The organism is Salmonella sp. SAL04213 (genome assembly GCF_046550535.1).
Classification (GTDB): Bacteria; Pseudomonadota; Gammaproteobacteria; order Enterobacterales; family Enterobacteriaceae; genus Salmonella; species Salmonella enterica.
Genome location: NZ_JBGDXS010000003.1, coordinates 457,436 through 515,106 on the forward strand (window position 1 = coordinate 457,436; position 57,671 = coordinate 515,106).

General features: G+C 53.5%; 50 protein-coding genes (2 of these 50 running past the window's edge). 40 read left to right on the forward strand and 10 right to left on the reverse strand.

Annotated elements, in window-relative coordinates; all coding sequences use genetic code 11:
• The 11 genes from fhuA to stfH all read left to right on the forward strand — a co-directional run.
• A protein-coding gene (gene fhuA, locus ACLJPQ_RS11585; protein ID WP_000113213.1) for a ferrichrome porin FhuA crosses the window boundary here: on the forward strand, positions 1-2,013 show its 3' portion. The gene continues 231 nt to the left of window position 1, outside the view; only the last 2,013 of its 2,244 coding nucleotides appear in the window; its start codon lies beyond the left edge, outside the window; its stop codon occupies positions 2,011-2,013.
• Positions 2,014-2,061: 48 nt separating this feature from the next.
• Positions 2,062-2,859, forward strand: a complete 798-nt coding sequence (fhuC, locus tag ACLJPQ_RS11590; protein ID WP_010835135.1) for a Fe3+-hydroxamate ABC transporter ATP-binding protein FhuC — start codon at positions 2,062-2,064, stop codon at positions 2,857-2,859.
• On the forward strand, positions 2,859-3,749 hold the full coding sequence (gene fhuD / locus ACLJPQ_RS11595) for a Fe(3+)-hydroxamate ABC transporter substrate-binding protein FhuD (RefSeq protein ID WP_080184977.1): 891 nt from the start codon (positions 2,859-2,861) through the stop codon (positions 3,747-3,749). Before fhuC ends, fhuD begins: the two co-directional genes overlap by 1 nt.
• A 14-nt stretch (positions 3,750-3,763) precedes the next feature.
• A complete protein-coding gene (gene fhuB, locus ACLJPQ_RS11600) occupies positions 3,764-5,803 on the forward strand; it encodes a Fe(3+)-hydroxamate ABC transporter permease FhuB (protein ID WP_109161209.1) in 2,040 nt (679 codons plus the stop codon).
• Positions 5,804-6,742: 939 nt separating this feature from the next.
• On the forward strand, positions 6,743-7,303 hold the full coding sequence (stfA, locus tag ACLJPQ_RS11605; RefSeq protein WP_001090554.1) for a fimbrial major subunit StfA: 561 nt from the start codon (positions 6,743-6,745) through the stop codon (positions 7,301-7,303).
• Positions 7,304-7,388: 85 nt separating this feature from the next.
• Positions 7,389-10,046, forward strand: coding sequence for an outer membrane usher protein (locus tag ACLJPQ_RS11610; RefSeq protein ID WP_080184976.1), 2,658 nt, complete (start codon positions 7,389-7,391; stop codon positions 10,044-10,046).
• A 17-nt stretch (positions 10,047-10,063) separates the two neighbouring features.
• The gene (gene stfD / locus ACLJPQ_RS11615; protein WP_080184975.1) at positions 10,064-10,816 is read left to right on the forward strand and encodes a fimbrial chaperone StfD; all 753 of its coding nucleotides are present in this window, start codon (positions 10,064-10,066) and stop codon (positions 10,814-10,816) included.
• Positions 10,817-10,834: 18 nt separating this feature from the next.
• Positions 10,835-11,347 (forward strand): fimbrial protein, encoded by a 513-nt coding sequence (locus ACLJPQ_RS11620; RefSeq protein WP_001250313.1) that lies wholly within the window; start codon positions 10,835-10,837, stop codon positions 11,345-11,347.
• Entirely contained in the window at positions 11,344-11,820 is a 477-nt protein-coding gene (gene stfF / locus ACLJPQ_RS11625; protein ID WP_000737993.1) for a fimbrial minor subunit StfF, read from the forward strand. Before ACLJPQ_RS11620 ends, stfF begins: the two co-directional genes overlap by 4 nt.
• Positions 11,820-12,350, forward strand: coding sequence for a fimbrial protein (locus tag ACLJPQ_RS11630; protein WP_001129319.1), 531 nt, complete (start codon positions 11,820-11,822; stop codon positions 12,348-12,350). Before stfF ends, ACLJPQ_RS11630 begins: the two co-directional genes overlap by 1 nt.
• A complete protein-coding gene (gene stfH, locus ACLJPQ_RS11635) occupies positions 12,350-13,192 on the forward strand; it encodes a fimbrial adhesin StfH (protein WP_001747688.1) in 843 nt (280 codons plus the stop codon). The genes ACLJPQ_RS11630 and stfH overlap by 1 nt, the downstream gene beginning before the upstream one ends.
• Before the next feature lie 98 nt (positions 13,193-13,290).
• Here stfH and hemL read toward each other — a convergent pair whose 3' ends face one another.
• On the reverse strand, positions 13,291-14,571 hold the full coding sequence (gene hemL / locus ACLJPQ_RS11640) for a glutamate-1-semialdehyde 2,1-aminomutase (protein WP_080184974.1): 1,281 nt from the start codon (positions 14,569-14,571) through the stop codon (positions 13,291-13,293).
• Between the two features lie 169 nt (positions 14,572-14,740).
• Here hemL and clcA point away from each other — a divergent pair, with 169 nt between their 5' ends.
• Together clcA and erpA are read left to right on the forward strand one after the other, a co-directional pair.
• On the forward strand, positions 14,741-16,162 hold the full coding sequence (gene clcA / locus ACLJPQ_RS11645) for a H(+)/Cl(-) exchange transporter ClcA (RefSeq protein ID WP_410967605.1): 1,422 nt from the start codon (positions 14,741-14,743) through the stop codon (positions 16,160-16,162).
• A gap of 81 nt (positions 16,163-16,243) precedes the next feature.
• The gene (erpA, locus tag ACLJPQ_RS11650) at positions 16,244-16,588 is read left to right on the forward strand and encodes an iron-sulfur cluster insertion protein ErpA (protein ID WP_001278668.1); all 345 of its coding nucleotides are present in this window, start codon (positions 16,244-16,246) and stop codon (positions 16,586-16,588) included.
• Between the two features lie 100 nt (positions 16,589-16,688).
• On the opposite strand, the gene ACLJPQ_RS11655 is transcribed toward erpA, so the two are convergent.
• From ACLJPQ_RS11655 to mtnN, 3 genes are read right to left on the reverse strand one after another with little or no spacing between them, the layout of a single operon-like run.
• Positions 16,689-17,312, reverse strand: a complete 624-nt coding sequence (locus tag ACLJPQ_RS11655) for a TRIC cation channel family protein (RefSeq protein WP_000964234.1) — start codon at positions 17,310-17,312, stop codon at positions 16,689-16,691.
• 36 nt (positions 17,313-17,348) lie between these two features.
• Positions 17,349-18,149 carry a vitamin B12 ABC transporter substrate-binding protein BtuF gene (btuF, locus tag ACLJPQ_RS11660; RefSeq protein ID WP_001118838.1) on the reverse strand — a complete coding sequence of 267 codons (801 nt, stop codon included), beginning with the start codon at positions 18,147-18,149 and terminating at the stop codon, positions 17,349-17,351.
• The gene (mtnN, locus tag ACLJPQ_RS11665; protein WP_000689822.1) at positions 18,142-18,840 is read right to left on the reverse strand and encodes a 5'-methylthioadenosine/S-adenosylhomocysteine nucleosidase; all 699 of its coding nucleotides are present in this window, start codon (positions 18,838-18,840) and stop codon (positions 18,142-18,144) included. The genes btuF and mtnN overlap by 8 nt, the downstream gene beginning before the upstream one ends.
• Positions 18,841-18,924: 84 nt before the next feature.
• Here mtnN and dgt point away from each other — a divergent pair, with 84 nt between their 5' ends.
• From dgt to cdaR, 3 genes are all read left to right on the forward strand, one after another.
• Positions 18,925-20,442, forward strand: coding sequence for a dGTPase (dgt, locus tag ACLJPQ_RS11670; RefSeq protein WP_000146455.1), 1,518 nt, complete (start codon positions 18,925-18,927; stop codon positions 20,440-20,442).
• Between the two features lie 129 nt (positions 20,443-20,571).
• On the forward strand, positions 20,572-21,999 hold the full coding sequence (gene degP, locus ACLJPQ_RS11675; RefSeq protein ID WP_000753958.1) for a serine endoprotease DegP: 1,428 nt from the start codon (positions 20,572-20,574) through the stop codon (positions 21,997-21,999).
• 152 nt (positions 22,000-22,151) lie between these two features.
• Positions 22,152-23,309 (forward strand): DNA-binding transcriptional regulator CdaR, encoded by a 1,158-nt coding sequence (gene cdaR, locus ACLJPQ_RS11680; protein WP_000929420.1) that lies wholly within the window; start codon positions 22,152-22,154, stop codon positions 23,307-23,309.
• 88 nt (positions 23,310-23,397) lie between these two features.
• Here the strand turns inward: cdaR and ACLJPQ_RS11685 are convergent, their stop codons facing one another.
• Positions 23,398-23,784: a DUF3461 family protein gene (locus ACLJPQ_RS11685; protein ID WP_000272193.1), complete on the reverse strand. Its 387-nt coding sequence runs from the start codon at positions 23,782-23,784 to the stop codon at positions 23,398-23,400.
• 246 nt (positions 23,785-24,030) lie between these two features.
• Between ACLJPQ_RS11685 and ACLJPQ_RS11690 the strand changes: the two genes are divergently transcribed.
• A complete protein-coding gene (locus tag ACLJPQ_RS11690; RefSeq protein ID WP_080184973.1) occupies positions 24,031-25,332 on the forward strand; it encodes an MFS transporter in 1,302 nt (433 codons plus the stop codon).
• Positions 25,333-25,368: 36 nt separating this feature from the next.
• Here the strand turns inward: ACLJPQ_RS11690 and dapD are convergent, their stop codons facing one another.
• The 3 genes from dapD to map form a co-directional block, all read right to left on the reverse strand.
• Positions 25,369-26,193, reverse strand: a complete 825-nt coding sequence (dapD, locus tag ACLJPQ_RS11695) for a 2,3,4,5-tetrahydropyridine-2,6-dicarboxylate N-succinyltransferase (RefSeq protein ID WP_001186673.1) — start codon at positions 26,191-26,193, stop codon at positions 25,369-25,371.
• 29 nt (positions 26,194-26,222) lie between these two features.
• Positions 26,223-28,895, reverse strand: a complete 2,673-nt coding sequence (gene glnD / locus ACLJPQ_RS11700; protein WP_001094526.1) for a bifunctional uridylyltransferase/uridylyl-removing protein GlnD — start codon at positions 28,893-28,895, stop codon at positions 26,223-26,225.
• 237 nt (positions 28,896-29,132) lie between these two features.
• Positions 29,133-29,927, reverse strand: a complete 795-nt coding sequence (map, locus tag ACLJPQ_RS11705) for a type I methionyl aminopeptidase (protein ID WP_001018214.1) — start codon at positions 29,925-29,927, stop codon at positions 29,133-29,135.
• Positions 29,928-30,377: 450 nt separating this feature from the next.
• On the opposite strand from map, the gene rpsB reads away from it, so the two are divergent.
• The 21 genes from rpsB to tilS all read left to right on the forward strand — a co-directional run bounded on the left by rpsB (position 30,378) and on the right by tilS (position 56,061).
• Positions 30,378-31,103 (forward strand): 30S ribosomal protein S2, encoded by a 726-nt coding sequence (gene rpsB / locus ACLJPQ_RS11710; RefSeq protein ID WP_000246886.1) that lies wholly within the window; start codon positions 30,378-30,380, stop codon positions 31,101-31,103.
• Positions 31,104-31,360: 257 nt separating this feature from the next.
• Entirely contained in the window at positions 31,361-32,212 is an 852-nt protein-coding gene (gene tsf / locus ACLJPQ_RS11715) for a translation elongation factor Ts (protein ID WP_000808106.1), read from the forward strand.
• A gap of 144 nt (positions 32,213-32,356) precedes the next feature.
• On the forward strand, positions 32,357-33,082 hold the full coding sequence (gene pyrH, locus ACLJPQ_RS11720; RefSeq protein ID WP_000224567.1) for a UMP kinase: 726 nt from the start codon (positions 32,357-32,359) through the stop codon (positions 33,080-33,082).
• Between the two features lie 146 nt (positions 33,083-33,228).
• Complete coding sequence (gene frr / locus ACLJPQ_RS11725) at positions 33,229-33,786, forward strand: ribosome recycling factor (RefSeq protein ID WP_000622423.1); 558 nt, start codon at positions 33,229-33,231, stop codon at positions 33,784-33,786.
• A gap of 140 nt (positions 33,787-33,926) precedes the next feature.
• Positions 33,927-35,123 carry a 1-deoxy-D-xylulose-5-phosphate reductoisomerase gene (gene ispC / locus ACLJPQ_RS11730; protein WP_000811905.1) on the forward strand — a complete coding sequence of 399 codons (1,197 nt, stop codon included), beginning with the start codon at positions 33,927-33,929 and terminating at the stop codon, positions 35,121-35,123.
• 312 nt (positions 35,124-35,435) lie between these two features.
• A complete protein-coding gene (ispU, locus tag ACLJPQ_RS11735; RefSeq protein ID WP_000947413.1) occupies positions 35,436-36,194 on the forward strand; it encodes a (2E,6E)-farnesyl-diphosphate-specific ditrans,polycis-undecaprenyl-diphosphate synthase in 759 nt (252 codons plus the stop codon).
• Positions 36,195-36,206: 12 nt separating this feature from the next.
• Complete coding sequence (gene cdsA / locus ACLJPQ_RS11740; protein WP_000922422.1) at positions 36,207-37,064, forward strand: phosphatidate cytidylyltransferase; 858 nt, start codon at positions 36,207-36,209, stop codon at positions 37,062-37,064.
• 11 nt (positions 37,065-37,075) lie between these two features.
• On the forward strand, positions 37,076-38,428 hold the full coding sequence (gene rseP / locus ACLJPQ_RS11745) for a sigma E protease regulator RseP (protein ID WP_000949017.1): 1,353 nt from the start codon (positions 37,076-37,078) through the stop codon (positions 38,426-38,428).
• Between the two features lie 31 nt (positions 38,429-38,459).
• Positions 38,460-40,892 carry an outer membrane protein assembly factor BamA gene (gene bamA / locus ACLJPQ_RS11750; RefSeq protein ID WP_001240936.1) on the forward strand — a complete coding sequence of 811 codons (2,433 nt, stop codon included), beginning with the start codon at positions 38,460-38,462 and terminating at the stop codon, positions 40,890-40,892.
• Between the two features lie 122 nt (positions 40,893-41,014).
• Positions 41,015-41,500, forward strand: coding sequence for a molecular chaperone Skp (skp, locus tag ACLJPQ_RS11755; protein WP_000758966.1), 486 nt, complete (start codon positions 41,015-41,017; stop codon positions 41,498-41,500).
• A 3-nt stretch (positions 41,501-41,503) separates the two neighbouring features.
• Entirely contained in the window at positions 41,504-42,529 is a 1,026-nt protein-coding gene (gene lpxD, locus ACLJPQ_RS11760) for a UDP-3-O-(3-hydroxymyristoyl)glucosamine N-acyltransferase (RefSeq protein WP_001139265.1), read from the forward strand.
• A 105-nt stretch (positions 42,530-42,634) separates the two neighbouring features.
• Positions 42,635-43,090 carry a 3-hydroxyacyl-ACP dehydratase FabZ gene (gene fabZ, locus ACLJPQ_RS11765; protein WP_000210741.1) on the forward strand — a complete coding sequence of 152 codons (456 nt, stop codon included), beginning with the start codon at positions 42,635-42,637 and terminating at the stop codon, positions 43,088-43,090.
• 3 nt (positions 43,091-43,093) lie between these two features.
• On the forward strand, positions 43,094-43,882 hold the full coding sequence (gene lpxA, locus ACLJPQ_RS11770; protein WP_000565950.1) for an acyl-ACP--UDP-N-acetylglucosamine O-acyltransferase: 789 nt from the start codon (positions 43,094-43,096) through the stop codon (positions 43,880-43,882).
• Complete coding sequence (gene lpxB / locus ACLJPQ_RS11775; RefSeq protein WP_000741221.1) at positions 43,882-45,030, forward strand: lipid-A-disaccharide synthase; 1,149 nt, start codon at positions 43,882-43,884, stop codon at positions 45,028-45,030. The genes lpxA and lpxB overlap by 1 nt, the downstream gene beginning before the upstream one ends.
• On the forward strand, positions 45,027-45,623 hold the full coding sequence (gene rnhB, locus ACLJPQ_RS11780) for a ribonuclease HII (RefSeq protein ID WP_000569412.1): 597 nt from the start codon (positions 45,027-45,029) through the stop codon (positions 45,621-45,623). Before lpxB ends, rnhB begins: the two co-directional genes overlap by 4 nt.
• A 23-nt stretch (positions 45,624-45,646) precedes the next feature.
• Positions 45,647-49,129: a DNA polymerase III subunit alpha gene (dnaE, locus tag ACLJPQ_RS11785; protein WP_001294816.1), complete on the forward strand. Its 3,483-nt coding sequence runs from the start codon at positions 45,647-45,649 to the stop codon at positions 49,127-49,129.
• A 12-nt stretch (positions 49,130-49,141) separates the two neighbouring features.
• Positions 49,142-50,101, forward strand: a complete 960-nt coding sequence (gene accA, locus ACLJPQ_RS11790) for an acetyl-CoA carboxylase carboxyl transferase subunit alpha (protein ID WP_000055753.1) — start codon at positions 49,142-49,144, stop codon at positions 50,099-50,101.
• Between the two features lie 179 nt (positions 50,102-50,280).
• On the forward strand, positions 50,281-52,044 hold the full coding sequence (locus ACLJPQ_RS11795; protein ID WP_080184972.1) for a chitinase: 1,764 nt from the start codon (positions 50,281-50,283) through the stop codon (positions 52,042-52,044).
• A 75-nt stretch (positions 52,045-52,119) separates the two neighbouring features.
• Positions 52,120-54,261 carry a lysine decarboxylase LdcC gene (ldcC, locus tag ACLJPQ_RS11800; protein ID WP_001021042.1) on the forward strand — a complete coding sequence of 714 codons (2,142 nt, stop codon included), beginning with the start codon at positions 52,120-52,122 and terminating at the stop codon, positions 54,259-54,261.
• Positions 54,262-54,316: 55 nt separating this feature from the next.
• Positions 54,317-54,706 carry a VOC family protein gene (locus ACLJPQ_RS11805; RefSeq protein ID WP_000901088.1) on the forward strand — a complete coding sequence of 130 codons (390 nt, stop codon included), beginning with the start codon at positions 54,317-54,319 and terminating at the stop codon, positions 54,704-54,706.
• A 62-nt stretch (positions 54,707-54,768) separates the two neighbouring features.
• Complete coding sequence (tilS, locus tag ACLJPQ_RS11810) at positions 54,769-56,061, forward strand: tRNA lysidine(34) synthetase TilS (protein ID WP_080184971.1); 1,293 nt, start codon at positions 54,769-54,771, stop codon at positions 56,059-56,061.
• Between the two features lie 83 nt (positions 56,062-56,144).
• Here tilS and rof read toward each other — a convergent pair whose 3' ends face one another.
• Both rof and ACLJPQ_RS11820 read right to left on the reverse strand, forming a co-directional pair.
• Positions 56,145-56,405, reverse strand: coding sequence for a Rho-binding antiterminator (gene rof / locus ACLJPQ_RS11815; RefSeq protein WP_000062330.1), 261 nt, complete (start codon positions 56,403-56,405; stop codon positions 56,145-56,147).
• A complete protein-coding gene (locus ACLJPQ_RS11820; protein WP_001518678.1) occupies positions 56,392-56,592 on the reverse strand; it encodes a YaeP family protein in 201 nt (66 codons plus the stop codon). Before ACLJPQ_RS11820 ends, rof begins: the two co-directional genes overlap by 14 nt.
• 197 nt (positions 56,593-56,789) lie before the next feature.
• Between ACLJPQ_RS11820 and ACLJPQ_RS11825 the strand changes: the two genes are divergently transcribed.
• Together ACLJPQ_RS11825 and arfB are read left to right on the forward strand one after the other, a co-directional pair.
• The gene (locus ACLJPQ_RS11825; protein ID WP_001185317.1) at positions 56,790-57,335 is read left to right on the forward strand and encodes a YaeQ family protein; all 546 of its coding nucleotides are present in this window, start codon (positions 56,790-56,792) and stop codon (positions 57,333-57,335) included.
• Positions 57,332-57,671, forward strand: partial view of an alternative ribosome rescue aminoacyl-tRNA hydrolase ArfB gene (gene arfB / locus ACLJPQ_RS11830; RefSeq protein WP_000560527.1) — the 5' portion only. It continues 83 nt past the right edge of the window; 340 of the gene's 423 nt are visible here — the first part of the coding sequence; the start codon lies at positions 57,332-57,334; the stop codon falls past the right edge of the window. The genes ACLJPQ_RS11825 and arfB overlap by 4 nt, the downstream gene beginning before the upstream one ends.

Genomic DNA, 57,671 nt, shown 5'->3' on the forward strand with positions numbered 1-57,671 from the left:
AAGGTGCCGCAGTCTATTTCTGTTGTTACCGCCGAAGAGATGGCGTTGCATCAGCCAAAGTCGGTTAAAGAAGCGTTGAGTTATACCCCTGGCGTTGCCGTGGGCACTCGTGGCGCGTCCAATACTTACGACTACCTGATCATTCGCGGTTTCGCCGCTGATGGCCAAAGCCAGAATAACTATCTGAATGGCCTGAAAATGCAGGGCAACTTCTATAATGATGCGGTGATAGACCCGTATATGCTGGAACGCGCGGAAGTGATGCGTGGTCCGGTTTCCGTTCTGTACGGGAAAAGTAGCCCTGGCGGTTTGCTGAATATGGTTAGCAAGCGCCCGACGACGGAGCCACTGAAAGAAATTCAGTTCAAGATGGGTACTGACAGCCTGTTCCAGACTGGTTTTGACTTCAGCGACGCGCTGGATGAAGAGGGCGTATATTCTTATCGTTTGACCGGTCTGGCGCGTTCCGCCAATGCGCAGCAGGATCGCGCGGAAGAGCAGCGCTATGCGATTGCGCCAGCGTTCACCTGGCGTCCGGATGACAAGACAAACTTTACGTTTCTCTCTTACTTCCAGAATGAACCAGAGACGGGTTACTACGGCTGGCTGCCGAAAGAGGGAACGGTTGAGCCGCTGCCAAACGGTAAACGTCTGCCAACAGATTTCAACGAAGGGGCGAAAAACAATACCTATTCTCGTAATGAGAAGATGGTAGGGTACAGCTTCGATCATGAATTCAACGACACCTTTACCGTGCGCCAGAATTTGCGCTATGCCGAGAATAAAGTCTCGCAAAATAGCGTCTATGGTTACGGCGTTTGTTCCGATCCGGCAAACCGTGACAGCAAGCAGTGCGCGGCATTAGCGCCAGAGGACAAAGGTCATTATCTGGCTCGTAAATATGTTGTTGACGACGAGAAACTGCAAAACTTCTCCGTTGATACTCAGTTGCAAAGTAAATTTGCCACCGGTGAGGTGGATCACACGCTGCTGACCGGCGTCGACTTTATGCGTATGCGTAATGATATCAATGCCTGGTTTGGCTACGACGACTCCGTACCTCTGCTTGACCTCTATAACCCGGTGTACACTGATTTCGACTTTGCTTCGCGAGATCCAGCAACATCCGGCCCGTACCAGATTTTGAATAAGCAAAAGCAAACGGGTCTGTACGTCCAGGACCAGGCACAGTGGGATAAAGTCCTGGTAACATTGGGTGGACGTTATGACTGGGCCGATCAAGAGTCTCTTAATCGCACTACTGGCATCACATCTAAACGTGATGATAAGCAGTTTACCTGGCGTGGTGGTGTTAACTATCTGTTTGATAATGGAATAACGCCTTACTTCAGTTATAGTGAGTCGTTTGAGCCGGCTTCACAGACGGGAGAGAACGGGAAAATATTTGCACCTTCGAAAGGTAAGCAGTATGAAGCGGGGGTTAAATATGTACCGAATGATCGGCCGATAGTCATTACCGGTGCGGTCTATCAGTTGACCAAAACCAACAACCTGATGGCTGATCCGGCGGGGTCTTTCTTCTCGGTTGAAGGCGGTGAAATTCGCGCCCGCGGCGTGGAACTAGAAGCGAAAGCGGCGCTTTCTGCAAGCATCAATGTCGTGGGTTCTTACACCTATACTGACGCCGAATACACGACGGATACGACTTATAAAGGTAATACTCCAGCACAGGTACCAAAGCATATGGCGTCGTTGTGGGGCGATTACACTTTCTTTGATGGTCCATTGTCCGGTTTAACGCTGGGGACTGGCGGGCGTTTCACGGGGTCAAGCTATGGCGATCCGGCAAACTCCTTTAAAGTAGGGAGTTATACGGTTGTCGATGCATTGGTACGTTATGACCTTGCGCGCGTAGGCATGGCAGGCTCCAACGTTGCCCTTCATGTCAATAATCTGTTTGATCGCGAATACGTCGCCAGCTGCTTCCAGACCTATGGCTGTTTCTGGGGCGCAGAACGTCAGGTCGTTGCAACGGCAACCTTCCGTTTCTAATTTCTTTTTGGGCACGGCTTGCCGTGCCCGTTTTACAAGTTGGCTGCGATGCAGGAAAACCACATTCATTCCGATACCACCTTTGCGCTGCGAAGCGTCGCCTTTCGTGTGCCGGGCCGCACGCTTTTACACCCCCTCTCGTTAACGTTTCCCGCAGGTCGCGTCACCGGACTTATTGGCCATAATGGTTCCGGTAAATCCACGCTGTTAAAAATGCTGGGCCGCCATCAGCTGCCTTCCGAAGGGGATATTCTGCTCGACAATCAGCCGCTGGCGAGCTGGAGCAGCAAGGCGTTTGCCCGCAAAGTTGCCTATCTGCCTCAACAATTGCCGCAGGCGGAAGGAATGACGGTGCGCGAACTGGTGGCGATTGGCCGCTATCCGTGGCACGGCGCGTTGGGACGCTTTGGCGTCGCGGACCGGGAAAAAGTAGACGAGGCGATTACGCTGGTCGGCTTAAAACCGCTGGCGCATCGTCTGGTAGACAGTCTTTCCGGCGGCGAGCGCCAGCGCGCGTGGATTGCCATGCTGGTCGCGCAGGACAGCCGTTGTCTGCTGCTGGATGAGCCGACGTCAGCGCTGGATATCGCCCATCAGGTTGACGTGCTGGCGCTGGTGCATCGCTTAAGCCAGCAGCGTGGGCTGACGGTGGTTGCGGTGCTGCACGATATCAACATGGCGGCCCGCTACTGTGATTATTTAGTCGCGCTACGCGGCGGTGAAATGATTGCGCAAGGAACGCCTGCGGAACTGATGCGCAGTGACACGCTGGAGAAGATTTACGGTATCCCGATGGGTATCCTTCCGCATCCGGCGGGCGCGGCACCTGTGAGTTTTGTGTATTAATGCGTGATTTATATCCTCTTACTCGCCGCCGTTTATTAACGGCGATGGCGCTCTCGCCGCTACTTTGGCAAATGAATACGGCGCAGGCTGCCGCTATCGATCCCCGCCGGATTGTGGCGCTGGAGTGGCTGCCGGTTGAGCTGCTGCTGGCGCTCGGTATTACGCCTTATGGCGTGGCGGACGTGCCAAATTATAAGCTGTGGGTTAGCGAACCGCCGTTGCCGGATTCGGTGATTGATGTGGGTCTTCGCACTGAACCCAATCTCGAACTACTGACGGAGATGAAGCCGTCGTTTATGGTCTGGTCGGCAGGTTACGGACCCTCGCCGGAGAAACTGGCACGGATCGCGCCGGGGCGCGGGTTCGATTTTAGCGACGGCAAAAAGCCGCTGGCGATAGCCCGACGATCGCTGGTTGAACTGGCGCAGACGCTGAATCTGGAAGCTGCGGCAGAAAAACATCTGGCGCAATACGATCGCTTCATCGCCAGCCAGAAGCCGCATTTTATCCGCCGCGGGGGGCGTCCGTTACTGATGACGACGCTTATCGAACCGCGGCATATGCTGGTGCTCGGCCCGAATTGCTTGTTCCAGGAGGTGCTGGACGAGTATGGCATTGTCAATGCCTGGCAGGGGGAAACCAACTTTTGGGGCAGTACGGCGGTCAGCCTCGATCGGCTGGCGATGTATAAAGAAGCGGATGTGATCTGCTTCGATCACGGGAATAGCACCGATATGAACGCGCTGATGGCAACGCCGCTGTGGCAGGCCATGCCGTTTGTCCGCGCCGGGCGTTTTCATCGGGTGCCCGCCGTTTGGTTCTATGGCGCGACCCTCTCCACGATGCACTTTGTCCGCATCCTGAATAACGTGTTGGGAGGCAAAGCGTGAGCAGAAAACGTGAAATGCCGGATGGCGGCGCGAAAAACGCCTTATCCGACCTACGGTTCGGGTGCTTTGTAGGCCGGATAAGGCGAAGCCGCCATCCGGCGTTGCTGTTATTGGCGCTGTTTGTTGCCGCCTGCTGGCTGACATGGGTTAACTTCTCCGTTGCGCTACCGCGCAGCCAGTGGCAACAGGCTATCTGGTCACCGGATATCGACATCATTGAGCAGATGATTTTTCATTACAGCCTGCTGCCAAGACTGGCGATTTCGCTGCTGGTGGGCGCGGGACTTGGGCTGGTAGGCGTCCTGTTCCAGCAAGTATTGCGTAACCCGCTGGCGGAACCGACCACGCTGGGCGTGGCGACCGGCGCGCAATTGGGGATCACGGTGACTACGCTATGGGCGATTCCCGGCGCGCTGACCACACAGTTTGCCGCCCTGACGGGAGCCTGCATTGTCGGCGCGCTGGTGTTCGGCGTGGCGTGGGGCAAACGCCTGTCGCCGGTAACCCTAATCCTCGCCGGGCTGGTGGTCAGCCTTTACTGTGGCGCAATCAACCAGTTACTGGTGATTTTCCACCACGATCAGTTGCAAAGCATGTTTTTATGGAGCACCGGAACGCTAACGCAAACCGACTGGAGCGGCGTGCAGCGTCTGTGGCCGCAGTTGCTGGGCGGTGTGATGCTCACGTTATTGTTGTTACGCCCGATGACGCTGATGGGGCTGGATGACGGCGTTGCGCGTAATCTGGGTCTGGCGCTGTCGTTAGCGCGTCTGGCGGCGCTGTCGCTGGCGATTGTGTTGAGCGCTCTGCTGGTCAACGCGGTGGGCATTATCGGTTTTATCGGCCTGTTTGCGCCGCTGCTGGCGAAAATGCTTGGCGCAAGACGTCTGCTGGCGCGCCTGATGCTGGCGCCGCTCATTGGGGCGCTTATTTTGTGGCTATCCGATCAGATTATCCTTTGGCTCACCCGCGTATGGATGGAGGTTTCCACCGGGTCAGTGACGGCGTTAATCGGCGCGCCGCTGCTCCTGTGGCTGCTGCCGCGGCTTAAAAGCATGAGCGCGCCGGATATGAACGCCAGCGATCGTGTGGCGGCGGAACGTCGGCATGTCCTCGCTTTTGCCGTTGCCGGTGGCGCGCTCCTGCTGCTGGCAACATGGGTCGCGCTCTCTTTTGGTCGCGACGCGCACGGCTGGACGTGGGCGAGCGGAACGCTGCTTGAAGAACTGATGCCGTGGCGCTGGCCGCGGATACTGGCGGCGTTAATGGCGGGCGTCATGCTGGCGGTGGCGGGCTGCATTATTCAGCGTCTGACCGGTAATCCAATGGCCAGTCCGGAAGTGCTGGGGATCAGTTCCGGAGCCGCGTTTGGCGTGGTGTTGATGCTGTTTTTGGTGCCGGGGAATGCCTTCGGTTGGCTACTGCCCGCCGGAAGCCTGGGCGCGGCGGCGACACTGCTGATTATTATGATAGCCGCCGGGCGCGGCGGTTTCTCGCCGCAACGGATGTTGCTGGCGGGGATGGCGCTCAGCACCGCGTTTACCATGCTGCTAATGATGCTCCAGGCGAGCGGCGACCCGCGGATGGCGGAAGTGTTGACCTGGATCGCAGGATCTACCTATAACGCCACTGGCGGGCAGGTTACGCGAACCGCGATCGTGATGGTGATTTTGCTGGCAATTGTGCCGTTGTGTCGCCGCTGGTTAACGATTTTGCCTCTGGGCGGCGATGCCGCGCGCGCGGTGGGCATGGCGCTTACGCCATCGCGTATCGCGCTGCTGGCGCTGGCGGCTTGTTTGACGGCAACTGCGACGATGACCATTGGGCCGCTGAGTTTCGTTGGACTGATGGCGCCGCATATTGCGCGGATGCTTGGTTTTCGCCGGACGATGCCGCATATGGTCATCTCGGCGCTGGCAGGGGGCGTTCTACTGGTCTTTGCCGACTGGTGCGGCAGGATGGCGCTATTTCCGTATCAGATCCCGGCGGGACTGCTTTCAAGCTTTATTGGCGCGCCGTACTTTATCTATTTGCTACGTAAACAGAGCCGGTAAAAAAGCTGTGCCACATTTATGTCGGGTGGCAGCCATGCTCAACCCGACCTACAAATTACACAATATCAATATGTTGTGGCAATATTTTGTAGACCTAAAAATAGCTGAACGCTATCAGCGTGCGAAAGCTGTCCTGTCACGTTTTATCGAGGGAACTCTGCTTGTATGTTCAGCAAGAAGCAGGGGTTATTTCTGTATCGATAAGTCATGTGCTATTTCAGTGGCGCGCCGCTGTCTCCTGAACAGGGTGACTAATTTCAACATATCCAGGCCCGAAACGTTGATGATAAATTGCGGCATGATCTATCCAATAATAAGAATTACCGGTTTCGGTATTAAGCCTTTTTAAATATTAAGATGTGGATGCCGCATCTTTAATGCATCTCGTAAATCAATTTTAATTTAATAATAAGTTTTCATTATAAAACTTCGATAATAAAATATTATTTTTTTATCGAAGTAATAAAAAACGACTCTATTAAAATAAATTAATTGCCACGAGTAAACAAAAAAAATGTAACTTAGCATTTTTTGATTTTTTTAATGGAATTTATACCAAAAATAAATCTTATGCGTCATTGCTATACATTCAGTACTGTAATTCTGATCTTTTTTTATTCATTTTGACATGTTTATTGTTTTTTTGGCTCTCCCGTCTTGCTTGCTTTGTTTGTTTTTTGAACGGTAAAAAATATTTATTATTTAATGCTGATGATCCTTTAAATAAAAAACACTTGTCTTTGGGTTTTTAATGGAAAATACTTTGTCGCGCCTAAGGGATGTTATTTATTAACGTGTTGTTTGCTTCTTTTGAATGTTGCATCGGGAATTTCATAACTCGTCATATAATATATATCTACCCATATAAACATGGGGTATTGAGTATAGCTCCGTGTGAATAGCGTAAAAATACTCACCAACTTTTAATAAGGATGAAAAATGAATACAGCAGTAAAAGCTGCGGTTGCTGCCGCACTGGTTATGGGTGTTTCCAGCTTTGCCAATGCTGCGGGCAGTAATACTGGTACGGTGACTTTTACCGGTACTATTGAAGATTCACCGTGTTCAATCGTGGTTGGCGACGAACACCAGACCGTTAACCTGGGCCATATCGGTACCGGTTCTCTGATGGGCGGTAAAGAATCTTCAAAAGTCGATTTCCATATCGGTCTGGAAAACTGCGCATTCACCACTGAGAAAGAAGCGTCTACCGTTTTCTCTGCCATCGGTAACGAATCCAGCGCTAATCCGGGCAGCGTTGCGCTGATGCGCATCGGCGGCGGCGAAATGGCGGGTTCCAGCATTGTCATCGGCAACCACCTGGGTTCCGCGATCAAATTGGGCGACGCTTACAGCGAAAACCTGACGATGAACGGCAGCGTTGCGGCGGCGAAACAGACTCTTAACTTCAAAGCCTGGGTGAAAGGCGATTCCGCTGCCACCACTATCGATACCGGCGAATTCAGCAGCACCGTAAACTTCACGATCAGCTATCTGTAAGTGAAATATCATCCTGCGGCAGTCTGCCGCAGGATAATGCTCAAAGTAAAAAAATAGATTATATATTTCAGGGATAGATTGTCTGATGGCTCACTATAAAAAATTTCGTCTGAGCACGCTTGCGGCCGTGGTGGGTATTGTTCTGGCTGTCGGTCCGGAAAATAGCTACGCGGAAGCGCCCATTCAATTTAATACCCGATTTCTTGATGTTAAAGATGATGCCAGCCTGGATCTCTCCCGTTTTTCCCGTAAAGGCTACATTATGCCGGGGAGCTATCATCTTCAGGTGCTGGTCAATCAGAGTCAAATTGCCCAGGATAATATTATTACGTATTCCGTTGATAATAACGATTCTGATAACACCTATCCCTGTTTATCGCCTGAACTGGTATCGCTGCTGGGGTTAAAACCTGAAATAGCAGATAAAATGATCTGGATAAATGCCGGTCAGTGTCTGCAACCAGATCAACTGGAAGGGATGGAAACCCAAACGGATTTAAGCCAGTCAACGCTGACGGTGATTATTCCGCAGGCCTATCTGGAATACAGCGATGAAGAGTGGGATCCACCTTCCCGCTGGGATGAAGGGATTCCCGGCGTGTTATTTGACTACAACGTTAACAGCCAGTGGCGACATGCTGAACATGATGACGGCGATGAATATGACATCAGCGGCAACGGCACGGTGGGTGCCAACCTCGGCGCGTGGCGTTTGCGCGCGGACTGGCAGGCTAACTATCGTCACGAAAATGACAGCGAAGATAAAGACAACTTTGGCTCCAGTTCCGAACAGAACTGGGACTGGAACCGCTATTACGCCTGGCGGGCGATCCCGCAGCTCCGGGCACAGCTAACGCTGGGCGAAGGATCGCTGGAATCCGATATTTTCGACGGCTTTAACTATGTTGGCGGCAGCCTTATTACCGACGATCAGATGTTACCGCCTAATCTGCGCGGCTACGCCCCGGATATATCAGGCGTGGCGCGCACCAACGCCAAAGTTACCGTGACCCAGCGCGGGCGGGTGATTTATGAGTCGCAGGTCCCGGCTGGGCCGTTTCGCATTCAGGATATTAATGAAACGGTATCCGGCGATCTACACGTCAAAATTGAAGAACAAAGCGGTCAGGTGCAGGAATATGACGTCAGCACCGCCTCCATTCCGTTTCTGACCCGTCCCGGCCAGGTGCGCTACAAGTTAGCAGCCGGGCGACCGCAGGACTGGGATCACAATATGGAAGGCGGCTTTTTCACTTCAGCCGAAGCCTCCTGGGGGATCGCTAACGGCTGGTCGCTGTACGGCGGCGCCATCGGCGAGCAGGATTATCAGGCGCTGGCGTTAGGACTGGGGCGCGATCTGGCGCTGCTGGGCGCGTTTTCCGTCGATGTCACCCATTCCCGTGCGACGCTGCCAGAGGGTAGCGCCTACGGCGACGGCGCCATTCAGGGTAACTCGTTCCGTGCCAGCTACGCTAAAGATTTTGATGATATAGACAGCCGTCTGACGTTTGCTGGTTATCGCTTTTCCGAAGAAAACTACATGACGATGGACGAGTTTATCGATACGCATAATGACGATAACGATCGTCAGCGTACCGGCCACGATAAAGAGATGTATACCCTGACGTACAGCCAGAACTTTTCGGCAATAAACGTCAACGCCTATATCAACTACACCCATCGCACCTACTGGAATCAACCCAACCAGGACAGCTATAACCTGACGCTGTCGCACTATTTCGATGTCGGCGAGGTGCGCGGGATCAGTCTGTCGGTGAACGGTTTTCGCAACGAATATGACAATGAGCGTGATGACGGCGTGTACGTCTCGCTCAGTATTCCGTGGGGCAACAACCGCACGCTGAGCTACAACGGCTCCTTTAGCGATGACAACAACAGTAATCAGGTCGGCTATTACGAGCGCATTGACGATCGCAATAACTACCAGATCAACGCTGGCCGCGCGGATAACGGTGCGACTCTCGACGGCTATTACCGTCATCAAGCGAGCTATGCCGACATTGACGTCAGTGCGAACTATCAGGAAGGCGACTATACCTCCGGCGGGCTGAACATCCAGGGCGGCGCGACGCTGACTGCTAAAGGCGGGGCGCTGCACCGTACCAGCGTCAACGGCGGCTCGCGGCTGATGGTGGATGTCGGCGATGAAGCGAACGTACCCATCTCCGGCTACAGCACGCCGGTATATACCAACGCGTTTGGTAAAGCCGTCATTGTCGACGTCAACGACTACTACCGCAACCAGGTGAAAATCGACATTACCCAGTTGCCGGAAGACACGGAAGCAACCCTCTCCATCGCTCAGGCGACCCTGACGGAAGGGGCGATCGGTTATCGCCGCCTGGAGGTGCTCAGCGGTAAAAAAGCCATGGCCAGTATCCGCCTGCGCGATGGCGGCACGCCGCCCTTCGGCGCGGAGGTTTACAACAGTCGCCAGCAACAGTTAGGGATCGTAGGTGAAGACGGCAGCGTTTATCTGATCGGCATTAACCCCGGCGAGCGGTTGCAGGTGACATGGGAAGGTAAAACGCAGTGTGAAGCGGCGTTGCCCGATCCGTTGCCGGGCGATCTGTTTAGCGGCCTGTTGCTGCCGTGCATCGGCGACGCTTCATCACCTAAGGCAACGCAGCCCGAAGAGAAACCATTACTCCAGCTTCATACGCAGCGGCTGACGTCTTCAACGCAACCCGAAGCGCTCTCTTCTCGTTATCCAACACATTGATTCAGGAAATCGCATTCATGATGCCATTAAAACGTTATAACCTGGCCGCTGTTTTGCTGCTTTTGCTGGACGGCTACGGTAGCGCTCAGGCCGCCATCGCGCCCGATCGCACCCGCCTGGTGTTTCGCGGCGAAGATAAATCGATAAGCGTCGATCTGAAAAACGCCAACAGCAAACTGCCCTATCTGGCGCAGTCCTGGGTGGAAGATGAGAAGGGCGTCAAAATCACCTCACCTTTAATCGTCGTCCCACCGGTCCAGCGCATTGAGCCGTCGGCAATCGGACAGGTCAAAATTCAGGGGATGCCGGCGCTGGCGTCGCTCCCCCAGGATCGGGAAACCCTTTTTTATTACAACGTGCGCGAAATTCCGCCGCAAAGCGACAAGCCCAATACGCTGCAAATCGCCCTGCAAACGCGCATCAAAGTTTTTTACCGTCCGCAGGCGCTATCGAAAATCGATATGCAGCATCCATGGCAATACAAGATCACCCTTCAGCGTCAGGGCAATGGCTATCAGGTGAGCAATCCGACCGGTTACTACGTGGTGTTAAGCAACGCCAGCAACCGCATGGACGGCACACCGGCCAGAGGCTTTAGCCCATTAGTGATTGCACCAAAAAGCAACGTGACGCTGGGAGGGGACGCCAGTGAATTAGGTCACTCGCCTGTGCTGACTTACGTCAACGATTATGGCGCGCGGTTACCGCTGATTTTTAACTGTACTGACAACAGTTGTGCGGTAGATGAAGCAAAAAGCAGAAAGTCGTAACCGACAAGGAGACGCAAGATGAGGCAATGGCGGTTACGGCTGGGCACGGTAACGTGTGCGGCCATGCTGAGTGCGGTCAGTATGCCGCTGGCAGCAGGAAGTAAGACGGTCAACATGACGCTGACGATAGTCGTTAATGCCGCGCCGCCCTGTACTGTGACCGGCGGTGAGGTGGAATTTGGCAATGTGTTGACGACGAAAGTGGACGGAGTGAATTACCGGCAGGCGGTGGGCTATCGCCTGAGCTGTAACGGCAGAGTGAGCGATTACCTGAAGTTACAGATTCAGGGGAATGCGGTGACTATCAATGGCGAGTCGGTATTGCAAACCGATGTCGATGGATTGGGTATCCGACTGCAAACCGCCACGGATGGCGCGCTGATTTCACCCGGCAATACGCAATGGTTGTCATTTCAATACAGCGGCGGCAGCGGTCCGGCCATTGAGGCAATTCCCGTCAAAAATAATGGCGTAACGTTAACAGGTGGCGCGTTTAACGCAGGCGCCACGTTGGTGGTGGATTACCAATGAAAAAAATGGCTTTGATAGTGTTAATAAGCAGCAGTTTTGCCGCGCAGTCGGCTGAGAACCTTAAGTTTCACGGCACATTAATTTCACCGCCGAATTGTACGATTAACAATGATCAGACGATCGACGTTGAGTTCGGTAACCTGCTGATTAATAAAATAGATGGTACGCGTTATGCGCAGAATGTTCCGTATGAGATCACCTGTGATTCAACGGTACGCGATGAGACGATGGCGATGACCCTGACGCTAAGCGGTTCCGTGAGTGATTTTAATCCGGCGGCGGTAAACACCAGCGTGGCGGGGCTGGGGATTGAACTCAGGCAGAACGACCAACCCTTTACGTTGGGGTCCACCATTACGGTGAATGAACAGTCGATACCTGTTCTGAAAGCCATACCGGTTAAAAAGAGCGGTGCTTCGCTGAAAGAAGGCGGCTTCGATGCGACGGCAACATTACAGGTGGATTATCAGTAATGGCTAAAAGACAGGCGTTATTACACGGCGCGGCCTGCATCCTCTGTGGGGCGCTGATATTGCCGGTCTCAGCGGCAGATAATCTGCATTTTTCCGGTAGCCTGGTGGCCAGTCCTTGCACGCTCACGATGCAGGGGACGGGGATTGCCGAAGTCGATTTTTCGTCGCTTGACAGTTCTGATTTCACTCCCGACGGCCAGTCTGCTCGTAAGCCTCTGGTGTTTGAGCTCACGGATTGCGATTCGGCGCTGAGTAACGGGGTGCAGGTGACTTTCACTGGAACCGAAGCGACCGGAATGCGCGGTATCCTGGCCATCGATAGCCATTCAGGCGCTTCCGGGATCGGGATTGGTATTGAAACGCTATCCGGCGTTCCCGTGGGCATGAACGATGAAGAGGGGGCGATATTCACGCTGGTGACGGGGAATAACGCGCTAAGCCTGAATGCCTGGGTACAACGTCTTCCTGGCGAAGATCTGGTTCCGGGAACGTTCTTCGCAAGCGCACTAGTTACATTTGAGTATTTATGATGAAAATAATACGGACTTTATTTTTGCTGCTGATTGCCGTTTATGGCAGTTCGGTAGTGGCTAAACCCATGCTGAAAGCGACGTTTTCAAGTACCACGCTCTATTACGGCATAGGTCCGAGTACCTTCGATCGCTCGATTCTGCTGAATGTGATGGTGGATACACATGACGGAGTATACTATGGCACCTGGCAGCTAGGAGGGGTTTTTAAAAATCGTCCGGTACCCTTACAATCCTGGTCGGGGCCAGAGCCCGCGCCGACGGTTGTGTTACGCGATTTCGATAACAGCGTTGCGCGCTCCAGTTGCCAGAATATGCCAGCGAGTTGGCACGATTGTGGCTCTTTTACCGTGGATATTACGGTACAAAGCGATGACTATGGTTGCCCCTGGCTGGCAACGAGTCGTGTCACTGCTGCTGATGGTATCTCTGGCGAAACGTATTCCCCGCCGGATACGCGCAGTTCAGTTTGCCCGAAAGTTCCCGTTGATACTTTTGATATCTCCTGGGATGCGAACGTTTCGAAACAGAAAACAACCCTCATGCTTGATGCCACCGGTGGCACGGTGAATCGCACGTTACATACCTATTTGATGGAGGGGGGGAAACTTTGCGATGGCAGCAAATTTGACGACCGTGGCGCTTATTGCCGTTTTGTCTCATCGGGTATTACGCTCAATGTGCTGGGCTGCGACCAGTCGAGCGTCACGACCAGCGCCGTTGATCATCCGATAACCGATGTTGAGCTTCATGACATTAATGTGGCGGTGAACACCCGCAACATTGGCTCCGGGCAGTTCACGTCGACCTGTAGCTTCCAGTATATTATTGATGAGCTTTAGGGTGTCTGGTGCGGTTCAGGCTAACCTGCGATGAACCAATAAAAAGCCGGGTGGCGGCTTCGCCTTACCCGGCCTACGTTGTTTCTGGACGTTCTCTTTTACAGCGTCGCAAACACCCGACGCGCGGCGTCAATAGTATTATTAATGTCGTCCATGCTGTGTGCGACCGACATAAAGCCCGCCTCAAACGCCGATGGCGCCAGATACACGCCTTCCTCCAGCATCAGGTGGAAGAAACGCTTAAAGCGTTCCACGTCGCACGCCATCACGTCCTGATAGCAGGTTACGCTCTCAGCGTCGGTGAAGAAAATCCCGAACATGCCGCCGACATGGTTGACGACCAGTGGGATCCCCGCCTCCTGCGCCGCTTCGCACAGCCCTTCCGCCAGGCGGGTGGTGAGCTCATCCAGCGTTTCATGAATGCCGGGCTGGGCAACTTCATTCAGGCAGGCGAAACCGGCCGCCATCGCAATCGGGTTGCCGGAAAGGGTGCCCGCCTGGTAAACCGGGCCCGTCGGCGCCAGCGCATCCATTACATCGCGACGACCGCCAAACGCGCCTACCGGCATCCCGCCGCCGATGATTTTACCCAGACAGGTCAGGTCAGGCACGACGCCGTAGTAATCCTGGGCTCCGGCCAGTGCTACGCGAAAACCGGTCATCACTTCGTCGATAATCAGCAGCGCGCCGAACTCATCGCACAAGGCGCGCAGGCCGGGCAGGAATTCCGGCAGCGGCGGGACGCAGTTCATATTGCCCGCCACGGGTTCGACGATGATACAGGCGATTTCCTGCGGATATTGTTCAAACGCCGCGCGTACTGACGCCAGATCGTTATAAGTGCAGGTCAGCGTATGTTTCGCGAAATCTGCCGGCACGCCCGGCGAGTTCGGCTGACCAAGCGTCAGCGCGCCAGAACCGGCTTTGACCAGCAGGCAGTCGGCGTGGCCGTGGTAGCAGCCTTCGAATTTGATAATCTTATCGCGGCCAGTAAAACCACGCGCCAGGCGAATAGCGCTCATGGTCGCTTCGGTGCCGGAGTTCACCATGCGCACCATGTCCATGGTCGGCACCAGGTTGGTGACCAGTTCCGCCATTTTCACTTCCATCTCGGTTGGCGCGCCGAAGCTTAAACCGCGCTCCGCAGCTTCGATCACCGCATTGCGGATAGCCGGATGGTTATGCCCCAGTACCATTGGCCCCCAGGAACCGACATAGTCGATATACGCTTTGCCATCGACATCATAAAGATACGCGCCGTCCGCTTTTTCGATAAACAGCGGGGTGCCGCCCACGCCAGTGAAGGCGCGAACAGGGGAGTTCACGCCGCCGGGGATCAGCTCGCGGGCCGCGCTATAGAGATTTTCAGACTTACTCATGGAAAGATTCCTGGTTCGTAGAAAAAGTGAATACCCGCTATTCTAAGTTATTCAGAGAAGGTTATGAAAGTTTTACGCATTTGAAACAATACGATTTGCAGGGGATTTTCGCGGCGTTGGCGAGTAGAATGCCGACTTTAGATTTGTATTACCAATTAATGATCTTCTGATGAAAACAGACACTTCCACCTTTTTAGCTCAGCAAATTGTGCGTTTACGGCGCAGAGATCAGATTCGCCGGTTAATGCAGCGGGATAAAACGCCGCTGGCCATTCTGTTCATGGCGGCCGTTGTCGGCACGCTTACCGGACTGGTTGGCGTCGCCTTTGAAAAGGCCGTTTCCTGGGTACAAAACATGCGCATTGGCGCGCTGGTTCAGGTCGCGGACCATGCGTTTTTGCTTTGGCCGCTGGCCTTTATCCTTTCGGCGTTACTGGCGATGGTCGGCTACTTTTTGGTGCGAAAATTTGCGCCGGAAGCCGGCGGCTCGGGTATCCCGGAAATTGAAGGTGCGCTGGAGGAGCTACGTCCGGTGCGCTGGTGGCGCGTGTTGCCGGTGAAGTTTATCGGCGGGATGGGAACGTTGGGCGCAGGAATGGTATTAGGGCGCGAAGGGCCAACGGTGCAAATCGGGGGCAACCTGGGGCGCATGGTGCTGGATGTTTTTCGTATGCGCAGCGCCGAAGCGCGGCATACGTTGCTGGCGACCGGCGCGGCGGCGGGGCTCTCTGCGGCGTTTAACGCGCCGCTGGCGGGTATCCTGTTTATTATTGAAGAGATGCGCCCGCAGTTTCGCTACAACCTGATTTCGATTAAAGCGGTGTTTACCGGCGTCATCATGTCGAGCATTGTGTTCCGCATATTTAACGGCGAAGCGCCAATTATTGAAGTCGGCAAACTGTCTGATGTGCCGGTTAACACGCTGTGGTTATACCTTATCCTCGGCATTATTTTTGGCTGCGTCGGGCCGGTATTTAATTCGCTGGTGCTGCGTACCCAGGATATGTTTCAGCGCTTTCATGGCGGCGAAATTAAAAAATGGGTGCTTATGGGCGGCGCGATCGGCGGCCTGTGCGGTATTCTGGGGTTGATTGAGCCGGAAGCGGCAGGCGGCGGATTTAACCTTATTCCTATCGCCGCGGCAGGTAATTTTAGCGTCGGGCTACTGCTGTTCATCTTTATTGCCCGGGTGGTCACGACGCTGCTTTGCTTTTCTTCCGGCGCGCCGGGGGGCATTTTCGCCCCGATGCTGGCGCTGGGAACGCTGCTTGGTACGGCCTTCGGTATGGCGGCGGCAGTGCTTTTCCCGCAGTATCACCTGGAGGCCGGTACCTTTGCGATTGCCGGGATGGGGGCGCTGATGGCGGCGTCGGTGCGCGCCCCGCTGACGGGGATTGTGCTGGTGCTGGAGATGACTGATAACTACCAGCTCATTTTGCCAATGATTATCACCTGTCTTGGCGCGACACTATTAGCCCAGTTTTTGGGCGGGAAACCGTTATACTCAACCATCCTGGCGCGCACTCTGGCGAAGCAGGATGCGGAACAGGCGGCGAAAAACCAGAATGCGCCTGCGGGCGAGAATACTTGAACGAATTACCAGGGTATTAGATAATGACTGCCAATATTGGGTGAAAATTTATCCAATTACCGATGTCGTTTGGAGCAAAATATGAGTGATGACGTAGCGCTGCCGCTGCAGTTTACCGACGCAGCAGCGAATAAAGTAAAAAGCCTTATCGCTGACGAAGATAACCCGAATCTGAAATTGCGCGTGTATATCACCGGCGGTGGTTGTAGCGGCTTCCAGTATGGTTTTACCTTTGACGATCAGGTTAACGAAGGGGATATGACCATCGAAAAACAGGGCGTTGGCCTGGTGGTTGACCCGATGAGTTTGCAGTATCTGGTGGGTGGTTCGGTCGATTATACCGAAGGCCTGGAAGGTTCCCGCTTCATTGTAACCAACCCGAATGCGAAAAGTACCTGCGGGTGTGGCTCTTCCTTCAGCATTTGATTGTTGTTCGTTGTGCCGGATGGCGACGCGAGCGTCTTATCCGGCCGACAGGAAAGATGTTCCAGGCCCGATAAGCGTAGCGCCATCGGGCAAAACAATATCAACGTCCGTTTTCATCCAGTGCAAACGTCGGCAATTTCAAATGCCAGCGAATGGCCGCCAGCCGAATGAACAGCGTGACGACCATACCCATCATGCTGGCGCTTTCCAGCGGTACTGAAAACGTATAAAACGCGGTAGCGTGAACAATCCCGCCGATAATACAGGCCGTGGCATAGATTTCGGTGCGTAGGATCATGGGGATCTCGCGTGCCAGAACATCGCGAATAATCCCGCCGCCGACGCCGGTAATCACGCCCATACAGACAGCCACTAATGGCCCCGTTTCAGCGAGGAAGGCTTTATTCACCCCAATGCCGACAAACACCGCCAGCCCGACCGCATCCAGTACCGGCAACATCCATTTCGGCAGACGTCTTGGCTGGCGAACCAGCAGGATGGTCAGCATACTGGTGACCATGGCGACGACCAGATCGGTAGGATCTTTAACCCAGAATACCGGGCCGTTATCCAGCGCCATATCGCGGATTGTCCCGCCGCCGACGGCAGTAACGACGCCGAGCACCAGGACGCCGAACGGGTCCATACGTAATTTCCCGGCCAGTAACACGCCAGAGATAGCAAATACAGCCGTGCCTACAATATCCAGCCAATAGACGAGCATTGTCGAATCCCCACTGGGAGCCTGGTAAGACAGGCTCTAATTCACCTGTGAAAGCGCATTACAGAGTTGTTTTGCGGCGAGGATAATACGCGGGCTTGCGCGTTCAAACCAGTCGCTGTTAAGCGGAATAACCGGAATTTTTAACAGGTTTCCCCAGTATTGTTCAATTTTGAGAATTTCGCCCGCTTTTCCGGCCACGATAATGGCCTGGGGATGCCTTGCCAGCACCTGTTCACGGCTGACTTGCGGCCACGGCACGCGGCTGTCAGCAAAGACGTTTTCTCCGCCGCAGGTCGTCAAAACCTGATGTTGAATAGACCCTTTACCACTGGTAAACAGAGGATTCATGCCAAACTGAAGAAAGACGCGCTTTTTAGCTTTACCGGCATACTCGGCGTTGAGTGCGGCGTACTCGTTTAGCAATGTCTGCGCTGCCTGCTGAGCCTTTTCCGGCTGCGGGCTCCAGGCGGCCAGTTGACGGAGCGTGTCGGCGATCTGTTCGATGCTTACCGCGTCCACCCACATGACCTTAATACCTAATGACGTCAGTTGGTTTACCTGGCGTTCCGCATTACCGCCGCGCCAGGCGACGACCAGATCCGGCTTCAGCGCCACAATGCGTTCCAGATTCATTCCCTGCCAGGTAGAGACCTGTTCTATTTTTTGCGCTTCGGGCGGGTAGTCGGAATAGCTGCTGACGCCAACGGGCGTAATCCCGGCGGCAAAAGCGAGCTCCGTATTGGCGGGAGAGAGGGTAATGACGCGCGGCGCAGCGTAAAGCCACACCGGGAGCGTAAGCAGCAGGGCGACCAGCGCCCTGAACATTTGCTTAGCCATGCGCCAGTTTCTGTACCAGCGTTTCGACCATCAGAGTTGACTGTTTCGCCGCCACCGCGAGGAATTCGTCAAAGCTGAGGTGCGATTGCTGATCGGCCACGTCAGAAATAGCGCGTACCACCACGAACGGCACGTTGAAGTTATAGCAGACGTGGGCGATAGCGGTGGCTTCCATCTCTACGGCGACCGCGTCGGGGAAGTTATGCCGAATTTTCGCCAGCCCGACGGAGCCGTTAATAAACGCGTCGCCGCTAACAATAAGGCCGCGTACCGCGTTCAGATTCAACTCCCTGATGCAGGATTCCGCGGCGGCGATCAGTTTGTCATCGGCCTTAAATCCGGCCGGACAGCCCGGTAATTGCCCGTATTCATAGCCGAAAGCGGTCACATCAGCGTCGTGGTAACGCGCTTCGTCAGAGACGACGATATCGCCGACCTTCAGCGTGGACGCCAGACCGCCTGCGGAACCGGTATTGATGATCACGTCCGGCTTGCAATGCTCCAGAAGCAACGTTGCGCCCAGCGCCGCCGCGACTTTACCGATACCGGATTTCAGCAACGCCACTTCGGTGCCGTTCAACTGGCCAGTGTAAATTTCGCAGCCGCCCAGCGTAATCGTCTGACGGTTGTCAATTTTGTCACGCAGCAGCGTAACTTCTTCTTCCATTGCGCCAATGATGCCGATTTTCATAGATTTACTCGCGATAAGTCAGTTTTGGGGGCATAGTTTATCATGCGCTTATGGGGAAGCGCATTTCTCAGGCGGGGAGAGGATATGGCATCGATCGATTTCCGAAATAAAATTAACTGGCATCGTCGTTATCGTTCACCGCAGGGCGTAAAGACGGAACATGAGATCCTGCGGATTTTTGAAAGCGATCGCGGGCGGATTATCAACTCTCCGGCTATACGCCGTTTGCAGCAAAAAACGCAGGTTTTCCCGCTGGAGCGCAATGCCGCGGTGCGTACTCGCCTGACGCATTCGATGGAGGTGCAGCAGGTAGGGCGTTATATCGCGAAAGAGATTTTAAGCCGCCTGAAAGAGCAAAACCGACTGGAGGAGTACGGTCTGGATACGCTGACCGGTCCCTTTGAAAGTATTGTGGAAATGGCCTGCCTGATGCACGACATCGGTAATCCGCCGTTCGGTCATTTTGGCGAGGCGGCGATCAATGACTGGTTTCGTCAGCGGCTGCATCCGGAAGATGCGGAAAGTCAGCCGCTCACGCATGATCGCTGTGTGGTTTCCTCGCTACGGTTACAGGAAGGCGAAGAAAACCTGAACGATATTCGCCGCAAGGTACGTCAGGATATCTGCCATTTTGAAGGCAATGCACAGGGAATTCGTCTGGTGCATACGCTCATGCGGATGAATCTTACCTGGGCGCAGGTTGGCGGAATTTTAAAATATACCCGTCCGGCATGGTGGCGAGGGCCGGTGCCGGATTCCCATCGCTATTTAATGAAGAAACCGGGCTATTATCTTTCTGAAGAGAAGTATATTGCGAGGTTACGTAAAGAACTTCAGTTAGCGCCTTACAGTCGCTTTCCATTAACGTGGATTATGGAAGCCGCAGATGATATTTCTTATTGTGTCGCCGATCTTGAAGACGCGGTAGAGAAAAGAATCTTTAGCGTTGAGCAGCTTTATCACCATTTATATCACGCGTGGGGCCACCATGAGAAGGATTCGCTGTTTGAGCTGGTGGTAGGAAATGCGTGGGAAAAATCACGCGCCAATACATTAAGCCGCAGTACCGAAGATCAGTTTTTTATGTATTTACGGGTAAATACATTAAATAAACTGGTGCCCTATGCCGCTCAGCGTTTTATTGATAATTTGCCGCAGATTTTTGCCGGTACCTTCAATCAGGCGCTGCTGGAAGATGCCAGCGGTTTTAGCCGCCTGCTTGAACTCTATAAGAATGTGGCGGTTGAACATGTGTTTAGCCATCCGGATGTAGAACAGCTTGAACTACAGGGATACCGGGTGATCAGCGGGTTATTAGATATCTATCAGCCGCTATTAAGCCTGTCGCTTAACGACTTTCGCGAGCTGGTGGAAAAAGAACGGTTGAAACGCTTCCCCATAGAATCGCGCTTATTTCAGAAACTTTCTACGCGCCATCGTTTGGCCTACGTGGAAGTCGTCAGTAAATTACCCACGGATTCGGCGGAGTACCCGGTACTGGAATATTATTATCGCTGTCGGTTGATTCAGGATTATATCAGCGGGATGACTGACCTTTACGCATGGGATGAATATCGGCGTTTGATGGCGGTCGAACAGTAAATGGACTTTTGTAAAGATGGACAATAAATTTTTACTTTTTCCAGAAACTTTGTTCCGGAACTTCGCGTTATAAAATGAATCTGACGTACACAGCAATTTTGCGTTACCTGTTAATCGAGATTGAAACACATGAAAAAAACCACATTAGCAATGAGTGCACTGGCTCTGAGTTTAGGTTTGGCATTGTCGCCTCTGTCTGCCACGGCGGCTGAAACGTCCTCTTCAGCAATGACTGCCCAGCAGATGCCAAGCCTGGCACCGATGCTCGAAAAAGTGATGCCATCGGTGGTCAGTATTAATGTAGAAGGTAGCACCACGGTGAATACGCCGCGTATGCCGCGTAATTTCCAGCAGTTCTTTGGCGATGACTCCCCGTTCTGCCAGGACGGTTCTCCGTTCCAGAATTCTCCGTTCTGCCAGGGCGGCGGTAACGGCGGCAACGGCGGTCAACAACAGAAATTCATGGCGCTGGGCTCCGGCGTAATTATTGACGCCGCGAAGGGCTACGTCGTCACCAACAACCACGTGGTTGATAACGCCAGCGTGATTAAAGTACAGCTTAGCGATGGGCGTAAATTCGATGCTAAAGTGGTAGGCAAAGATCCGCGTTCTGATATCGCGCTGATTCAAATTCAGAATCCGAAGAACCTGACGGCGATTAAGCTGGCGGACTCCGACGCGCTGCGCGTGGGGGATTATACCGTCGCTATTGGTAACCCGTTTGGTCTGGGCGAAACGGTGACGTCAGGTATCGTTTCGGCGCTGGGGCGTAGCGGCCTGAACGTAGAAAATTATGAGAACTTTATTCAGACCGACGCCGCGATTAACCGCGGTAACTCCGGCGGCGCGCTGGTGAACCTGAACGGTGAGCTGATCGGTATTAACACCGCGATTCTGGCGCCGGACGGCGGCAACATCGGTATCGGCTTCGCTATCCCCAGTAACATGGTGAAAAACCTGACGTCGCAGATGGTGGAATACGGCCAGGTGAAACGCGGCGAACTGGGGATCATGGGGACTGAGCTGAATTCCGAATTGGCGAAAGCGATGAAAGTCGACGCCCAGCGTGGCGCGTTCGTCAGCCAGGTGATGCCGAATTCGTCCGCGGCGAAAGCGGGTATCAAAGCCGGGGATGTCATTACCTCGCTGAACGGTAAACCGATCAGCAGCTTTGCGGCGCTGCGCGCTCAGGTCGGCACTATGCCGGTCGGCAGCAAAATCAGCCTCGGTCTGCTGCGTGAAGGTAAAGCGATTACGGTTAATCTGGAACTGCAGCAGAGCAGCCAGAGTCAGGTTGATTCCAGCACCATCTTCAGCGGGATTGAAGGCGCTGAAATGAGCAATAAAGGCCAGGATAAAGGCGTTGTGGTGAGCAGCGTGAAAGCGAATTCACCCGCCGCGCAAATTGGCCTCAAAAAAGGCGATGTCATTATCGGCGCTAACCAGCAGCCGGTGAAAAATATCGCCGAGCTGCGTAAGATTCTCGACAGCAAACCGTCGGTTCTGGCGCTGAATATTCAGCGTGGTGATAGTTCTATTTATTTGCTGATGCAGTAATCACCTTTGTCCCCCTTCCTCCATGGAAGGGGGCAACACTTTTCTGTGAAACCCCCCACAACTCCATACTTATTTGCACCGTTTTGTGCATTTGCACAATGTCGAGACCTGTCATCTTCCTTATGCTTGTGCTCTGCTCACAGGAGGGATTTATGGCTGGCTGGCATCTTGATACCAAAATGGCGCAGGATATCGTGGCGCGCACTATGCGCATCATCGATACCAATATCAACGTAATGGATGCCCGCGGGCGTATTATCGGCAGCGGCGATCGGGAACGTATTGGTGAATTGCACGAAGGCGCGCTGTTAGTGCTGTCGCAGGGCCGGGTTGTGGATATCGACGACGCCGTGGCGCGACACCTGCACGGGGTACGTCAGGGGATTAATCTTCCCTTACGCCTTGAGGGCGAAATTGTCGGCGTGATCGGCCTCACCGGCGAACCAGAGCATCTGCGTAAATATGGCGAACTGGTGTGTATGACTGCCGAAATGATGCTGGAGCAGTCGCGGTTAATGCACCTTTTGGCGCAGGATAGCCGTTTGCGCGAAGAGCTGGTGATGAACCTGATTCAGGCCGAAGAAAATACGCCGGCGCTGGTGGAATGGGCGCAGCGTTTGGGGATAGATTTGAACCAGCCGCGTGTGGCGGCGGTGGTGGAAGTCGACAGCGGCCAGCTTGGCGTCGATAGCGCAATGGCGGAACTTCAGCAGTTGCAGAATGCGCTTACCACGCCGGAGCGTAACAACCTGATAGCCATTGTTTCTCTCACCGAGATGGTGGTGCTCAAACCCGCCTTAAACTCGTTTGGTCGTTGGGATGCTGAAGATCATCGTAAGCGCGTAGAGCAGCTTATCTCGCGCATGAAAGAGAATGGTCAGCTACGTTTTCGCGTGGCGCTGGGCAATTACTTTACCGGGCCAGGCAGTATTGCACGCTCATACCGCACGGCGCGCACCACGATGATGGTCGGCAAACAGCGGATGCCAGAAAGCCGCAGCTATTTTTATCAGGATTTGATGCTGCCGGTTCTGTTAGATAGCCTGCGTGGCGGCTGGCAGGCCAATGAGCTGGCGCGCCCGCTGGTAAAACTCAAAGCGATGGATAACAACGGGTTATTACGTCGGACGCTGACGGCGTGGTTTCGCCATAATGTCCAGCCGCTGGCGACCTCTAAGGCGCTGTTTATTCATCGTAACACGCTGGAATATCGGCTAAATCGTATTTCGGAACTGACCGGGCTGGATTTGGGAAATTTTGACGATCGGCTGTTGCTGTATGTGGCGCTGCAATTGGATGAACAGCGTTAAGCCCGGCGGCGCTACGCTTATCAGGCCTACCGGGATATATCTGTAGGCCGGATAAGGCGTAACACGTCGCCATCCGGCAACACACAGCTTACTTGCGGGTAAGCTTGTCCAGATCGGCTTCGATTTCACTGATCTTATTCGCGACGACGCTTTCCAGATGGCGCAAGTCGTCGAGGATCTTACGTTTGAGATCGAGTTCTGAGCGGTCGCGCTGGCAGATTTGGTCCAGCTCGTCAATCACATAGCGTAGGTTAGGGCTAATCTCCTGTACTTCTTTATAACCCTGACCGATGCCATCGGCCACCACCGTTTTACGCTGGCGTGGATACTTAAACTTCACGCTTTTAGCAAAGAATTCACCTCTATCCTTTTGAAAATAGATTTTCAGGATATCGTTATTGGCTTCTTGCCGCAGGCTGTAACGATCGATTTCCTCAGGATTGGTAATGCCCAGACTTTTTAGATTGTCATACATAGCGGTATCCTTCATCACACTATAACTTTTGAATAATTAACGAAAAATTGGTTTTTCGCCACCAGTGTATACAAAAAAAGCGCGGTTGATCGCAGAAGACGTCTCGGCAACGTAATGAGCAAAAGGGCGGCGGTTATTGATAGCTTAAGTAATTCAACGTGATATTCCGTTTATAGAGAAAGCGTTTGAAGTCAGTGTGGGAAATTGACCGGAGGCAGTGGTCGATAACCTTGAGAGGCGGAGTCTATGTCCGGAACGTATAATGCTACTATTCGCCGGGTGGTGGTTTCCGCCTGGATAGGAAACTCCATTGAATATTATGATTTTCTATTATACGGCCTGGCAAGCGCGCTGGTATTTGGCCCGCTTTTTTTCCCTGGCGCCAGCCCATTGACTGCAACGTTATCTTCTTTTGCCAGTTTCGGCGTGGGATTTATCTCCCGGCCGCTGGGCGCACTATTTTTTGGCAACAGGGGAGATACGCTTGGGCGTAAAAACACGTTATTAATTACGTTAGGGGGGATGGGCGCGGTCACGTTTCTCATCGGTTGCCTGCCTTCTTACGCCAGTATTGGCGCGCTGGCGCCTGCTTTACTGGTTATTCTGCGTTTTCTACAGGGATTTATGGTTGGAGGCGAATGGGGAGGCGCCATGTTGATGGTCGTGGAATATGCTGCTGGAAAGCACCGGGGGCGGTTAAGCGCGCTATCGCAAACAGGAGGACTCACGGGACAATTATTGGCGACAGGCGTATTTATAGTCGTGACCCAATTACCGAAGGAGGCGTTGTTATCGTGGGGATGGCGTATTCCTTTTCTGCTCAGTGCGCTTTTGGTGTTGCCTGGATTATATATGCGTCATCGTCTGGATGAGACGCCTGTCTTCCGTGCGTTTAAAAAGCAGCAGGCCATTAATCATAGGCAGCAAAGAGAAGAAAGGCCGGTGGTCAAAGTAGTACGAGAACAATGGCGTAGCATTTTGCTGATTATAATTCTGCGTTTTGCGGAAAGCGTTCCCTTTTTTCTTGCTACCGTCTTCGCGGTTTCCTGGGCGACAACGCAGCTTGGGATTGCCAGCCTGACTATTCTGTACATTGTAATGTTCACCTGTCTGTTGACGTATCCCATGCACGTGCTATTTGGCATCATGTCGGATCGGCGTGGCTGCCGTCAGGTGTATATTTTCGGCGCGCTTTTTGTCGCGGCAATGGCTTTTCCCTTTTTCTGGCTGCTGGAAAGCCGTTCGCTCATACTGATGACAATGGGCTACGTTCTGCTTATTAACATTGGTCATAATTCACTGAATGCCGTGCAACCTTCTTTTTTCGCCGGACTGTTTCATCCGCCTGTACGCTACAGCGGTTCATCAATTGGCGCTCAGTTGGGGGCGGTTGTGGCAGGGGGATTCACGCCGTTTATCGCTAAAGCGTTAAGCGCAGTCTATGATAACAGTTGGACTTTGGTTGCCGGTTATGTCGTTTTAACTGCGCTGGCTTCGGCGTTTGCGGCAAAGATTGCGCCGGAAACCGTGTTACCGCATTCGCCGTAATGCAAAGGGGGGCTGTCGCCCCCGCTTTTCACTCGCTTAATCAATAGTGCGCAATAATTCGTTAATGCCCACTTTACCACGCGTTTTGGCGTCGACTTTTTTCACGATCACCGCGCAGTACAGACTGTACTTGCCGTCTTTTGACGGCAGGTTGCCGGAAACGACCACGGAGCCCGCCGGTACGCGGCCATAGTGAACTTCACCGGTTTCGCGATCGTAGATTTTGGTGCTCTGGCCGAGGTATACCCCCATGGAAATGACGGAGCCTTCTTCGACAATGACGCCTTCCACGACTTCAGAACGCGCGCCAATAAAGCAGTTGTCTTCAATGATGGTCGGGTTAGCCTGCAGTGGCTCCAGTACGCCGCCGATACCCACGCCGCCGGAAAGGTGAACATTTTTACCAATCTGCGCGCAGGAACCCACCGTCGCCCAGGTGTCAACCATGGTACCTTCGTCAACGTAGGCGCCGATGTTAACGTAAGACGGCATCAGCACGGTGTTGCGGGCGATAAATGCGCCCTGACGAACGGCCGCAGGCGGAACGACGCGGAAGCCTTCTTTCTGAAAACGCGCTTCGTCGTAATCAGCGAATTTCATCGGGACTTTATCGAAGTAGCGGCTTTCCGCACCGTCGATAACCTGGTTATCGTTAATACGGAAAGAGAGCAGAACCGCTTTCTTCAACCACTGGTGAGTGACCCACTGACCGTCGATTTTTTCTGCGACACGCAGCGCGCCGGAATCAAGTAGAGAAATGACCTGGTTTACCGCCTCTCGGGTCACGGTATCTACATTTGCCGGCGTAATATCGGCGCGGCGCTCAAAAGCGGTCTCAATAACGTTCTGTAACTGCTGCATTGTTAAACTCTTTCATATAAATAAACACACTACCCTTTATCGTTTGGATTGAGGGCCGCTGTCAACCGTTGTTGCACCTCAAGTTGCAGCACATTATTAAGTGCGCGCCGATCCGCTGTGGCGATTATGAATAAATCTTCTACTCGTTCACCAATGGTTGTAATTCGGGCGCCATGAAGCGAAATTCCCAGATCGGCAAAAATTTGTCCGACCCTGGCCAGCAGACCAGGTTGATCGAGCGCGATCAATTCCATGAATGATTTTCTGTCGGTATGGGTGGGCAGAAAATTGACTTCCGTTTCGACCGTAAAGTGCCGTAACTTTGCCGGTTGCCGACGCGGCTGCGGCGGCTGCCAGCTACGCTGCGTAATGGTTTGTTCAAGACCGGTGCGAATAACGTCATGGCGATCCGCCGCCAGCGGGCTGCCGTCTGGTTCCAGAACGATAAACGTATCCATTGCCATGCCGTCGCGAGTGGTAAAGATCTGCGCGTCATGGACGCTTAAATTACGCCTGTCCAGCTCGGCGCAGACGGCGGCAAACAGATAGGGTCTGTCCGGACTCCAGATAAAAATTTCGGTTCCACCGCGCGTGGCCTGCGGACTGAGCAACACTAATGGTTGGCGCAGATCGTGCTGCAATAAATGGCGTGCGTGCCAGGCGAGCTGATTTGGACTATGACGAACAAAATAGTTAGCGCGACAGCGGGTCCAGATTTTGTGCAGCGCGGCTTCATCAATGTTGTCCATTCGCAGCAGCGCCAGCGCCTGAAGCTGATGGTGACGCACGCGCTCACGCATATCCGGCGTATTTTGCATTCCACGTCTGAGCTGTTTTTCAGTGGCGAAGTACAGCTCGCGCAACAGGCTCTGTTTCCAGCTATTCCACAAGGTTTCGTTGGTCGCGCAGATGTCCGCGACGGTCAGGCAGACCAGAAAACGCAGCCGTGTTTCGGTTTGCACCTCTTCGGCAAACTGCTTAATGACTTCCGGATCCTGGATGTCGCGGCGCTGGGCGGTGACTGACATCAGCAGATGTTGGCGCACCAGCCAGGCGACCAGTTGCGTTTCGCGTGAGTTCAAACCGTGCAGTTCGGCGAAGGTGAGTACATCCTGCGCGCCCAGTACGGAATGGTCGCCGCCGCGTCCTTTCGCAATATCGTGGAACAGCGCGGCGATCAGGATCAGTTCCGGATGGGGAAGCCGCGGCCAGAGATCGACGCATAGCGGATGGCGCTGGCGCGTCTCTTCTTTCGCAAAGCTCTCCAGTTTGAGCATTACGCGGATGGTGTGTTCATCCACCGTGTATGCGTGGAACAGGTCAAACTGCATTTGTCCGACGATGTGCGACCACTGCGGCATATAAGCCCACAGTACGCTGTGGCGATGCATGGGCAGCAGGCCGCGGCTGACCGCGCCGGGATGGCGCAGCATACTAAGAAACAGAGTGCGCGCCTCCGGGATGTAACACAGCGGTTGGCTCAGGTGGCGGCGGGCGTGGCGCAAGTGGCGTAACGTCGTAGAGTAGATGCCGGTGATCGCGCTATTGCGCACCATCATATAAAACATCCGCAGGATCGCTTGCGGTTCGCGGATAAACAGCGTGTCGTCACGCAGATCAATGAGCGTGCCGCGTAGTTGAAACTCATCGTCAACAGGACGCGGTTTTTCATCCGCAGGCAGCGCCAGAATCGCCTCGTCAAATAGCTGAAGCAGCATCTGATTAAGTTCGCTCACCCGACGCGTAACCCGGAAGTAGTCTTTCATCATCCGCTCAACCGGATCATTGCCCTCGCCGCTGTAGTTAAGGCGTTGAGCAACGCTTAACTGGCGGTCGAACAGCAGGCGGTTATCGTAGCGGCTGACCACCAGATGTAGCGCAAAGCGAATGCGCCACAGGATATGCAGGTACTCGTTGAGCTCCGCGCGCTCAGCCGGGGTTAAAAAGCCGAATCCCACCATCTCATCGAGCGAGGTAGCGCCGAAGTGACGTCGGGCGACCCACTGCAATGTATGGATATCGCGCAGGCCGCCGGGGCTGCTTTTAATATCCGGCTCCAGATTATAGCTGGTACCGTGATAGCGCTGGTGACGCTGGTTCTGCTCTTCTACTTTGGCGGCGTAAAATTTGTCGGACGGCCAAAAACCTTCGCTGAAAATATGTTTTTGCAGTGCCAGAAACAGAGCGACATCACCGATCAGCAGGCGCGTTTCGATGAGGTTTGTCGCAACGGTTAAATCAGACAGACCTTCCAGCAGACACTCTTCCAGCGTACGTACGCTATGCCCGACATCCAGCTTGACGTCCCATAATAAAGTCAGCAGCTCGCCGACCTTTTGCGCCTGTTCATCGGGCAGCTTTTTGCGGCTTAAAATGAGCAGATCAATATCGGAAAGCGGATGCAGTTCGCCGCGTCCATAGCCGCCGACGGCGACCAGCGCCAGATCGGCAATCTGACCGAAACCGGCCTCAATCCACAGGCGTTGCAACAACTGGTCGATAAATTCGGTACGAGCTTCAATAAGCTGTTCAGCACAAATGCCGCTGTCAAATGCCTCTCCCAGCCAGTGTTGAAAGATGTCGATGCGGGCTTTGATACCGGCGACGGTCAGTTCAGCGCGCGGCCAGACGCCAGGGTTTTGCGGCTGGTCAGGGAGGGTGGGGAGTGCGGTATTCGCGTGCTGTTCAGGAAGAGTATTCATATGCGCCACCCATTAAAAAGCCGGATGGTGGCGTGAACGCCTTATCCGGCCTACGTATTTACTCTTCATCCTTCAAGTTGCTTCTACGTTGGCTGCGCTCGTTCACTCCAGTCACGTACTTATGTACGCTCCTGAAGATTCACTCTCTTGCCGCCTTGAGGCAACTCGAATGATTTTGAGTAAAGGTGTAATTTGTAGGCCTGATAAGATGCGAAGGCATCGCCATCAGGCAAAACATTATTCGTCGTGTGTGATGATCGCCGGGATGGTGTCATCTTTACGCAGCGTCAGAATTTCACAGCCGTTTTCCGTTACCACAATAGTATGCTCGTACTGAGCAGACAAGCTGCGGTCTTTGGTTTTTACCGTCCAGCCGTCTTTCATGGTGCGGATACGGTAATCCCCGGCGTTCAGCATCGGTTCAATGGTAAAGGTCATGCCAGGCTGCAACACGACGCCGCCATCGTCTGCATCATAATGCAGCACCTGCGGTTCTTCATGGAAGCCGCGACCAATACCGTGTCCGCAGTATTCACGTACCACGGAGAAACCTTCGCCTTCGGCATATTTCTGGATGGCGGCGCCAATGGTGCGCAGGCGGATGCCCGGTTTCACCATTTTGATGCCCAGATACAGGCTCTCTTGCGTGACGCGGCACAGACGCTCGCCCAGAATGGTCGGTTTGCCGACGATAAACATCTTCGAGGTATCGCCGTGGAATTCATCTTTAATCACGGTCACGTCGATGTTGACGATATCACCATCTTTCAAATGTTTAGCGTCATCCGGAATGCCGTGGCATACCACTTCATTAATAGAGATACAGACGGATTTCGGATAGCCGTGGTAGCCGAGGCAGGCGGAGATCGCGTGTTGTTCGTTAACGATGTAATCGTTACAGATACGGTCCAGTTCGCCAGTGGTGACGCCCGGTTTGATATACGGTTCGATCATTTCCAGCACTTCGGCTGCCAGACGGCCCGCGACGCGCATTTTTTCGATGTCTTCAGATGTCTTGATAGAGATAGCCATGAATTCTGTCCATCAGTGCCGATGATTTCGGCAATAATTGTGTAAGTGCTGACAATGGTATCAGTCAGGGGTGTACCCTGCCAAATTGAGAATCATTCTGAACTTCGCCTTTCGTGCCACAGGTGCGTTGGCGACATTTTTTCACCCCAGTCACTTATTGGCCGTAAGCTCCCGGGGATGCAAAAATTTGCCGCCTGCTTGTAACACGAAATTCATCGTTCAATTCAGCATTGAGTGCCAACAATTATTGGTGTCGGTGGCGTATTTGTGGTATAAAGCGCGCCGGACTTCCGATCCATTCGAAGACTACACACGATGGACGGGAGCGACAAATCTCACTTTGTGTAACAACACACACGTATCGGCACATATTCCGGGGTGCCCTTTGGGGTCGGTAATATGGGATACGTGGAGGCATAACCCCAACTTAATCTATAGAGGTTTTAAATCATGGCAACTGTTTCCATGCGCGACATGCTCAAGGCTGGTGTTCACTTTGGTCACCAGACCCGTTACTGGAACCCGAAAATGAAGCCTTTCATCTTCGGCGCGCGTAACAAAGTTCACATCATCAACCTTGAGAAAACTGTACCGATGTTCAACGAAGCTCTGGCTGAACTGAACAAGATCTCTGCTCGTAAAGGTAAAATCCTTTTCGTTGGTACTAAACGCGCTGCAAGCGAAGCGGTGAAAGAAGCTGCTAACAGCTGCGACCAGTTCTTCGTGAACCATCGCTGGCTGGGCGGTATGCTGACTAACTGGAAAACAGTTCGTCAGTCCATCAAACGTCTGAAAGACCTGGAAACTCAGTCTCAGGACGGTACTTTCGAAAAGCTGACCAAGAAAGAAGCGCTGATGCGTACTCGTGAGCTTGAGAAACTGGAAAACAGCCTGGGCGGTATCAAAGACATGGGCGGTCTGCCGGACGCTCTGTTCGTTATCGATGCTGACCACGAGCACATTGCTATCAAAGAAGCGAACAACCTGGGTATCCCGGTATTTGCTATCGTTGATACCAACTCTGATCCGGACGGCGTTGACTTCGTTATCCCGGGTAACGATGACGCAATCCGTGCTGTTAGCCTGTACCTGGGCGCTGTCGCTGCAACCGTTCGTGAAGGCCGTTCTCAGGATCTGGCTTCCCAGGCGGAAGAAAGCTTCGTAGAAGCCGAGTAATAAGGCTTGATAACTCCCTAAAATAGTTCGAGTTGCAGGAAGGCGGCAAGCTCGAGAATTCCCGGGAGCTTACATCAGTAAGTGACCGGGATGAGCGAGTGAAGGCAACGCGCCTGCGGCTCGAAATATGAAGGGGAGAGCCCTTATAGACCAGGTAGTATCACGTTTGGTTAGGGGGCCTGTATATGGCCCCCTTTTTCACTTTTATATCTGTGCGGTTTGATGCCGGGCAGATCAAATCTTTCGAGGATTTTAGAATGGCTGAAATTACCGCATCCCTGGTAAAAGAGCTGCGTGAGCGTACCGGCGCAGGCATGATGGATTGCAAAAAAGCGCTGACTGAAGCGAATGGCGACATTGAGCTGGCAATCGAAAACATGCGTAAGTCCGGCGCTATCAAAGCGGCGAAAAAAGCAGGCAACGTGGCTGCTGACGGCGTAATCAAAACCAAAATCGACGGCAACGTCGCTTTCATTCTGGAAGTTAACTGCCAGACTGACTTCGTGGCTAAAGATGCTGGCTTCCAGGCATTTGCTGACAAAGTGCTGGACGCCGCTGTTGCTGGCAAAATCACTGACGTAGAAGTTCTGAAAGCACAGTTCGAAGAAGAGCGCGTTGCTCTGGTAGCGAAAATTGGCGAGAACATCAACATTCGTCGCGTCGCTTCCCTGGAAGGCGACGTTCTGGGTTCTTACCAGCACGGTGCGCGCATTGGCGTTCTGGTTGCCGCTAAAGGCGCTGACGAAGAGCTGGTTAAACAGCTGGCGATGCACGTTGCGGCAAGCAAGCCGGAATTCGTTAAGCCGGAAGACGTGTCTGCTGACGTGGTAGAGAAAGAGTACCAGGTACAGCTGGACATCGCGATGCAGTCCGGTAAGCCGAAAGAAATCGCAGAGAAAATGGTTGAAGGCCGCATGAAGAAATTCACCGGCGAAGTTTCTCTGACTGGTCAGCCTTTCGTCATGGAACCGAGCAAATCTGTTGGCCAACTGCTGAAAGAGCACAACGCTGACGTGACTGGCTTCATCCGCTTTGAAGTGGGCGAAGGCATTGAGAAAGTCGAGACTGACTTTGCAGCAGAAGTTGCTGCGATGTCTAAGCAGTCCTGATTTTCCTGAGGAGCCGCCTGAGGGCGGCTTCTTTTTGCGCCTCTCTTGTAAAATCAGCCGACGCCTGGCGTCTGCGCTGAAATGCGACGTACAATGTCGCCGGAATTAACTCATATCAATCGTTGACAGTCTCAGGAAAGAAACATGGCTACCAATGCAAAACCCGTCTATAAACGCATTCTGCTTAAATTAAGCGGCGAAGCTCTGCAGGGTACGGAAGGCTTCGGTATTGATGCAAGCATACTGGATCGTATGGCTCAGGAGATCAAAGAACTGGTTGAACTGGGTATTCAGGTTGGTGTGGTGATTGGCGGTGGTAACCTGTTCCGTGGCGCGGGTCTGGCAAAAGCGGGGATGAACCGCGTTGTGGGCGACCACATGGGCATGTTGGCCACCGTCATGAACGGCCTGGCAATGCGTGATGCGCTTCACCGCGCCTATGTGAACGCCCGCCTGATGTCGGCAATTCCTTTAAACGGCGTGTGCGACAACTACAGTTGGGCCGAGGCTATTAGCCTGCTGCGTAATAACCGTGTTGTGATTCTGTCTGCAGGTACGGGTAACCCGTTCTTCACTACCGACTCTGCGGCCTGTCTGCGCGGGATCGAAATTGAAGCGGATGTCGTACTGAAAGCGACCAAAGTGGATGGCGTATTCACTGCCGATCCGGCAAAAGATCCTTCCGCGACCATGTACGATCAGCTGACCTACAGCGAAGTGCTGGATAAAGAGCTGAAAGTGATGGATCTGGCGGCGTTCACGCTGGCTCGTGACCACAAACTGCCGATTCGTGTTTTCAACATGAACAAACCAGGCGCGCTGCGTCGTGTGGTGATGGGCGAAAAAGAAGGGACGTTAATCACGGAATAATTCCCGTGAGCGCCAAATACGGGTAAGATTCTGTTCTATTGACGGGTCTTATTACCTGGCAGAAATTAAACGAGACTATACTTAGCACATCTTTGTATTGTGTGACCGTCTGGTCTGACTGAGACTAGTTTTCAAGGATTCGTAACGTGATTAGCGATATCAGAAAAGATGCTGAAGTACGCATGGAAAAATGCGTTGAAGCGTTCAAAACCCAAATCAGCAAAGTGCGCACGGGTCGTGCTTCTCCCAGCCTGCTGGATGGTATTGTCGTAGAATACTATGGCACTCCGACCCCGCTGCGTCAGTTGGCAAGCGTAACGGTAGAAGACTCCCGTACCTTAAAAATTAACGTGTTTGACCGTTCTATGGGGCCAGCCGTTGAAAAAGCGATCATGGCGTCAGACCTCGGTTTGAATCCAAGCTCTGCGGGCACCGACATTCGCGTTCCGCTGCCGCCGCTGACCGAAGAACGTCGTAAAGATCTGACGAAAATTGTCCGTGGCGAAGCGGAGCAGGCGCGTGTCGCCGTTCGTAACGTCCGTCGTGATGCGAACGATAAAGTAAAAGCTCTGCTGAAAGATAAAGCGATCAGTGAAGATGACGATCGTCGCTCTCAGGAAGAAGTACAGAAAATGACCGACGCGGCAATTAAGAAAGTTGATGCGGCGTTGGCAGATAAAGAAGCAGAACTGATGCAGTTCTGATTGATCTGTACGCAGATATAAACTCATTCCACCGCTAACCTGGCGGATGAGTGGTGTACAAAGCGCCGCGCAGAAGACATTATCAGGTCTCCTGTGCGGCGTTTTGCTTTTTATTCCGTTTCAACACTTCTGGACGTTTCATGAAGCAATTAACCATTCTGGGCTCGACCGGCTCTATTGGTTGCAGCACACTGGACGTGGTGCGCCATAATCCTGATAGCTTCCGCGTTATCGCGCTGGTGGCGGGTAAAAATGTCGCCCGCATGGCGGAGCAATGCCTGGAGTTCTCGCCGCGTTATGCCGTGATGGACGATACGTCGAGCGCAGAACAGCTCAAAATAATGCTTCAGCAGCATGGCAGCCGCACCGAGGTTCTGAGCGGTCAGCAGGCTGCCTGTGAGATGGCGGCGCTTGATGAGGTCGGGCATGTGATGGCGGCCATTGTGGGCGCGGCTGGTTTACTGCCGACCCTGGCGGCGATTCGCGCAGGAAAGACGATTCTGCTGGCGAATAAAGAATCGCTGGTGACCTGCGGGCGGCTGTTTATGGACGAAGTAAAACGCAGCAACGCCCGGCTTTTACCCGTCGATAGCGAACATAACGCGATTTTTCAGAGTTTGCCGCAATCTATTCAGCATAATCTGGGATACGCTGACCTTGAGCAAAATGGCGTAACGTCGATTTTGCTTACCGGGTCTGGTGGCCCGTTTCGTGAAACGCCAATGTGCGATCTGGCAGCGATGACGCCGGATCAGGCATGTCGTCATCCGAACTGGTCGATGGGGCGAAAAATCTCCGTCGACTCCGCCACCATGATGAATAAAGGTCTGGAATACATTGAAGCGCGTTGGTTATTTAATGCCAGCGCACGTCAGATGGAAGTGTTGATCCATCCGCAATCGGTCATTCATTCGATGGTGCGTTATCAGGACGGCAGCGTCCTGGCGCAGCTTGGAGAACCTGACATGCGTACGCCTATTGCGCATACGATGGCATGGCCGAATCGCGTCACGTCCGGCGCGCAGCCGCTTGATTTTTGCAAACTCAGCGCGCTGACGTTTAGCGCGCCAGATTATCAGCGTTATCCGTGCCTGAAGCTGGCGATGGAGGCGTTTGAGCAAGGTCAGGCGGCAACGACGGCGCTCAATGCGGCAAACGAAATCACCGTTGCCGCGTTTCTGGCGCAACAGATTCGTTTTACCGATATCGCCGGGCTCAATTTAGCGGTGCTGGAGAGGATGGATTTACAGGAACCGGCAAGCGTTGAGGACGTATTGCAGGTTGACGCCATCGCGCGTGAAGTAGCCAGAAAACAAGTGATACGGCTCTCACGCTGACGATTATCCCGCGACAGAAGATCGTGCTATTTGTTAGCGTTGGGCTTCGGTGATATAGTCTGCGCCACCTGATCGCAGGTTTTTGGCTTTTTTCGGTCAGGTTAGCCGTGGTTTTACACGGCTTTTTTGTGGATACACAAAATCATTCAGGACGCATCGGGACGGCAGGCGAATACGTTCCCGGCGTGCGCAGACAGCGCACGACAGGGGCGATAATGCGCAGCCATCCGCGAAGCGGACCGAAGAGAATGTGTATAAAGGCTTCAGTATTCCTGAGTACCGCTAAATCCTTTCAGGGACAAAAAACGCGTTATGTTGTCTGCAACTCAACCAGTAAGCGAAAATTTGCCAGCGCATGGCTGCCGTCATGTTGCAATAATTATGGATGGCAATGGTCGCTGGGCGAAAAAGCAAGGGAAGATCCGGGCCTTTGGGCATAAAGCCGGAGCGAAGTCCGTCCGGCGAGCGGTCTCTTTTGCTGCCAATAACGGTATTGATGCGTTAACGCTGTATGCCTTTAGTAGTGAAAACTGGAACCGACCGGCGCAGGAAGTGAGCGCGTTAATGGAGCTGTTTGTGTGGGCGCTGGATAGCGAAGTCAAAAGCCTGCACCGCCATAACGTTCGCCTGCGTATTATCGGCGATATCAGTCGATTCAACTCACGTTTACAAGAACGTATTCGCAAATCAGAAGCGCTTACCGCCCATAATACGGGTCTAACGCTGAATATTGCTGCGAATTACGGCGGACGTTGGGATATTGTCCAGGGAGTCCGACAACTGGCGGAACAGGTGCAGGCTGGAGTGCTGCGCCCCGATCAGATTGATGAAGAGAGACTAGGCCAGCAAATCTGTATGCATGAGCTGGCGCCTGTGGATTTAGTAATTAGGACTGGGGGAGAGCATCGCATTAGTAACTTTTTGCTTTGGCAAATTGCCTATGCCGAACTTTACTTTACGGATGTTCTTTGGCCCGATTTCGATGAACAAGACTTTGAAGGTGCGCTGCATGCCTTTGCTAATCGAGAGCGTCGTTTCGGCGGTACCGAGCCTGGTGATGACAAAGCCTGATGGGGGTTGCTTTTGCTGAAGTATCGCCTGATTTCTGCTTTTGTGTTAATACCCGCGGTCATCGCTGCGCTTTTTTTATTGCCGCCGGTGGGGTTCGCTATTATTACGCTGGTTGTCTGTATGCTGGCCGCGTGGGAATGGGGACAGTTAAGCGGTTTCGCCGCGCGTTCACAGCGGGTTTGGCTGGCGGTGCTGTGTGGTCTGTTATTGGCGCTGATGCTATTTTTGTTGCCTGAGTATCATCACAACATTCGTCAACCGCTGGTTGAGATGTCGCTTTGGGCATCGTTAGGATGGTGGGTTGTCGCGCTACTGCTGGTGCTATTTTATCCCGGTTCGGCGGCAATCTGGCGCAACTCAAAAACATTGCGTCTCATTTTCGGTTTGTTAACTATTGTGCCATTTTTCTGGGGCATGCTGGCGCTGCGCGCCTGGCACTATGACGAGAATCATTACAGTGGCGCAATATGGCTACTCTATGTCATGATCCTGGTCTGGGGAGCGGACTCTGGCGCGTACATGTTTGGTAAATTATTTGGCAAACATAAGCTGGCGCCGAAGGTTTCCCCGGGTAAAACCTGGCAAGGGTTTATCGGCGGGCTTGCTACGGCTGCCGTGATCTCATGGGGTTACGGTATGTGGGCGAATCTGAATGTTGCGCCTGTTATCTTGCTGATTTGCTCTGTGGTGGCGGCTCTGGCTTCTGTACTGGGCGACCTCACCGAGAGTATGTTTAAGCGCGAAGCAGGAATTAAGGATAGCGGCCACTTGATTCCAGGCCATGGCGGCATTCTGGACCGAATTGACAGCCTGACGGCTGCCGTACCGGTCTTTGCTTGCCTGTTGTTACTGGTGTTCAGGACGCTCTAACGGAAGGTTTTATGCTGAGTATTCTCTGGAATCTGGCTGCATTCATCATCGCACTGGGCGTGCTGATCACTGTGCATGAATTTGGTCATTTCTGGGTTGCCCGGCGCTGCGGTGTGCGAGTTGAGCGCTTTTCCATCGGTTTTGGCAAAGCGCTCTGGCGTCGTACCGATCGGTACGGCACCGAGTATGTCATCGCCCTGATCCCGCTGGGCGGCTACGTCAAAATGCTGGATGAACGCGCCGAACCGGTAGCGCCGGAATTGCGTCGTCACGCCTTCAATAACAAAACGGTGGGCCAGCGCGCCGCAATTATTGCCGCAGGTCCGGTTGCGAACTTCATTTTTGCTATCTTTGCTTACTGGCTGGTCTTTATCATCGGCGTCCCTGGCGTTCGTCCGGTCATTGGCGAAATAACGCCCAACTCGATTGCTGCGCAGGCGCAAATTGCGCCTGGTACGGAACTTAAAGCCGTTGATGGTATCGAAACCCCTGATTGGGATGCCGTGCGTTTACAACTGGTGTCCAAAATTGGCGATCAGCAGACGACGGTGAGCGTCGCGCCGTTTGGTAGCGACCAGCGGCAGGACAAAACGCTTGATTTACGTCACTGGGCATTTGAGCCTGATAAGCAAGATCCTGTATCTTCTTTAGGGATTCGGCCCCGCGGGCCACAGATTGAACCAGTACTGTCAGAAGTGCAGGCGAATTCCGCAGCCAGTAAAGCGGGTTTGCAAGCGGGCGACAGGATCGTTAAAGTCGATGGTCAGCCGTTAACGCAGTGGATGAAATTCGTGACGTTTGTACGCGATAATCCCGGTAAGCCGTTAGCGTTAGAGATTGAAAGGCAGGGGAGCGCCTTGTCGTTGACGTTAACGCCGGATACGAAATCGGTTAACGGAAAGGCGGAAGGGTTTGCAGGCGTGGTGCCTAAAATTATTCCTCTGCCGGAAGAGTACAAGACTATACGCCAGTATGGGCCTTTTAGCGCCATCCTCGAAGCCACGGATAAGACGTGGCAGTTGATGAAGCTGACGGTCAGTATGCTGGGTAAATTGATAACCGGTGATGTGAAACTGAACAACCTCAGTGGGCCGATTTCTATCGCTCAGGGGGCTGGGATGTCAGCGGAGTTCGGGGTGATTTATTACCTGATGTTCCTTGCGCTAATCAGCGTGAACTTAGGGATAATCAACCTGTTTCCGCTGCCCGTTCTTGACGGGGGTCATCTGCTGTTCCTGGCGATTGAAAAGCTTAAGGGCGGGCCGGTATCCGAGCGGGTTCAAGACTTTAGTTATCGCATTGGCTCGATTTTGCTGGTGTTGTTAATGGGGCTTGCACTTTTCAATGATTTCTCTCGGTTGTAAGAGAGTTAGTTAGGAAGAACGCATAATAACGATGGCGATGAAAAAGTTGCTCATAGCGTCGCTGCTGTTCAGCAGCGCCACCGTATACGGTGCTGAAGGGTTCGTAGTGAAGGACATTCATTTCGAAGGCCTGCAGCGAGTCGCCGTTGGTGCGGCTCTCCTCAGTATGCCGGTGCGCACAGGCGACACGGTTAATGATGAAGATATCAGTAACACCATTCGCGCTCTGTTCGCCACCGGCAACTTTGAGGACGTCCGCGTCCTGCGCGATGGTAATACCCTTCTGGTTCAGGTAAAAGAACGTCCGACCATTGCCAGCATCACTTTCTCCGGGAACAAGTCGGTGAAAGATGACATGCTCAAGCAAAACCTCGAAGCGTCTGGCGTACGTGTTGGCGAGTCTCTGGATCGCACCACGCTGTCTGATATCGAAAAAGGTCTGGAAGACTTTTACTATAGCGTAGGTAAATACAGCGCCAGCGTTAAGGCGGTCGTCACGCCGCTACCGCGCAACCGTGTTGATCTTAAACTGGTGTTCCAGGAGGGCGTATCGGCGAAGATCCAACAGATCAACATCGTCGGTAACCATGCCTTTAGCACCGAAGAACTCATTTCTCATTTCCAGTTGCGTGACGAAGTGCCGTGGTGGAACGTCGTCGGCGATCGTAAATACCAGAAACAGAAGTTGGCGGGCGACCTTGAAACCTTGCGCAGCTACTATCTGGATCGCGGCTACGCGCGTTTCAATATTGACTCCACGCAAGTGAGTCTGACGCCGGATAAGAAAGGGATCTACATCACCGTCAATATCACCGAAGGCGATCAGTACAAGCTTTCCGGGGTTCAGGTGAGCGGTAACCTGGCCGGACATTCCGCTGAAATTGAGAACCTGACGAAAATTGAACCGGGCGAGCTCTATAACGGCACCAAAGTGACCAAAATGGAAGATGACATCAAAAAGCTTCTGGGTCGCTATGGTTACGCCTATCCGCGCGTGCAGTCACAGCCTGAAATTAACGATGCTGACAAAACCGTAAAACTGCGCGTGAACGTCGATGCGGGCAACCGTTTCTACGTGCGTAAGATCCGCTTTGAAGGCAACGACACCTCAAAAGATTCCGTTCTGCGCCGTGAAATGCGCCAGATGGAAGGGGCGTGGCTGGGCAGCGACTTGGTTGACCAGGGGAAAGAGCGTCTGAACCGTCTCGGCTTCTTTGAAACCGTCGACACCGACACGCAGCGCGTTCCGGGTAGCCCGGATCAGGTTGATGTGGTGTACAAGGTGAAAGAGCGCAACACCGGTAGCTTTAACTTCGGTATCGGTTACGGTACAGAAAGCGGCGTTAGCTTCCAGGCTGGCGTTCAGCAGGACAACTGGTTAGGTACCGGTTATTCCGTGGGGATTAACGGTACCAAAAACGACTACCAGACCTATAGCGAACTGTCCGTTACTAACCCATACTTTACCGTTGACGGCGTGAGCCTCGGTGGTCGTATCTTCTATAACGACTTCCAGGCGGACGATGCAGACCTGTCCGACTATACCAACAAGAGCTACGGTACGGACGTGACGCTTGGCTTCCCCATCAACGAGTACAACACGTTGCGTGCTGGTTTAGGGTATGTGCATAACTCCCTGTCCAATATGGAACCGCAGGTTGCAATGTGGCGTTATCTGGCATCAATGGGTCAGTATCCGAGTACTAATGATCAGGATAATAGTTTTAGCACTGATGACTTCACCTTTAACTACGGCTGGACCTACAACAAACTAGACCGTGGTTACTTCCCGACGGAAGGTACGCGTATCAACCTGACGGGTAAGGTGACGATTCCGGGATCGGATAACGAATACTATAAAGCGACGTTGGATACCGCGACCTATGTACCGATCGATAACGATCATAAGTGGGTCATTCTGGGCCGTACCCGCTTTGGTTATGGCGATGGTTTAGGCGGTAAAGAAATGCCGTTCTATGAGAACTTCTATGCCGGTGGTTCCAGTACCGTTCGTGGCTTCCAGTCCAATACCATTGGTCCTAAGGCGGTCTATTATCCCTATAACCCTAAAAATTACGATGCTGATGAAGACTACGATTGCGCGACGCAGGACGGCGCAAAAGATATGTGTAAGTCGGATGATGCGGTAGGGGGGAACGCGATGGCGGTCGCCAGCCTGGAATTTATCACGCCGACGCCGTTTATCAGCGAGAAATATGCTAATTCGGTCCGTACTTCTTTCTTCTGGGATATGGGGACCGTCTGGGATACTAACTGGGATTCCAGCCAGTATTCTGGTTATCCGGACTACAGCGATCCGAGCAACATCCGTATGTCCGCGGGTATCGCATTACAATGGATGTCCCCATTGGGGCCGTTGGTCTTCTCCTACGCCCAGCCGTTTAAAAAGTACGATGGAGACAAAGCCGAGCAGTTCCAGTTTAACATTGGTAAAACCTGGTAATTGTTCACTGCAAAGGAATGCATTGGTAGTGTAGCGATGACTTTTGGCGATGCCCCCAGGGATCGCCAGGCCACGCAAAGAGCTGTACCTTCGGGTGCAAATGGGATGGTAAGGAGTTTATTGTGAAAAAGTGGTTATTAGCTGCAGGTCTTGGTTTGGCGATGGTAACGTCCGCACAGGCTGCTGACAAAATTGCAATCGTCAACATGGGTAATCTGTTCCAACAGGTTGCGCAGAAGACGGGTGTATCCAATACACTGGAAAACGAATTTAAAGGCCGTGCGGCTGAACTGCAAAAAATGGAAACCGATCTGCAATCTAAAATGCAGCGTCTGCAATCCATGAAAGCAGGTAGCGATCGTACTAAGCTGGAAAAAGACGTGATGTCTCAGCGCCAGACTTTCGCGCAAAAAGCGCAGGCTTTTGAGAAAGATCGCGCTCGTCGTTCCAACGAAGAACGCAACAAACTGGTGACTCGTATCCAGACTGCGGTGAAAAAAGTGGCTAACGACCAGAGTATCGATCTGGTGGTAGACGCAAACACCGTTGCTTACAACAGCAGCGATGTGAAAGACATCACCGCTGACGTACTGAAACAGGTTAAATAAGTAATGCCTTCAATTCGACTGGCTGACTTAGCAGAACAGTTGGATGCAGAATTACACGGTGATGGCGATATCGTCATCACCGGCGTTGCGTCCATGCAATCTGCAACAACAGGCCACATTACGTTTATGGTAAATCCTAAGTACCGTGAACACTTAGGTTTATGCCAGGCTTCTGCGGTTGTCATGACGCAGGACGATCTTCCTTTTGCCAAGAGCGCGGCGCTGGTAGTTAAAAATCCCTACCTGACCTACGCGCGCATGGCGCAAATTTTAGATACTACGCCGCAGCCCGCGCAGAATATCGCGCCAAGCGCCGTGATTGATGCGACGGCAACGCTGGGTAGCAATGTTTCAGTCGGCGCGAATGCGGTGATTGAATCTGGCGTACAACTGGGCGATAACGTGGTTATCGGCGCAGGCTGTTTCGTCGGAAAAAATAGCAAAATCGGGGCGGGTTCACGCTTGTGGGCGAACGTAACGATTTACCACGACATTCAGATCGGTGAGAATTGCCTGATCCAGTCCAGTACGGTGATCGGCGCGGACGGTTTTGGCTACGCTAACGATCGTGGCAACTGGGTGAAGATCCCACAACTGGGCCGGGTCATTATTGGCGATCGTGTCGAGATCGGCGCTTGTACCACCATTGACCGTGGCGCGTTGGATGATACTGTTATTGGCAATGGCGTGATTATTGATAATCAGTGCCAGATTGCACATAACGTCGTGATTGGCGACAATACGGCAGTTGCCGGTGGCGTCATTATGGCGGGTAGCCTGAAGATTGGCCGTTACTGCATGATTGGCGGCGCCAGCGTGATCAATGGGCATATGGAAATATGCGACAAAGTCACGGTAACTGGCATGGGTATGGTGATGCGTCCCATCACGGAACCGGGCGTCTACTCCTCAGGCATTCCGCTGCAACCCAACAAAGTATGGCGTAAAACTGCTGCACTGGTGATGAACATTGATGATATGAGCAAGCGTCTCAAAGCGATTGAGCGCAAGGTTAATCAACAAGACTAACGTTCCGCCTTGTAGTTGCCATTCTTTTCCGGCCTGTCACATTCATACGATTGCGGCAGGCCGTGTTATTATTGCCTTTTTGTATATTTGGACAGGAAGAGTATTTTGACTACTAACACTCATACTCTGCAGATTGAAGAGATTTTAGAGCTTCTGCCGCACCGTTTTCCGTTTTTACTGGTCGATCGCGTGCTGGACTTTGAAGAAGGTCGTTTTCTGCGTGCGGTGAAAAATGTCTCCGTCAACGAGCCGTTTTTCCAGGGACACTTCCCGGGCAAACCGATTTTGCCAGGCGTGCTGATTCTGGAAGCGATGGCGCAGGCAACCGGTATTCTGGCGTTTAAAAGCGTTGGTAAACTGGAACCTGGCGAACTGTATTATTTCGCGGGTATTGATGAAGCGCGCTTTAAGCGTCCGGTGGTGCCAGGCGATCAGATGATCATGGAAGTCACTTTCGAGAAAACGCGCCGTGGCCTGACCCGCTTTAAAGGGGTTGCGCTGGTCGACGGTAAAGTTGTGTGCGAAGCAACCATGATGTGTGCTCGTAGCCGGGAGGCCTGATTCGTGATTGATAAATCCGCCTTTATTCATCCTACCGCCATTGTGGAAGACGGCGCTGTAATTGGCGCTAATGCCCACATTGGTCCCTTTTGTATTGTTGGGCCGCAGGTCGAAATTGGTGAGGGAACCGTACTGAAGTCTCATGTGGTCGTGAATGGTCAAACCAAAATCGGCCGCGACAACGAGATTTATCAGTTTGCCTCCATCGGTGAAGTGAACCAGGATCTGAAATATGCGGGTGAGCCGACCCGTGTGGAAATTGGCGATCGTAACCGCATCCGCGAAAGCGTCACCATTCATCGTGGTACAGTGCAGGGCGGTGGGTTGACGAAGGTGGGTAGCGATAACCTGCTGATGATCAATGCGCATGTCGCACATGATTGTACGGTAGGTAATCGCTGTATCCTCGCCAACAACGCCACGCTGGCGGGGCACGTATCAGTCGATGATTTTGCGATCATCGGCGGTATGACGGCAGTTCATCAATTCTGCATTATCGGTGCGCATGTGATGGTCGGCGGCTGCTCCGGCGTGGCGCAGGATGTCCCTCCGTATGTGATTGCGCAGGGTAACCATGCGACGCCGTTCGGGGTAAATATCGAAGGGCTGAAGCGTCGCGGCTTTAGCCGTGAAGGGCTGGTGGCGATTCGTAATGCCTACAAACTGTTGTACCGCAGTGGTAAAACGCTCGACGAAGCGAAGCTGGAAATCGCTGAACTTGCTGAAAAGCATCCGGAGGTGAAGGCGTTTACCGAGTTCTTTGAGCGTTCAACGCGCGGTCCGATTCGTTAATGGCGGCACAGCGTCCTTTAACGATTGCCCTGGTCGCCGGTGAAACGTCCGGCGATATTCTTGGCGCAGGCTTAATTCGTGCGCTGAAAGCGCGCGTACCCAACGCCCGCTTTGTGGGCGTTGCGGGGCCGCGTATGCAGGCCGAAGGGTGTGAAGCCTGGTACGAAATGGAAGAGCTGGCGGTCATGGGCATTGTTGAAGTGCTCGGACGTTTACGCCGTTTGTTGCATATCCGCGCCGATCTGACCCGCCGTTTTACCGAACTCAAGCCCGATGTCTTTGTCGGGATTGACGCCCCTGATTTCAATATTACCCTCGAAGGTAATCTGAAAAAACAAGGGATTAAGACCATTCATTATGTCAGCCCGTCCGTTTGGGCCTGGCGACAGAAACGCGTTTTCAAAATAGGCAGATCCACCCATATGGTGCTGGCTTTTCTGCCTTTCGAAAAAGCGTTTTACGATAAATTTAACGTCCCGTGCCGCTTTATCGGTCACACCATGGCGGATGCCATGCCGCTGGACCCGGATAAAAATGCGGCGCGCGACGTGCTGGGTATCCCGCATGACGCCCATTGTCTGGCGCTACTGCCAGGCAGCCGTGGCGCGGAAGTGGAAATGCTCAGCGCCGACTTCCTGAAAACCGCGCAATTGCTGCGACAGCGCTATCCCGATCTGGAAGTGGTCGTGCCGCTGGTAAACGCGAAACGCCGCGAGCAGTTTGAAACAATTAAAGCGGAGGTTGCGCCGGATCTCGCCGTTCATTTGCTGGACGGCATGGCGCGCGAGGCGATGATCGCCAGCGACGCGGCTCTGCTGGCCTCGGGTACGGCGGCGCTGGAGTGTATGCTGGCAAAATGCCCGATGGTCGTGGGATATCGTATGAAGCCCTTCACTTTCTGGCTGGCGAAACGTCTGGTGAAAACGGAGTATGTGTCTTTGCCTAACCTGCTGGCGGGAAGGGAATTAGTCAAAGAGCTGTTGCAGGAAGAGTGCGAACCGCAAAAACTCGCCGAAGCGCTGTTGCCGCTACTGGCGAACGGTAAAACCAGCCATGCGATGCACGACACCTTCCGTGAACTGCATCAGCAGATCCGCTGTAATGCCGATGAGCAGGCGGCAGATGCCGTCCTGGAGTTAGCGCAATGATCGAATTTGTTTATCCACACACCCATTTAGTGGCGGGTGTGGATGAAGTGGGCCGTGGCCCGCTGGTGGGCGCCGTAGTGACCGCCGCCGTGATCCTCGATCCGGCTCGTCCGATCGTCGGTCTGAATGATTCCAAAAAATTGTCTGAAAAGCGTCGTCTGTCATTGTATGACGAGATTAAAGAAAAGGCGTTAAGCTGGAGTCTGGGACGCGCAGAAGCGCATGAAATTGATGAGCTGAATATTTTGCACGCCACAATGCTCGCCATGCAGCGCGCTGTCGCTGGTCTGCATATTGCGCCAGAATATGTGCTGATCGACGGCAATCGCTGTCCGGAACTGCCTGTGCCGTCAATGGCCGTGGTGAAAGGCGACAGCCGCGTGGCGGAGATTAGCGCGGCGTCTATTCTGGCGAAAGTCACCCGCGATGCAGAAATGGCGGCGCTGGATATCGTTTTTCCTCAGTATGGCTTTGCGCAGCACAAAGGCTATCCAACCGCTTTTCATCTGGAAAAGTTGGCACAGTATGGCGCGACGGCGCACCACCGACGCAGTTTTGCGCCTGTTAAACGCGCTCTGGGACTTGTGTCCTGATTCTTGTATCGAGAAATCTGAAGATGTCTGAACCACGTTTCGTTCACCTGCGGGTGCACAGCGACTACTCTATGATCGATGGGCTGGCGAAGACCGGGCCGCTGGTGAAAAAGGCGGCCTCATTAGGTATGCCTGCGCTGGCGATCACCGATTTTACCAACCTCTGCGGTCTGGTGAAGTTCTACGGAGCGGGTCATGGCGCGGGCATTAAACCCATCGTCGGGGCGGACTTTAATGTTCACAACGAACTGCTGGGAGATGAGCTGACTCATCTGACGGTACTGGCGGCGAATAATACGGGATACCAGAACCTGACGTTGCTGATCTCGAAAGCGTATCAGCGCGGCTACGGCGCGGCAGGCCCGATTATCGAGCGCGACTGGCTGGTAGAGCTTAAAGAAGGTTTGATCCTGATTTCCGGCGGACGCATGGGCGACGTAGGCCGCTGTCTGCTACGCGGCAACCAGGCGCTGGTGGAGGAGTGCGTTGCTTTCTATGAAACGCATTTTCCCGATCGCTACTTTCTGGAACTGATCCGCACCGGCAGACAGGATGAAGAGACCTATCTCCATGCTGCGGTTGAACTGGCTGAGGCACGTGGTTTGCCGGTTGTTGCGACAAACGATGTCCGTTTCCTTGAAAGCGATGATTTTGACGCCCATGAGATTCGTGTCGCGATCCACGACGGTTTCACCCTCGACGATCCTAAACGTCCACGCAATTATTCACCGCAGCAGTATATGCGCAGTGAAGAAGAAATGTGCGAGCTGTTCTCCGATATTCCGGAGGCGCTGGAAAATACGGTGGAGATTGCCAAACGCTGCAACGTAACGGTGCGTCTGGGTGAATATTTCCTGCCGCAGTTCCCGACCGGCGATATGACCACCGAAGATTATCTGGTCAAAAAAGCGAAAGAGGGGCTGGAAGAGCGTCTGGCTTTCCTGTTTCCGGACGAAGAAGAGCGCAAAAAGCGTCGCCCGGAATATGACGAGCGTCTGGATATTGAACTACAGGTTATCAACCAGATGGGGTTCCCTGGCTACTTCCTCATCGTGATGGAGTTTATCCAGTGGTCAAAAGATAACGGCGTGCCGGTAGGGCCGGGACGTGGTTCCGGGGCTGGTTCGCTGGTGGCCTACGCGCTGAAAATTACCGACCTTGATCCGCTGGAGTTTGACCTGCTGTTCGAACGTTTCCTGAACCCGGAACGTGTCTCGATGCCTGACTTCGACGTTGACTTCTGTATGGAGAAACGCGACCAGGTGATTGAGCACGTCGCAGACATGTACGGGCGTGATGCGGTATCGCAGATTATCACCTTCGGTACGATGGCGGCGAAAGCCGTTATCCGCGATGTGGGCCGCGTGCTGGGGCATCCGTACGGTTTTGTGGATCGTATCTCGAAGCTGGTGCCGCCCGATCCGGGCATGACGCTGGCAAAAGCCTTTGAAGCGGAACCGCAACTGCCGGAAATTTACGAGGCGGACGAAGAGGTCAAAGCGCTGATCGATATGGCGCGTAAGCTCGAAGGTGTCACGCGTAACGCCGGTAAGCACGCTGGCGGCGTGGTCATCGCGCCGACCAAAATTACCGACTTTGCGCCGCTGTACTGCGATGAAGAGGGCAAGCATCCGGTTACCCAGTTTGATAAAAGCGACGTGGAATATGCCGGGCTGGTGAAGTTCGACTTCCTCGGTTTGCGTACGCTGACCATCATCAACTGGGCGCTGGAGATGATCAACAAGCGGCGCGAGAAAAACGGCGAGCCGCCGCTGGATATCGCCGCCATTCCGCTGGACGATAAAAAAAGCTTCGACATGCTGCAGCGCTCGGAAACCACGGCGGTCTTCCAGCTTGAATCGCGCGGCATGAAAGATCTGATCAAACGTCTGCAGCCAGACTGCTTTGAAGATATGATCGCACTGGTGGCCCTGTTCCGTCCCGGCCCGTTGCAGTCAGGGATGGTAGATAACTTTATCGACCGTAAGCACGGTCGTGAAGAACTCTCTTACCCGGACGTTCAGTGGCAGCATGAAAGCCTGAAGCCGGTACTGGAGCCGACCTACGGCATCATTCTGTATCAGGAACAGGTGATGCAGATTGCCCAGGTACTTTCCGGGTATACTCTCGGCGGCGCGGATATGCTGCGTCGTGCGATGGGTAAGAAAAAGCCGGAAGAGATGGCCAAACAGCGTTCCGTTTTTGAAGAGGGCGCGAAAAAGAACGGTATCGACGGCGAACTGGCGATGAAAATCTTTGACCTGGTGGAGAAATTCGCCGGTTACGGGTTTAACAAATCGCACTCCGCCGCTTATGCGCTGGTTTCTTACCAGACGCTATGGCTAAAGGCGCACTATCCGGCTGAATTTATGGCGGCGGTGATGACTGCCGATATGGATAACACCGAGAAGGTCGTCGGCTTGGTGGACGAGTGCTGGCGGATGGGACTGAAAATTCTGCCGCCGGATATTAACTCCGGATTGTACCATTTCCACGTTAATGATGAGGGCGAGATCGTCTACGGTATCGGCGCGATCAAAGGCGTCGGCGAAGGGCCGATCGAAGCGATCATCGACGCGCGTAATCAGGGCGGCTATTTCCGCGAGCTGTTTGATCTGTGCGCGCGGACCGACACCAAAAAGCTCAACCGCCGGGTGCTGGAAAAGCTGATCATGTCCGGGGCGTTCGACCGCCTGGGGCCGCACCGCGCCGCGCTGATGAACTCATTGGGCGCTGCGCTGAAAGCCGCCGACCAGCACGCCAAAGCGGAAGCTATCGGTCAGGCGGATATGTTCGGCGTACTGGCGGAAGAGCCGGAGCAAATCGAGCAATCCTATGCCAGCTGCCAGCCGTGGCCGGAGCAGGTAGTGTTAGATGGGGAACGTGAAACGTTGGGGCTGTACCTGACGGGCCACCCCATCAATCAGTATTTAAAAGAAATTGAGCGCTATGTCGGCGGGGTAAGGCTCAAAGACATGCATCCGACAGAACGTGGTAAAGTCACCACGGCTGCGGGGCTCGTGATTGCCGCAAGGGTTATGGTCACCAAGCGTGGCAATCGTATCGGCATCTGTACGCTGGATGACCGTTCCGGGCGTCTGGAAGTGATGTTATTTACCGACGCGCTGGATAAATACCAGCAGTTGCTGGAAAAAGACCGCATACTTATCGTCAGCGGACAGGTCAGCTTTGATGACTTCAGCGGGGGGCTTAAAATGACCGCCCGCGAAGTGATGGATATTGACGAAGCTCGCGAAAAATACGCTCGCGGGCTTGCTATCTCGCTGACGGACAGGCAAATTGATGACCAGCTTTTAAACCGACTCCGTCAGTCTCTGGAACCCCACCGCTCGGGGACCATTCCAGTACATCTCTACTATCAGAGGGCGGATGCGCGTGCGCGGCTGCGTTTTGGCGCAACGTGGCGTGTCTCTCCGAGCGATCGTTTACTTAACGATCTGCGTGGCCTCATTGGTTCGGAGCAGGTGGAACTGGAGTTTGACTAATACAGGAATACTATGAGTCTGAATTTCCTTGATTTTGAACAGCCGATAGCAGAGCTGGAAGCGAAAATCGATTCTCTGACTGCGGTAAGCCGCCAGGATGAGAAACTGGATATTAATATCGATGAAGAAGTCCATCGCCTGCGCGAAAAAAGCGTAGAACTGACGCGCAAAATCTTCGCCGATCTCGGCGCATGGCAGGTAGCCCAACTGGCGCGCCATCCGCAGCGTCCGTACACCCTGGATTATGTTCGTCTGGCGTTTGATGAGTTTGATGAGCTGGCGGGCGATCGCGCCTATGCTGATGACAAAGCCATCGTCGGCGGTATCGCGCGTCTGGAAGGGCGGCCGGTGATGATCATTGGTCATCAGAAAGGTCGTGAAACCAAAGAAAAAATTCGTCGTAACTTTGGCATGCCAGCGCCGGAAGGCTACCGCAAAGCGCTGCGCCTGATGGAAATGGCTGAACGCTTCAACATGCCGATTATCACCTTCATCGACACTCCGGGCGCATACCCTGGCGTGGGCGCGGAAGAGCGTGGTCAGTCTGAAGCTATCGCCCGCAACCTGCGTGAGATGTCTCGTCTGAACGTACCGGTCATCTGCACCGTGATTGGCGAAGGCGGCTCCGGCGGCGCATTGGCGATTGGCGTGGGTGATAAAGTGAATATGCTGCAATACAGCACCTATTCCGTTATCTCCCCGGAAGGTTGCGCCTCTATTTTGTGGAAGAGCGCCGACAAAGCGCCATTGGCTGCTGAAGCGATGGGCATCATCGCGCCGCGTCTGAAAGAGCTGAAGCTCATCGATTCCATCATTCCGGAGCCGCTGGGCGGCGCGCACCGTAATCCGGAAGCGATGGCGGCGTCGCTAAAAGCGCAGCTGCTGGAAGATTTAGCCGATCTCGATGTGTTAAGCACCGATGATTTAAAAAACCGTCGTTACCAGCGTTTGATGAGCTACGGTTACGCCTAATCATTTACCTCATTTTTCCCAGGAGGCCGGATAATCCGGCCTCTTTTTTTTGGACGAGGAAAAATGAGACGCCGATGAGTTGATGTGATTAAACGCAACGGCATGTTCTCCCTGACACTGTAGCAACTGCCAGGCGTGTGGCCAGGGCAGGCAGTGAACTACCCTTCAAGGAGAAAATTATGGGATTGCAAAAAACACTGGCGCTCAGCGCCGTGGCGGCAGGAATCATGTTGAGCTTATCCGGTGCGCAGGCCGCGCCGCTGCTTAGCAGTAGTGAGCCAATGACCATCAACGCCAGCGATCTGGCGGCGAAAGAGAAAGCGCTGACGGATTTTCCGTTAATGGAGGCAGTGAAATCCTCTATCCAGACGTTGAATAACAGCGCGGTCGAACAAATCGAACCGGGGCGCGCCGCTAACCCGGCAAACGTAAAACGCGTTGAAAGTATTCTGAAAGAGGCCGACTGGGATTATCTGTTCCCGATGCGCGCGCCGGAATACACTTACTCTAACTTCCTGAAAGCGATAGGTAAATTCCCGGCGGTTTGTGGTACCTACACCGATGGACGCGATAGCGACGCTATCTGCCGTAAAACCCTGGCTACTATGTTTGCGCATTTTGCCCAGGAGACGGGCGGTCACGAAAGCTGGCGTGACATTCCGGAATGGCGTCAGGCGCTGGTCTATCTGCGCGAAGTCGGCTGGACAGAAGGGCAGAAAGGCGGCTACAACGGCGAATGTAACCCGGATGTATGGCAGGGCCAGACCTGGCCGTGCGGTAAAGATAAGGACGGCGATTTCCTCAGCTATTTTGGTCGCGGGGCAAAACAGCTTTCTTATAACTACAACTATGGGCCTTTCTCTGACGCGATGTATGGCGACGTTCGCCCTCTGCTGGATAAACCCGAGCTGGTGGCGGATACCTGGATGAACCTGGCGAGCGCCGTCTTCTTCTTTGTGTACCCGCAGCCGCCGAAGCCGTCTATGCTACATGTGATTGACGGTACCTGGCAGCCAAACGATCGCGATAAAGCAAACGGCCTGGTATCAGGTTTCGGCGTCACTATTCAGATCATCAATGGCGGCGTGGAGTGCGGCGGCGCAGATGAGAATGCGCAGTCGCTTAACCGTATCGCCTACTACAAAGAGTTTGCCAACTACCTGAAAGTGCCGGTGCCGGCTGACGAAGTGTTGGGCTGTAAAAAGATGAAGCAGTTCGATGAAGGCGGCGCTGGCGCGTTACCGATCTATTGGGAACAAGACTGGGGCTGGAGCGCCGATACTGCGGACGGTAAAACCTATTCCTGCCAGTTAGTTGGATATCAGACGCCGTATACCGCCTTTAAAGAGGGCGACTACACGAAATGTGTACAACATTATTTCAACGTTAATGTCGTCGATGATAACGGAACCACTGAACCGGATGTCACGCCAACTCCGGCGCCAGTGACGGATGAAAACGTGGCGCCAGTCGCGCGCATTGCCGGGCCGGTCGGGGCGGTGGAAGCCGGTAGCCAGGTTTCACTCAGCGCGGAAGGATCGACCGACGCGAATGGCGACAAGCTCACCTATACCTGGATGTCGCAGGATGGCAAAACGCTGAGCGGCCAGGATAAAGCCGTTGTGATTTTCAACGCGCCGGATGTCACTCAGAACACCCAGTATGTGGTGAATCTGACCGTTAGCGACGGTACGCTCTCCAGTACAGCGGTTTATACGCTGAATGTGAAAGCGAAGGCCGCCGCTGCGGATGACGAAGATAAGACCACCAGCTACCCTGCCTGGAGCAGCAGCCAGAAATGGAATCCGGGCGACATCGTCAACAGTAATGGCGCATTGTACCAGTGCAAACCGTTCCCGGAAGGCTCATGGTGTAATGTTGCGCCTGCCTACTATGAGCCCGGCGTAGGGATTGCCTGGGCCGATGCATGGAACGCATTGTAATAAGATAAATCCTGTCGGTGCTTTGCATCGGCAGGATTGTTACTATGCTTATCTCAGGTTTTTTCAGGAGAAAGCATGAACATCATCGCCATTATGGGGCCGCACGGGGTTTATTATAAAGATGAACCCATCAAGGAGCTTGAGCGTGCATTACAATCCCTGGGATTTCAAATTATCTGGCCGCAAAATAGCGTTGACTTGTTGAAGTTTATTGAACATAACCCGCGCATCTGCGGCGTTATTTTTGACTGGGATGAATACAGTCTCGACCTTTGTAGCGAAATCAACCAGCTAAATGAATACCTTCCCCTCTACGCCTTTATCAATACCAACTCCACGCTGGACGTTAGCGTTCACGATATGCGCATGGCGCTGTGGTTTTTTGAGTATGCATTGGGGCTGGCTGAAGATATCGCGACGCGCATTCATCAATATACAAACGAATATCTCGATAATATTACGCCGCCGTTTACCAAAGCGCTTTTTACCTACGCCAAAGAAGGAAAATATACCTTTTGTACGCCGGGTCATATGGCGGGAACGGCGTATCAGAAAAGCCCGCCAGGCTGTCTGTTTTATGACTTTTTTGGCGGCAATACCTTAAAGGCCGATGTGTCGATTTCGGTGACTGAACTGGGATCGCTGCTGGATCACACCGGGCCGCATCTGGAAGCGGAAGAGTATATCGCCCGTACTTTTGGCGCCGAGCAGAGTTATATGGTGACGAACGGTACGTCGACCTCGAATAAAATTGTCGGTATGTATGCCGCGCCTGCGGGAAGTACGCTACTTATTGATCGTAATTGCCATAAATCGCTGGCGCATTTGCTGATGATGAGCGATGTGGTGCCTCTCTGGTTGAAGCCGACGCGCAATGCGCTCGGTATTCTTGGCGGTATTCCTAAGCGTGAATTTACCCGCGACAGCATTGCGCGTAAGGTGGCGGAAACCGCGCAGGCGCAATGGCCAGTTCATGCGGTTATCACCAATTCGACTTACGATGGTCTGCTGTATAACACTAACTGGATCAAGCAGATGCTGGACGTTCCCTCGATCCATTTTGACTCCGCCTGGGTACCCTATACCCATTTCCATCCGATCTACCAGGGGAAAAGCGGGATGAGCGGCGATCGGGTGCCCGGAAAAGTGATTTTCGAAACGCAATCCACCCATAAAATGCTGGCGGCTTTTTCGCAGGCGTCGCTTATTCATATCAAAGGGGAATATGACGAAGAGACGTTTAACGAAGCGTTTATGATGCACACTTCCACATCGCCGAGCTATCCCATTGTCGCCTCTATCGAGACCGCAGCGGCGATGCTGCGCGGCAATCCAGGGAAAAGATTGATTAATCGTTCGGTGGAGCGAGCGCTCCATTTTCGTAAAGAGGTACAGCGGCTACGTGAAGAGTCCGATAGCTGGTTCTTTGATATCTGGCAGCCGGAAGAGGTTGATGAGGCCGAATGCTGGCCGGTCACGCCGGGAGAAACCTGGCATGGCTTCGCCGATGCTGATGACGATCATATGTTTCTCGATCCGGTTAAGGTGACAATCCTGACGCCGGGGATGGATGAACAGGGCAACATGAGCGAAGAGGGGATACCCGCCGCGCTGGTGGCGAAGTTCCTCGATGAGCGAGGCGTGGTGGTGGAAAAAACCGGGCCGTATAATCTGCTGTTTTTGTTCAGCATAGGGATTGATAAGACCCGTGCGATGGGGCTGCTGCGCGGACTGACGGAATTTAAACGCGCCTACGATCTTAACCTGCGCGTCAAAAATATGTTGCCGGATCTGTATGCGGAAGATCCGGATTTTTATCGCAATATGCGCATTCAGGATCTGGCGCAGGGGATCCATAAACTGATCCGCCAGCACGATCTTCCGGGGCTGATGCTGCGGGCGTTCGAGGTTTTACCGGAGATGATCATGACCCCGCACCAGGCCTGGCAGCGTCAGATCAAAGGCGAGGTGGAAACCGTGGCGCTCGATCAACTGCCAGGGCGCGTTTCCGCGAATATGATCCTGCCTTATCCGCCAGGCGTTCCGCTGTTGATGCCCGGCGAGAGGATCACGCAACAGAGCCGGGCCGTGCTCGATTTTCTGCTGATGCTCTGCTCGATTGGCCAGCATTATCCCGGTTTTGAAACGGATATTCACGGTGCGAAACGGAATGAAGACGGGGTGTATCAGGTACGAGTCTTAAAACACGCCTGTTAGCTTGCCTGACGGGAATGTGACGAGTAACGTACTGATAATCAATAAAGGAGACGCTATGCTGGGATTAAAACAGGTTCATCACATCGCGATCATTGCGACAGACTATGCGGTGAGCAAGGCGTTTTACTGCGATATTCTGGGGTTCGATCTGCTAAGCGAAGTCTGGCGGGAAGAGCGTGACTCGTGGAAGGGCGATTTGGCACTAAACGGGCAGTATGTGATTGAGCTTTTCTCTTTTCCCTTCCCTCCGGCGCGTCCAAGCCGACCTGAAGCCTGCGGCCTGCGCCATCTGGCTTTCAGCGTGGAAAATGTGGAAAACGCCGTTGCGCATCTGGAAAAGCATCAGGTTAAGTGCGAACCGATACGCATCGATCCGTATACCGGGAAGCGCTTTACTTTTTTCAACGATCCGGACGGTTTACCGCTTGAGCTGTATGAGCAGTAAGGCTTGTCATTAAGACGCTCGCCAGGTAACGTTGCCGGGCTAAGTCACTATAAGCATGGATCATGACCACTCTCACGTTGAATACCTCGTTACTCTCTTCTCGCCGTATTCTGGCTGCCTTTAGCGGTGGCCTGGATTCTACGGTGCTTCTGCATCAACTGGTGTTGTGGCGAGAACGCCATCCTGACGTCACGCTGCGTGCTATCCATATTCATCACGGTTTAAGCCCTCATGCTGATAGCTGGGTGCGGCATTGCGAAACCGTATGCGAACGCTGGCAGGTTCCGCTGGTAGTGGAGCGGGTGACGCTGGCGGATAATGGCCTGGGTATCGAGGCCCATGCGCGTGAAGCGCGCTACCGGGCGTTCGCACAGACGCTATTGCCTGGCGAAGTGCTGGCAACCGCGCAGCACCTTGACGATCAGTGTGAAACGTTCCTGCTGGCGTTAAAGCGCGGCAGCGGTCCGGCCGGACTTTCCGCGATGGGAGAATGCTCGCCTTTTGCCGGAACTCTACTTCTTCGCCCGCTGTTGAGAGAAACGCGGAAGACGCTGGAACAGTGGGCTGTGCGGCATGGCTTATGCTGGATTGAAGATGAAAGCAATCAGGATGACGCCTACGATCGCAATTTTTTACGCCTGCGCGCGCTTCCGCTCTTGCAGCAGCGCTGGCCGCATTTTCCTGCGGCGGTAGCCCGTAGCGCGACGCTCTGCGCCGAGCAAGAAAGGCTGCTGGACGAGCTTCTGGCCAGCGATCTTACGGACTGTATCACGGCGGAGGGAACATTGCGGCTCTCTCCATTGATGTTGATGAGCGATGTACGGCGGGCGGCGATTTTGCGTCGCTGGCTGGCGATGCGTAATGCGCCGATGCCCTCTCGCGACGCGCTGGAACGTATCTGGCAGGAGGTGGCGCTGGCGCGCGACGATGCCTCTCCCTGTTTACGTTTTGGCGATCGCGAGATTCGCCGTTATCAGTCGCAACTGTGGTGGATTAAATCCGTGGCCGGACAACACGAAACGACGGTCGCCTGGCCCGTCTGGCAAACACCGCTGGCGCTGCCTGCCGGCTTAGGGACGGTACAGCTCGTTCCTGGCGGCGAACTGCGCCGACCGCGAGAGGAAGAATCCGTCAGCATTCGGTTTAAAGCGCCAGGCGTGTTACATATTGTCGGGCGTAACGGTGGACGTAAATTAAAGAAAATCTGGCAGGAGCAGGGGATCCCGCCCTGGCGACGAGACACCACGCCGCTGTTGTTTTACGGCGAAACGCTGATTGCGGCTGCGGGTGTTTTTGTGACGCGTGAGGGAGCAGCAGAAGATAAAGAAGGGGTGAGTCTGGTTTGGCATGCCTGATGGCGCTGCGCTTATCAGGCCTACGTATCGCATGGAACGTAGGCCGGATAAGGTGCTTGCACCACCATCCGGCAACAAAATACTCAGGATTCGCTAACTACCACGGTACCAATTTCCGGGTGGCTGAAACTGGCGATTTTATCGAGACGAAGCTCACAAGACTCGCCGGAAACCTCGGCAAGCAGATATTCTACATTTTTACGTAAGATCAAATCGTTCGCTTTTGCCTGCAAAACCTCGCCATCTTTTAACGTTAGCGTCAGTATTAAATGATGCATGCAGGCAAGCTCAAGACTATCGTAGTCATCGCAATTAATGGGTTGATACGTTTCATTCATTGACATAATCGCTCACCAGTAAGTTCGCGGCAGCATAAGCTGCCTTTTCCCTGACCGACTCTGAAAGGGCGCTATCTGCCGCCACTTCATTAAGCACTTTCAATACACAACCCAGCGCATCCGGGACATACCCTAAGTCTCCGCTGGCGATTTCCGCATACCGCTTGCGTACTAACTCACAATATTTTTCCACATGCCCTCCTGTCAGCATTCTGACTTAACCGTGGATGCAAGTCTAAGCCTACGAAGTTAAATCTTGTTTAGCAAGGTGACTATACCATACTCATTTGCGCAATATCAGCGCCTGACGCGAGTGGGTAAAAGATTCGTTAACAGCCTTTTAGCGCGGTTTTCGCTACAATGGGCGCCTGATTCGAAAGGAGTTTTCTCATGGCGCTTAAAGCGACAATTTATAAAGCCGTCGTCAATGTGGCTGACCTTGATCGCAACCGATTTCTGGATGCGGCATTGACGCTGGCGCGTCACCCTTCTGAAACGCAGGAGCGCATGATGCTGCGCCTGTTGGCATGGATAAAATATGCTGATGAACGGTTGCAGTTTACACGCGGGCTCAGCGCGGAAGATGAGCCGGAGGCCTGGCTGCGTAACGATCATCTGGGCATCGATCTCTGGATAGAGCTGGGGCTGCCGGATGAGCGCCGTATTAAGAAAGCCTGTACTCAGGCGAGCGACGTCGCGCTCTTTGCTTATAACTCCCGGGCGGCGCAAATCTGGTGGCAGCAGCATCAAAGCAAGTGCGCGCAGTTCGCTAACCTGTCCGTCTGGTATCTGGATGACGGGCAACTGGCGCAGCTCAGTGAATTTGCCGATCGTACCATGGCGCTACAGGCGACGGTTCAGGACGGCGCAATCTGGCTTTCTGATGCTCGGAATAATCTGGAAATACAGCTAACCGCCTGGCAACAGCCCTCATGATTGCCATCTCCCGGACGGTCTCCATAGCCGACAATGAGCTGGAAATTACGGCCATTCGCGCGCAGGGCGCGGGTGGTCAGCATGTAAATAAGACCTCTAGCGCGATTCATTTGCGCTTTGACATTCGGGCCTCTGGCCTGCCAGAGTATTATAAACAGCGTTTGCTGACGGCCAGCCACCATCTGATAAGCGATGATGGCGTCATTATCATTAAGGCGCAGGAGTTCCGGAGCCAGGAGCTCAACCGGGAAGCGGCTATCGCCAGGCTGGTTGCCGTCATAAAAGAATTAACCGCGGAGCAGAAAAGCCGTCGCGCAACCCGTCCGACGCGTGCCT

What these genes read in the sequence shown, in the direction of transcription:
- glnD (WP_001094526.1), bottom strand. Translation starts at nt 28,895, where the DNA reads ATGAATACTCTTCCTGAACAGCACGCGAATACCGCACTCCCCACCCTC.
- tsf (WP_000808106.1), top strand. Translation starts at nt 31,361, where the DNA reads ATGGCTGAAATTACCGCATCCCTGGTAAAAGAGCTGCGTGAGCGTACC.
- ACLJPQ_RS11795 (WP_080184972.1), top strand. Translation starts at nt 50,281, where the DNA reads ATGGGATTGCAAAAAACACTGGCGCTCAGCGCCGTGGCGGCAGGAATC.
- dnaE (WP_001294816.1), top strand. Translation starts at nt 45,647, where the DNA reads ATGTCTGAACCACGTTTCGTTCACCTGCGGGTGCACAGCGACTACTCT.
- rseP (WP_000949017.1), top strand. Translation starts at nt 37,076, where the DNA reads ATGCTGAGTATTCTCTGGAATCTGGCTGCATTCATCATCGCACTGGGC.
- ACLJPQ_RS11630 (WP_001129319.1), top strand. Translation starts at nt 11,820, where the DNA reads ATGGCTAAAAGACAGGCGTTATTACACGGCGCGGCCTGCATCCTCTGT.
- erpA (WP_001278668.1), top strand. Translation starts at nt 16,244, where the DNA reads ATGAGTGATGACGTAGCGCTGCCGCTGCAGTTTACCGACGCAGCAGCG.
- clcA (WP_410967605.1), top strand. Translation starts at nt 14,741, where the DNA reads ATGAAAACAGACACTTCCACCTTTTTAGCTCAGCAAATTGTGCGTTTA.
- stfH (WP_001747688.1), top strand. Translation starts at nt 12,350, where the DNA reads ATGAAAATAATACGGACTTTATTTTTGCTGCTGATTGCCGTTTATGGC.
- ACLJPQ_RS11805 (WP_000901088.1), top strand. Translation starts at nt 54,317, where the DNA reads ATGCTGGGATTAAAACAGGTTCATCACATCGCGATCATTGCGACAGAC.
- ACLJPQ_RS11620 (WP_001250313.1), top strand. Translation starts at nt 10,835, where the DNA reads ATGAGGCAATGGCGGTTACGGCTGGGCACGGTAACGTGTGCGGCCATG.
- ACLJPQ_RS11610 (WP_080184976.1), top strand. Translation starts at nt 7,389, where the DNA reads ATGGCTCACTATAAAAAATTTCGTCTGAGCACGCTTGCGGCCGTGGTG.
- map (WP_001018214.1), bottom strand. Translation starts at nt 29,927, where the DNA reads ATGGCTATCTCTATCAAGACATCTGAAGACATCGAAAAAATGCGCGTC.
- rnhB (WP_000569412.1), top strand. Translation starts at nt 45,027, where the DNA reads ATGATCGAATTTGTTTATCCACACACCCATTTAGTGGCGGGTGTGGAT.
- dapD (WP_001186673.1), bottom strand. Translation starts at nt 26,193, where the DNA reads ATGCAGCAGTTACAGAACGTTATTGAGACCGCTTTTGAGCGCCGCGCC.
- ACLJPQ_RS11655 (WP_000964234.1), bottom strand. Translation starts at nt 17,312, where the DNA reads ATGCTCGTCTATTGGCTGGATATTGTAGGCACGGCTGTATTTGCTATC.
- dgt (WP_000146455.1), top strand. Translation starts at nt 18,925, where the DNA reads ATGGCATCGATCGATTTCCGAAATAAAATTAACTGGCATCGTCGTTAT.
- degP (WP_000753958.1), top strand. Translation starts at nt 20,572, where the DNA reads ATGAAAAAAACCACATTAGCAATGAGTGCACTGGCTCTGAGTTTAGGT.
- stfF (WP_000737993.1), top strand. Translation starts at nt 11,344, where the DNA reads ATGAAAAAAATGGCTTTGATAGTGTTAATAAGCAGCAGTTTTGCCGCG.
- ACLJPQ_RS11685 (WP_000272193.1), bottom strand. Translation starts at nt 23,784, where the DNA reads ATGTATGACAATCTAAAAAGTCTGGGCATTACCAATCCTGAGGAAATC.
- tilS (WP_080184971.1), top strand. Translation starts at nt 54,769, where the DNA reads ATGACCACTCTCACGTTGAATACCTCGTTACTCTCTTCTCGCCGTATT.
- lpxB (WP_000741221.1), top strand. Translation starts at nt 43,882, where the DNA reads ATGGCGGCACAGCGTCCTTTAACGATTGCCCTGGTCGCCGGTGAAACG.
- rpsB (WP_000246886.1), top strand. Translation starts at nt 30,378, where the DNA reads ATGGCAACTGTTTCCATGCGCGACATGCTCAAGGCTGGTGTTCACTTT.
- ldcC (WP_001021042.1), top strand. Translation starts at nt 52,120, where the DNA reads ATGAACATCATCGCCATTATGGGGCCGCACGGGGTTTATTATAAAGAT.
- hemL (WP_080184974.1), bottom strand. Translation starts at nt 14,571, where the DNA reads ATGAGTAAGTCTGAAAATCTCTATAGCGCGGCCCGCGAGCTGATCCCC.
- pyrH (WP_000224567.1), top strand. Translation starts at nt 32,357, where the DNA reads ATGGCTACCAATGCAAAACCCGTCTATAAACGCATTCTGCTTAAATTA.
- stfA (WP_001090554.1), top strand. Translation starts at nt 6,743, where the DNA reads ATGAATACAGCAGTAAAAGCTGCGGTTGCTGCCGCACTGGTTATGGGT.
- mtnN (WP_000689822.1), bottom strand. Translation starts at nt 18,840, where the DNA reads ATGAAAATCGGCATCATTGGCGCAATGGAAGAAGAAGTTACGCTGCTG.
- fhuC (WP_010835135.1), top strand. Translation starts at nt 2,062, where the DNA reads ATGCAGGAAAACCACATTCATTCCGATACCACCTTTGCGCTGCGAAGC.
- fhuD (WP_080184977.1), top strand. Translation starts at nt 2,859, where the DNA reads ATGCGTGATTTATATCCTCTTACTCGCCGCCGTTTATTAACGGCGATG.
- ispC (WP_000811905.1), top strand. Translation starts at nt 33,927, where the DNA reads ATGAAGCAATTAACCATTCTGGGCTCGACCGGCTCTATTGGTTGCAGC.
- lpxD (WP_001139265.1), top strand. Translation starts at nt 41,504, where the DNA reads ATGCCTTCAATTCGACTGGCTGACTTAGCAGAACAGTTGGATGCAGAA.
- rof (WP_000062330.1), bottom strand. Translation starts at nt 56,405, where the DNA reads ATGTCAATGAATGAAACGTATCAACCCATTAATTGCGATGACTACGAT.
- ispU (WP_000947413.1), top strand. Translation starts at nt 35,436, where the DNA reads ATGTTGTCTGCAACTCAACCAGTAAGCGAAAATTTGCCAGCGCATGGC.
- accA (WP_000055753.1), top strand. Translation starts at nt 49,142, where the DNA reads ATGAGTCTGAATTTCCTTGATTTTGAACAGCCGATAGCAGAGCTGGAA.
- ACLJPQ_RS11825 (WP_001185317.1), top strand. Translation starts at nt 56,790, where the DNA reads ATGGCGCTTAAAGCGACAATTTATAAAGCCGTCGTCAATGTGGCTGAC.
- stfD (WP_080184975.1), top strand. Translation starts at nt 10,064, where the DNA reads ATGATGCCATTAAAACGTTATAACCTGGCCGCTGTTTTGCTGCTTTTG.
- fhuB (WP_109161209.1), top strand. Translation starts at nt 3,764, where the DNA reads ATGCCGGATGGCGGCGCGAAAAACGCCTTATCCGACCTACGGTTCGGG.
- ACLJPQ_RS11690 (WP_080184973.1), top strand. Translation starts at nt 24,031, where the DNA reads ATGTCCGGAACGTATAATGCTACTATTCGCCGGGTGGTGGTTTCCGCC.
- cdaR (WP_000929420.1), top strand. Translation starts at nt 22,152, where the DNA reads ATGGCTGGCTGGCATCTTGATACCAAAATGGCGCAGGATATCGTGGCG.
- bamA (WP_001240936.1), top strand. Translation starts at nt 38,460, where the DNA reads ATGGCGATGAAAAAGTTGCTCATAGCGTCGCTGCTGTTCAGCAGCGCC.
- btuF (WP_001118838.1), bottom strand. Translation starts at nt 18,149, where the DNA reads ATGGCTAAGCAAATGTTCAGGGCGCTGGTCGCCCTGCTGCTTACGCTC.